This is a genomic window from Verrucomicrobiota bacterium, from assembly GCA_038744685.1.
Taxonomy (GTDB): domain Bacteria; phylum Verrucomicrobiota; class Verrucomicrobiia; order Opitutales; family Puniceicoccaceae; genus Puniceicoccus.
Genome location: JBCDMB010000003.1, coordinates 1 through 57,671, shown reverse-complemented (window position 1 = coordinate 57,671; position 57,671 = coordinate 1). Strand labels below are relative to the sequence as shown.

Below are 57,671 nucleotides of genomic sequence, written 5' to 3'. Positions count from 1 at the left end.
TTGCATTGGCGTAGCACTTCTTGCTCATAACTACTTACGATTCGGGGACCCGGTCGAATTTGGCCACAATTACCAAATAGGCGTCATCGATCCTAGCAGCATCTCGTTTCTCGATCCGGCTAACTACCTATACAACTCGGTCATCAATCTTTTTCAACCGCCAGCATTTGCCTCGGACTTTCCCTGGGTCTATCCGCAATGGGAGAATTTGCTCTCTTGGGTAGAACGTCCAGAGTCGCACATTCGAGTCGAGGGCGCACTCGGTTTTCTAGTCACGAACCCGTATTTACTCCTCATACCTCTGATAGTGCGTAGATCGAGCCTTCGTAAGTTAAGCAGCGAAGGGTGGTGGGTTTTGATTTCTGTAGTTGGAATTGCGATGATCAACTTCTCGGTGATTGCCTGCTTCTCCTACTCAGCGCCGCGTTACGCGGTCGATTACCTTCCGTGGCTGGTCCTTGCATTTTTTCTTCTCTGGTCGATGCGGGATCGCGATGCCTGTCGAACTACGGTCCAAAGAGTGGGTAAAAGGCTGATGGAGGGCTTCTTTGTGGTGACTTTCCTATGGAGCGTTTCTGTGCATTTCGGGTTGGCACTTCACCGAGTTCTTTGACGAAATTGGCTGCGTCTCTTTCTCAATGAACCCGTATATACGCATCGCACGGCCTGACCATTGGTTCAAAAATGTCTTCATGCTTCCCGGAACAGGGTTGGCGTTTCTCCTTGTTGGCACCCTCACTGGAACGTTCGTTTTTCACTTTATCCTTGGAGTAGTAGCGGCGTGTTTGCTCGCTTCTGCAAACTACGTGATCAACGAATACCTGGATGCCGAGTTTGACCGGTTTCATCCGGTGAAAAGTAAGCGTCCAAGCGTCCAGGGGAAGATTCAGGCCAAAGGAGTGATTCTGGAGTACCTCGCTCTTGGCGTGGTCGGCCTCTTGCTGGCGGCGGTCATCGGGAAGATGTTTTTCATCGTCTCGGTCTTTTTCCTTTTCATGGGCTTTCTCTACAATGTTCGGCCTTTTCGCCTGAAGGAGCGGGTGATTGTAGACGTCCTTTCCGAATCGATTAACAACCCGATCCGGTTGGTCCTGGGTTGGGCAATAGTTGAGAAGTCGGCTCTTCCTCCCTCCAGTGTGCTGCTAGCGTATTGGTTTGGTGGTGCCTTTTTAATGGCAGTCAAACGTTATTCGGAATACAGCAGCATCGCTGACCCGGAACGTGCAGGTCTCTACCGGCGTTCCTTTCAAAAATACACTTCGAACATTCTCCTTCTTTCGAGCTTCTTCTACGCGATGAACTCGGCCTTGTTTCTGGGCGTCTTTTTGATCAAGTATCGTATCGAGTTCCTCCTCGTTTTCCCGTTTCTTGCCATTCTGTTTTCGTGGTATCTATGGTATGGCCTGAAGCAGGACGGGGTGGCGGAAAATCCCGAAGAGATGTATAAGCGCAAATGGTTCGTCATCTACACTCTCTTTGTGTGCGCCTTGATCGTCTTTTTCTTTTTCGTCGACATCCCGCCGCTTGAGGTCTTTCTGGAGGAAAGTTTTATTCAACTTCCAAGGATAGGGGGTTAGCTTGTCATTCAAACGCGAAGCTGACCCGCAAGCCCCCGTAGAAGTTTCTATCTGGGGCGGGTTCGTAGAAGCGGCCTCCGAAAGCATTGATGCGGATATTTCCGAAATACTCTTCGTCGAAGATATTGTTGATTACAATGAAGGGCGACAGGGTCCAGTTGTTCCAGCTTTTCTCAAATCCAAGCCGTAGATCAGAGGTGGAATAGCTGCTGACTTTCGTTTGGTTCGAATCATCAGCGAAGTAGGAGCCAATCAATCGGGTAGACCAGCGAAGAAACAGGCCGTTTTCAGAACGATATTGGAGGACGGCCGAGCCGAAGTTTTTTGGAATTCCGGGAATCTCGTTGCCGGAGAAATCTTCGCCATTAACAGAATAGGAATCGTAACGGAAGTCGGACCAAGTGTAGCTTCCGGAGAGAGTGAGTGATTCGGTAAGTAGTGCCTCTGCGAATACCTCCAAGCCGGTGCGTGAGCTTCGCCCTGCGTTCCGGTAGAACTCGCGTCCGGGAAATGCCTCCTCTTCAAAAGGCACGAGAGCATCATCGATGGCGATGTGAAATAGGGCGATTTCATAACGGAAGGGAACGACCACCTCGGTCCAGCGACCACGCGTGCCGAGCTCGAAGTTTGTCGCTGTCTGAGGTTCGAGGTCGGGGTTGAACCCACCCCCGTCAGGATTGTCGAGCTCGGTTGTGGTAGGTGTTTCGAACGACTGCGAAACATTGGCAAAAAGGCTAAAAGACTCAGCGGGAGTCCACACGGTACCAATCATCGGGCTTATCTGGTCGAATGTCCGATCTCCCGAGTCGTCACCGTCGGCGGCAAAGTCGTCTTTCACCTGAAAGTCGACCCGATCATAGCGAAGGGCTGCGGAGACGTTCCAAGCCTCTGAAATCCTGTATTCAGGAGCGATAAAGATTCCCAGGCTATCGACAGTCTCTTTCTGATCCAATACGAGATCACCGCGGGTGCCCTCCAGATTATCAAAGTTCTTTCTTCGGTCATTTTGGTAGTCATAGTCCGCACCTGCACTGACTTGAAGTGACCCACTGTCTTTTTGAAAAAGGATTCCTCCTCCCGGAACATTCCGGTCCAAAGTAACTTGGCCACCGTCTTCAAACGGAAGTCTATTGGCGAAGTCCCGGTGAGTGTAGTAAGCCCTAAAGGAAAGGTTGGTTTGCTCATCAAAATTGTGAATCCAGCGAGCTCCAATTCTTTCTTGGGAGACTTCCTCGCCGCTATCGAAGAGAATATTCCGTTCTCTTGCTTGGCGGGGATCTTCCTCAGCCTCGGAAAGTGTGAGTCCACCTGGATCGTCCTGGCGGGGAAGGTCGATCGCGTTTAGGATCACGGAAAGGGTGTTTCGCTCGTTGAATGAATACTTCCATCGGGAGTTGAATTTGGTGCCCTCAGTCCGGCTGTTTTGGCGATATCCCTTGTAGTTGAGGTAGGATGAACTTGCTAGGCCTTCTAGATTTTTTCCTCGCGCACCAGCTTTTCCCTGAATCTGAAACAAGCCGTAGGACCCCACGGTAATCCGGGATTCTACAGTGGGATTTTCTGGAGCACTTTCGGTTTCAATGAGAAGAACGCCGCCGGCAGAAGATCCATACAAGGCCGAGGAAGGACCGCGAAGAATCTCGATTCTCTCTGCTGAGCCGAGATCGATCCCATCCACTTCGCCTTGGCCGTCAGGTGTCGTTGCAGGAATACCGTCGACAAAGAGTTTGATCCCGCGAATGCCGAAGTTTGCGCGGGCTCCAAAACCACGAATGGCTATTCGGGTATCCTGGGCGTAATTGTAGGGATTGAGCACGAACACTCCGGGAACGTTTTGGAGAGGTTCATCGAGAGCGATCTGCAAACTTCCTTCTTGGATGATGGTCTGATCGACAACCGAGGCACTGAAGGGAACGTCAGAGAGGAGGCTCTCGGTGCGGGTAACGCCCACGGTGTATTCGGGAAACTCGACAATCTTCTGGGTGCCTTCCTCGGGCGAATCCGCCGATTCGGGGAGTTCGCTCAAGAAGAGGGCAAGGAGCAGAGGATAGATCAAGAACTGGGCTGGGTTGTATTTGAAACTGGACCTTGCAGGTGAGTCTTTGCAACCGGTAAAGTCTCCGAAGAGAGAAACCCCTTGTCCGCATGGCGTTGCGTTCGTAGAACGAGTCGATAGTGGTGGATGCGAAGTCAGAAAGCCCCGAAGAGCGGGTAGCGGTCGTTTTTGATGTTGATGGAACTCTCTATCAACAGAAGGGCCTTAGGCGGGTCATGCTACGGAAACTCCTGATCGGGTCCCTCTTGAGTTCGGAGACGAGAAAAGACCTATTGATTCTCAAACGCTTCCGCAAAGATCGGGAAACGCTGGGCCAGAAGGTGAAGAGTGGTTTTGCCGAGGCACAGTATCGGGTGACTGGTGAGAATCTCGGTTTGAAGCCTTCACGGGTGAAGGCAGCGGTAGAGCGCTGGATTCATAGGGAACCCCTTCGGTATTTGAAGAAGTTTCGTGTTCCCGGAGTCGAAGAATGGACGTCATCGTTGCGCTCTCTGGGTGTAGGGCTTGGGGTCTACTCTGAATACCCAGCGAAGGAGAAGGTCGCTGCTCTTGGGCTTTCCTTCGATGTGATTGTATCTTCCACGGACGCAGAAGTGGATGCATTTAAACCGAATCCGAAAGGGATTGAAGTGGTTCTTTCAAAGTTGGATACGAAACCTGAAAACGCCCTTTTCGTAGGAGATCGTTTGGATCGGGATCGGCCTTGCGCGGAAGCTGCAGGAGTTCATTTCCTTTGGGTTTCCGATCGTGTGAAGGGAGGGACGAGTTTATTTCCTCCACCCGAAAGTCTTTTGCCCTCGTTTCTCAGAGAAAGAAGCCCTTCGTGAGTTCAAAGGATAAGAATCCCATCCGAGTGGCGTTGGTAGTCGATCTTTTTCCTCCGATCGTCGGAGGTGCCGAAACACATGCACGGGATATTGCTCTGGAGATGGGGAGAATCGGTGCAGAGGTTACGGTGTTGACCCGAAGAGCAAGGGAGGATCTTGCAGCAGAAGAGAGGCTGGAAAACGGAGTGACCGTTCTGCGAGTTGGGGCTCCGGGTAGTCCCCGCTGGGGAAAATACCGATTCATTCCAGCTCTTCTAAGAGAGTGGAAGAAGCGTCGAAGTGACTTTGATCTCGTCTATCTCTGTGGTTTTCGCGTTCTTGGCTGGCCATTGGCTAGGGCAGCCGCACGCACAAAAACACCGCTAGTACTACGGGCCGAGTCCTGTGGAGAAATGTCTGGTGGATTCATTTGGGATCGGCCCGGAGGCGGTACAAATCGATGGTTAAAAGCACTTTTCACCCCGTTGATCCGGATTCGTAACCGACGTTTGATTCGAAGCGGACACTTTCTCGCCATTTCGTCAGTGATTGAAGAAGAATACCTTGAGGAGGGTGTCTCCACCGACCAGTTGGCCCGCATCCCAAACGGTGTCGATTTGGAACGCTTTTGTCCTGCAACTTCCGACGAGAAAGAGAAACTTCGACTGGCTCTGGATTTGCCCGAAGGCTTAGTCTTTTTGTATTCTGGTAAATTGAATCGTGGCAAAGGATTGAGCCTTTTGCTTTCCAGCTGGAAGGAGTTCAAGAATGGCGGAGGTGTGGGAACTCTCGTTTTGGTTGGGTCCGGTGGTGGCCAGTTTCTTTCAGAGGAGGAGTCGCTTAGAGAGACGGTTGTTTCGGAGGGTCTGTCGCATTCGGTCCGATTCACCGGTTACAAAAGAAACGTGGAAGAATGGTTGAAGGCGGCGGATGTTTTCGTGTTTCCATCAGAGATGGAATCGTTTGGGCTCGCGCCTTTGGAGGCCAATGCCTGCGGACTTCCTGCGATTAGCACGGACGCGGGTGCTTTGGCTGAAACCGTGCCGGATGGAATTGCCGGTATACGGATTGGGTCCAAAGACAAACGGGCTTTGACAGCCGCGCTAAAACGTCTCTCCGAAGACTCGGCGCTTCGTGAAGATTTGGGAAAATCGGCGAGGAAGTGGGTCGAAGAAAATTATTCCTTTTCGAATATAGCGAAGGCGCATCTGGAATTGTTTCGACGATTGAGAGAGGGAATGACTTGAGCGAAGAAGTAAAAGATCCCGGGGATTTGAAAACCGTAGCCGGGCAGAGTCTTTGGAATTTTGTCGGGCTCACCCTTCCCTTGGTTCTCGCGCTCATTGCGATTCCGTTGTTAATTGACAACCTCGGGAAGGAACGGTTCGGAGTTCTCGCCATCATCGGATTAGTGATCGGGTACATGAGCGTCTTTGACCTAGGACTGGGGCAGGCGCAGGCCTATTTTATTGCGGACCGAAGAGGGCGTGGACGGGAGAACGACATAGCTGTCGTATTTTGGACAGGGATACTCCTGATCCTCTGCCTCGGAGTCGTTTTCTCTGGAGTTTCGTTCTACTTGAGTGAGTGGTTTGCCCGGTCCGTTTTGGAGGTGGAGCCTGAGCTGGAGGCAGAGGTGATTCAAGCCTTCCAAATGGTTCCGTTCATCGTTCCGTTCGTTATGCTTTCGCCCTGTCTGATCGCTACTTTGGAAGCGTATCAGGAGTTTCGCTTAATCAACCTGATCCGGATTCCTACGGGTGCACTCTACATTGTTGCACCTTTGTTTGTCCTGCCATTTACCGACTCTCTTGTCGCGGTGGTTTTGGCTATGGGAGCAGGTAGGGTAGTTGAGATGCTGGCGTTCTTCATTTTTTCTCGGCACCGGGTTGGGGGTTATCTGCCAAGACCGAGCCCGTATTATGCGAAGAGAATGTTCGGATTCGGCGGTTGGATGACGGTCACCAATATCATACAGCCCGCGATGATTCATGGAGACCGGTTCTTCCTGGGAGGTATGAAGAATCTCGTCTCGGTTACCTATTACGCTACCCCAGCAGAATTGATTGTTCGTTTGTTGGTAGTTCCCCGTTCAATTGTCACTGCTCTGTTTCCCAATCTTACCATGCGGTTTGCGGGAAAGAAGGAAGGGGTGGAGGAGCTTTTTTCGCAGTGTTTGATTCTTCTCATGGCTCTATTGCTAGTGGGTTCTTCCATTCTAATCGTTTTTGGGCCTTGGGGGCTGGGAGTCTGGCTTGGAGAAGAGTTTCGCGAAAACAGTGGACCCGTTCTTCGGTGGCTTGCCGTGGGGATCGTTGCATTAAGTCTGGCCTACGTTCCGCAGTTTCTGGTGCAGGCTTCGGGAAAGCCTTCTTACACCGCGATCGCCCATCTGGGGGAACTTCCGATCTACATTGCCTTGGCTTATGTTGGAATCAGTCTTGGAGGGGTAGTCGGCGCAGCGATTGCGTGGACGGCTCGCGGTGTCCTTGAGTTTGGAATCATGCTCTGGCTGGCGCAGCGACGCATGCCGGGAACCTCTCAATACGGCTCTCGACTCGTAGTCTGTTTCGGAATCACGATTGGTGTTTTGATTTTGATGGTCTTCCTGCCAGACAACCATCAAGGAATGCTTTTTGGCGCAGGGCTTATCGTCGTTTTCCTTCCCATCATCTGGTTTTTTCTGCTGGGGAAACAGGAACGGGCTTTGATCGCCGGTATTGTCAACCGTGTTTTGAAGAGAGGATGATCAGAGCTCTTCACGTTATCGACAAACTGAGTGTCGACGGATCGGGAATTCACGGGATCTCAAGGGCCTTGGAATGGTGGGCGTCAAATTCTGACCCGACCAAGGTGTGCTTTCGCATTCTAAGCCTCCGGGGAAGGGAAGAAGAAGCGGCGGAATTTTTCGCAGCCAGAGGAATTGATCTTCAGTTTGTATCTGTGGGTAAATTCGACCCTCGGACAATAGGAGTCATTTGCCGAGAGGCGAGAGGTTGGAACGCCGACCTCCTTCATCTTCATGGATACGCTTCGACCAACTTTGGTCGGATCGCGTCAAGGCGGTTGAAAATCCCCAACATTGTCCACGAGCACGTGGTCTTTCCCTCGCAGCCTTTCGTGCAGCGTATTGCGGATCGGGTGTTGAGTCGATGGACGGATTCCTCTCTAGCGATTTCTTCCGCGGTAGCCCGGTTCATGATAGAGGAGCGGAAAGTTCCTCAGGAAACGCTGGAAACCTTTTTCTACGGGATCCCTTTCGATGAATTCGAGGAACCTTCGGATGCAGCAGTTGAAGCTGCCCGGCAGGAGTTGGGAGTTCCGTCAAATGCGAGAATAGTTGTAACTGCTGGACGTCTTGCTCCGCAAAAAGGTCTTGATACGCTTGTGCAGGCTTTCGCGAAGATTCCGGATGAGCTTCAAGCGCATCTGGTGATCGTTGGGGAAGGCCCGGACAGGGAGAGAATAGAGAAGCTTCGGAAGGCTAGCGGATTAGAGAGTAGAATTCACCTCGTAGGATTTCAGAAAGACGTTCGGCCCTGGATCGCAATGGCTGATGTCTTCGCCATCGCATCCCACTACGAAGGAGGACCGATTACATTACTCGAGGCGATGCGGTTATCGCGGGCAATCGTGACGACTCCGGTTGGACTGGTTCCTGAAGCGATTCAAGACGGGAAAAATGGGCTACAGGTTCCTGTTGGGGATGAGAAAGCTCTCACTGACGCCACCGTCCGCATTTTGCAAAATAGCGATCTGAGGGAATCGCTCGGAAACGCTGCAAGACAATCTTCAGATCAATGGGACGTTCGGGTAGCGGTGAAACGCCTTTTGGCTTTCTACGAAAAGGTGCTCGAGAAAAAGTAGGATGATGTAAGGGAGGAGAGTTTCGGAGAGAAACCGGTAAGTAGGTTAGGTCAGTCCCCCTTATTTGCATAAGATGGAGCCGGAAGAACGAAACCCTGACTTCTCACTCAGTGATGTTAATCCTACGACGTGGTGGGCTGGTCATCGTGTATACCACACGAATTGGTTCTGCGGTTCCCCGAAGTCCTTCGGGAAAGACAAGTAAACCGTCCTTGGTCTTGAGCACTTCGATTTGAGAGTCGATTTTCAAAATGCTTTCTGTTGACCAGTTGTGGTTCGAAAGGTTCCCCAAAACGGATTCAAGGTCTGTAAATCCAGAAGGGGTCAAGAGCCTGAATCCTTTGATGGTAAATGCATTTTCCGTTCCGTCTTTCGGGATCCACACCCCATTATCGAGAAGATATGTCATCGATTTCTCTTCGGAATCAATTTCCATTTCGATCGCGTTACCCGGCGCATAGAGAGCGGCGAGAAAGAGGACGATTTGGAGGACGGGGATCGATACAGCTTCAATCATGATGGGTTCTGGTTGTGGGTAGAATAGGATGTAGCGATAGGGAGAAGGTATCTCGGCAGAGGCTTCTCCAGCACGGTCGACTATCTACCGCAGATTGATCCGGGGCAATGATCGAAGTGCCATAAAGCTATCCATGAGAGGACCGGCTCGTCCTCTCTGTAACTTCTTCGCGCACTGCGTCACTACGCTTGCGGAGAATGCCTTCCGCGTCCCATCCGTTTTGGTCACAGAGGGTTGCGAGTGCAAATAGTGCCTTGCCAACTTCCTCTTCACTCTGAAATGAAAGCCAAGGCTCTGAGTCGCCTGCTGTGGTTGTCGGTAGTGACTTCTTTCGAATGCGTTTTGCCGTATCGGAAGCGTAGTGGAGAGCAGGCAAACGTGGAGGGAGATCTTTGAAGACCGGTTCATCGGTAAGTCCCTTCGCGGCTTTCTCTTGCTTTTTAATCGTCTCCCATTGGGCAAGCACTTCGTCAGTCGTCATCTTCCCGGCGTTGGGTCCAAAGACGTGAGGGTGGCGGCGGATGAGCTTATCGTTGACGCCTTGGGCGACTCGGTCGAGGTTGAAGCGGCCGCTTTCTTGGGCGATTTGAGCATGCATCAACACGCTCAGTAAAAGATCGCCCAACTCTTCTTCAAGAAGAGGAAAATCGTTGTTGTCGATTGCCTCGATGACCTCGGAGCATTCCTCGATCAGGCAGGGGATGAGGGACTCGTGAGTCTGTTCCTGATCCCACGAGCAGCCCCCGGGAGCGCGCAGTCTTTCGACGGTCTTCTGTAGCTCCTCAATTGGAGTCATTGTTTGATCTCACCGTGGCCAAAGATCTCGTATTTGTAGGTGCAGAGTTCTCGGATCCCCATCGGTCCTCGAGCATGGAGACGATCCGTGGAGATGCCCACCTCTGCTCCAAGCCCGAATTCAAAACCATCCGTAAAGCGGGTACTGGCATTCCAGTAAACGGTGGCGGCATCGACGGCCCGGAGAAATTTACGGGCAGTTTTCTCATTCTCGGTGATAATCGAGTCGCTGTGTTGAGACCCATAATGATTGATGAAAGCAATTGCCTCGCCAACTGATCCAACAATGCGAATCGAGAGGATAAGTTCGAGATACTCGGTCGACCAGTCCTCCTCGACGGCCAGTTTACACGGGATCCGGGCCGCATCGAGGATGACGGCAGATTCCTCATCTGCCCGCAGCTCTACGCCTTCCTCGTGAAGTTTTAACGCGATTCCTGCAAGGTGCTGCGTCGCAAAATCCCGATGGACAACAAGGTTCTCGATGGCGTTGCAGACCCCGGGACGCTGACATTTCGCGTTTACGGTGATCGAAGTTGCCATTTCTGGATCTGCCTCCTGGTCGAGGTAAAGACTGCAAATTCCCTCGAAATGTTTGATGACAGGGATCGTTGAATTCTCGGCAACGTAACGGATCAACCCTTCGCCGCCGCGGGGGACGATGCAATGAACGTTGTCATCTTCCTTGAGGAGAAACCCGAGGGCTGCCCGGTCGGTTGTTGGAATCAACTGGACGGCATCAGGGCTGATCTTTTCATCCTCAAGGGCTCGCTGCACGAGTCCTGCGAGAGCCTGATTGGAGTGGAAAGCCTCTCTTCCTCCGCGCAGGATACAGGCGTTACCCGACTTCAAGCAGAGGGCTGCGCAGTCAATCGTGACGTTGGGGCGGGACTCATAAATGATTCCCACGACGCCGATCGGCACACGGACTTTGCGTATATCGAGGCCATTCGCTGGAGAGAGTCGTTCGATTTCCTCCCCGATAGGATCTGCGAGTGCGGCGACCTGCCGAACTCCCTCGGCCATGCCGGAGATCCGTTCCGGCGTAAGAGTAAGGCGGTCGAGCAGGGCCTGGCTAAGTCCATCCGTTTTCCCCGATTCGAGATCCTTTTCGTTGGCATCGGTCAGGGTGTCTGCCGATTCTTCAATGAGCGCAGCCAGACGGTAAAGAACCGCGTCTCTCTCTTCGCTGGAGGTTACGGCAAGATCGTAGGACGCCTCCCTTGCACTGGACGCGATTTTGGAGACGAGCTGCTCTAGGGATTCAGGTTCTTCAAACATGGAAAACGGAAGATAATGGAGGAGGATGGCTAAGGGATCAATCGGGAAGAGAGGGGGTTTTGCGTGATGTATAATTGCCGGGACTTCAAGCGTTGAGGAACGCTATCTTTCCAAACAGGGCGAGGTAGGCTGCGTACAAAATGTGCCAAGGTGCGCTCATTGCTCGGACAACCAAACCTTGCTGACTGGTTTTCTGAACACTAAGTTGGGAAAAGATGATGACTCAGGTTTTGATTTGGAGTGAAAAGATCGATGGTGTCGGTTTGAGGGGAGAATCTGGAAATTGGATTCAGACCTTTTGTAACCTGAGAGAAGTCCCAGCCACGCATCTTTGGCAAAGTCGTTGAAGTGCTAACCAGAACTTTTTTGCTCCGATTGATCCATTGAGAAAGTTTATCTGGGAGTTTTGGGTATTTGGCCTGAAGCAAGCGTCGGCTTGTATCTTTGGTGGATTTCTCCTTCTGATCATTCTGCTGACTCGGTTGTGGTATCCTGAAGGAGCTTGGCTTTACCGCTATGACTTTCTCTTTCTCTGTGCGGTAGCGTTTCAAGTCTTCCTCCTGGCGTTTAAACTCGAGGAACCTAGGGAGGCAATCGTCATTCTCCTGTTCCATGTCGTTGCAACCGGAATGGAAATTTTTAAGACACATGAATCCATCGGTTCGTGGGTCTATCCCGAGCCGGCTGTATTGAAGGTTGGCAACGTCCCTCTCTTTGCGGGATTCATGTATAGCGCCGTCGGTAGCTACATTGCGAGGGTCTGGAGGATCTTTGATTTCAAGTTTACGCACTACCCCAGGATTTGGATGACTGTTGTTCTGGTTTCTTTGATCTACATCAACTTCTTCACCCATCATTTCATTTTGGACATCAGGGTTCTGCTGCTTCTGGGAACCGTCGTTCTATTTCTGCGGTGTTTCGTGTATTTTAGAATTGACCGAATCCACCGTGGGATGCCGCTACTGGCCGGCTGGGTATTGGTCGCGCTCTTTATCTGGTTTGCCGAGAATATTGCGACCTACGCGAACGTATGGATTTACCCGAATCAGTCTGATGGCTGGAAGATTGTCCCTCTCTCGAAGTTGATGGCATGGTTCCTTCTGATGATCCTTAGCTTTGTTTTGGTGTCGTTGGTGCAACGTCCGGTGCCTTTCGTGCGAGGACTTTCGGAAGAGTAGATCCAGGGGATTATATTAAACCGCGCCTCATACAAAAATCGAAATCGAAATCGGTATCGCTATCGAATGCTCTCGAGGCCCGATTTCGATCCCGATATCGAATCCCGAGTAGGTTCTATTTAAGTAGCGAATTAATATTAAAAGATGAGAAACCGCTGTCGCGTTGTCGCCACAAAAAAAGCGGCACCTACTAGGTGCCGCCCTCTTGGGTTCCTGCGAAAGGGTGCTAGACGGTTCCAAAAATGGTCTTTCCGGTCGCGCACAGGTCGTCGACGGCCTGAATCATGCGTTCCTTCATGCTCTTTTCGGCTTTCTTCAAATAACTGCGTGGATCGTAGGTCTTTTTATTTCCCACTTCGTGGTCGATCTTCAGCACTCCTTCGATGTTTTCACAGACGTGGGTGACGATGGGTCGGGTAAAGGCGTATTGGGTGTCGGTGTCGATGTTCATCTTGACGACACCGTATTCCAACGTTTCGCGGATGTCACTCAACTCGGACCCTGACCCTCCGTGGAAAACGAGATCCATGAGTGCTTCTTCTCCATATTTATCCACGACTGCTTTCTGTCCGTCGCGGAGGATGGTTGGTTTCAGTTTCACTGCACCGGGCTTGTAGGCACCGTGAACATTTCCGAAGGTAGCCGCGAAGAGGAAAGGTCCGATTGGGTGGAGAGCCTCATAGACTTCGACCATATCTTCCGGGGTCGTGTAGAGCTTTTCGCTGGGTAGTCCTGAGGTGTCGTGTCCGTCCTCTTCGCCGCCGACGCAACCGGCTTCGACTTCGAGGATGATTTCCAATTCAGCACATTCCTTCAAAAGTTCTATGGAAATCTTCAGATTTGCTTCCAAATCGATCACTGAGCCATCGAACATATGGGACTGGAAGAGAGGCCCCTTACCCGCAGCCACGCGTTCGCGTGATGCGTCCAACAGAGGTCTGAGAAAACCATCGACCTTTTCAGGGTGACAGTGGTCCGTGTGGAGTCCGACGAGGATGTCGTACTTTTCAGCGAGTCGATGGGTGGCTTCTGCAAGAACGATGGCACCAAAAGCGGCGTCATTTACGCTCAGGCCTGAAGCGAACTGGCCTCCTCCCGTGGAAACCTGGATGATTCCATCCGATTTAGCCTCAGCGAAGGCGGAGAGGGCAGCGTTGATTGTGGTGATCGACGTGACGTTAACAGCAGGGTAGGCATAGTTTCCCTTCTGCGCGGCTGCGATCATAGCCCGATATTGTTCTGGTGTAGCGACTGGCATTTTTGAATGGGTTCGGTGGTGAAGTGTTAGCGCGTTGCGACTTTGGGTTACTTGGCTGCTTTGCCCTGGTTGGCGACTGCATCCATGGCTTTTTTGACCTCTTCAGGATCGCCCAGGTAATAGTTTTTTAAAGGCTTTAGGTCTTCGTCCAACTCGTAGACCAACGGCATCCCTGTGGGGATATTCAGTTTGAGAATTTCTTCCTCGGAGAGGTCATCCAAGTATTTAACGAGAGCGCGGAGGGAGTTTCCGTGGGCCGCTATGATGACCTGTTTCCCGGAGCGGATTTCCGGAACGATAGACTCGTGCCAATAGGGAAGGAATCTCTCCACGGTATCTTTGAGGCACTCCGTCAAGGGAAGTTGCTCGGGTGCCAGATTGGCGTAACGCGGATCGTGGCCGGGATACCGCTCGTCTTCCTTCTCGAGTGGTGGAGGAGGCACATCGTAGCTACGCCTCCAAATGAGAACTTGCTCATCGCCGTATTTCTCGGCGGTCTCCGCTTTGTTTAGTCCCTGCAGGCTACCGTAGTGTCGCTCATTGAGCTGCCAAGCCCGTCGAACCGGAACCCAAAGGAGATCCATTTCGTCCATTGCAATCCACAGCGTCCGGATGGCCCGTTTTTGGTAGGAGGTGAACGCTAGATCGAAGGCAAAGCCCTCTTTCTTTAGGTAGTATCCGGCGGATTTCGCTTGTTCACGGCCGGTATCGGTGAGGTCGACATCGGTCCACCCGGTAAAACGGTTTTCTAGATTCCACTGGCTTTCGCCGTGTCGGAGAAGAACGAGTTTGTGCATAGTCGCGAAAAAAAGGTTCGTTTGGCTCGCAGATTGAGAGAAGGGCGCGAAAACGTGCAAGCTCCAAGTTTGTGAAAACGGAGTGACAGTAGTTTGAAGGGGTGCTTATGGCCGCCATTACTCTGGACCGGACGCGAGTTGGTGGAGTCGCTGAACCCGAATCCGGGGCCCTGGGCGGCTGCTTTTGCCGCCGGAGAACCCCCCTTTGAACACTTTCGGCGGCTGAAGCCGCCGCTCCATTCTAACTGTCTAAATTTTGACTTTTGTGGAGGCGAAAGTTGGAAAATTGAAAAAGACCCTCGCCCTTGTGAAGCGGGCAACGTATCTAATGAGGATGATGGAAGTGAAAGTTGCGGTTCTCCCGGGAGACGGGATCGGACCCGAGGTCATGGTAGGAGCAATGACCATCCTGAAAAGGGTGGCCGAACAAGAGGGCTTCGCTCTGGATTACGCGGAATACCCCGTCGGTGGAGCCGCTATTGACAGTCATGGAACTGCCCTACCAAGTGAAACTCTGGTGGGCTGTCAGGCCGCAGATGCCATCCTTTTTGGCTCGGTCGGAGGACCCAAGTGGGAGAGTCTTCCACCGAAGGAGCAACCGGAGCGGGCTGCACTGCTGCCTTTGCGGAAGGCGTTCTCTTTATTTGCGAATATTCGGCCCGGATTGCTCTTCCCGGAGCTAGTGGAGGCATCGCCAATTCGACCAGACCGCATCCCGGAGGGGATTGATATCGTTTGCATCCGCGAGCTGACGGGTGGCATCTACTTTGGACAGCCTAAGACAACTGTTGAACTCGACGACGGGGACGTGGAATCGATCGATACGATGGTCTACAAAGCATCGGAGATCCGTCGCATTGCCGAAGTGGCAGCGGTAGCTGCGAAAGAACGAAGCGGCAGGGTGTGCTCGGTCGACAAAGCGAATGTGTTGGAGACCTCGGTGTTGTGGCGAAAGACGGTGACAGAATTTTTTGCCTCTGAATACCCGGAGATTGAATTGAGCCATCTCTACGTCGATAACGCTGCGATGCAGCTGGTTTCCAATCCAAACCAGTTCGACGTTCTCTTCACCGAAAATATGTTCGGCGACATTCTTTCAGACGAGTTGGCGGTCGTTTGCGGGTCGATTGGCATGTTGGCTTCGGCTAGTCTTGGAAAAGATCACAATGCACATGGGCATCCTTTTGGACTCTACGAGCCGGGTGGAGGAAGTGCGCCGGACATTGTCGGCCAGAATAAGGCCAACCCTTGTGCGCAGATTCTAAGTGCGGCTATGATGCTGCGCTACAGTTTTGGAGCCAATCAGGCTGCGGATCGGATCGAGGAAGCGGTCAAGTCTGTCGTAAAGAATGGCGTGCGCACCAGCGATATCGCCTTCGGTAGAGAAGCTGTCGGGACGGACCAGATGGTTGCGGCGATCCTGGATAAAATTGGATGAGGCGACCCGTGGGAGACGCTTTTCGAGTCACTAAACAACTCCTCGCTCTAAAAATCTCTTGCAGTTTGGGAAACTGCCTTCGTTGCCAACCGAGGGGTGTCTGATCGATGTCTGCTAAAGAGAATCTCGTTGGTATTTGGGTAGACGAAAACGAGGCTCAGGTGCACACGGCGTGGCGGTCTGAAAGTGGTGGCGCTGCGCGGGTGCAGCAGGATCCGTTTGAAGGATTCGCCTGGGTGGCCGAAAGCCTCTGTGAAGATCCGGAAGTAGGAGCGTTGCCACGAAAGCGGCTTGCGGGAAGCGGTGCTCTTTCTCATCTCATTGAAGGGAAAGATCCGCACTCTGCAAAGGTGCTCGCGAGGCTTTCGGGCGGACCCGCTCAGGTGGAGTCGGTTCGGCCGCTCGAACATCAGTTCATGCTGCGCAATGGGTTAAGGCTCTTCACACCGGGCTTTCTCGACGATCTGGTTCGCTGTCAGATCGATATCGAAACGGACTGCGAGAAGGAGGGAGGGTTTAGCGATGCGAGGCGCAAAGGGGATCGGGTTCTCGCGATTGGAATCCGTTGCGGCGGCAAGACCGAGTTTTTGGAGCTGGCGGAGAATAGCGATACCGCGGAGCGGGATCTCTTGAAGCGTTTCGGACGTCGATTGCGGGAGATTGATCCTGACATTCTTGAGGGGCACAACTTTTTCAATTTCGACCTCTCCTATCTCAATACGAGAGGTCGTCGTTTTAAACTAGCACCTGACTGGGGTCGATTCGGGGCATCGGCTAATTTTCGTAAAAGCCGGGTCAGGATTGCTGAAAGGTGGTTCGACCTTCTTCGCTGCGACATTCCCGGTCGGGCGGTTTTCGATACTCTGATTGCGGCCCAGTTTTACGACCTTACCCAAAGAAGTCTGCCATCTTTCGGTCTGAAAGATCTCGCCCGCCATTTCGGGCTGAGCACGGCGGAAGATCGAACGTATCTTCCAGGAGAGGAAATCGCCGGTGCTTTTTGGAAAGATCGGAAGACTTTCCTGAGCTATCTCGAGGACGATTTGCGGGAAACGGAAGGTGTAGCGACGATTCTCCTGCCTACCTACATCGCACAGGCGGCGATCTTCCCGATGACTTTGCAGGAGATACTCCTTCGTGGCACCGGCACTCGGGTGGAGATGATTTTTTTGGAAGAGTACTTCCGAGCGGAGCGTTCTTTACCGGTCCCACAGGAGTCCCGGTCTTTTGAGGGTGCTGTCTCGCGCAGTTTTGAGACGGGAGTCTTTCGCAAGGTTCTTCACTTCGACGTCGCCTCGCTTTATCCAAGTCTCCTGCTTCACATCGGCCGAAACCCGCGCAATGATGACCTTGGGGTGTTGATTCCCGCGCTGGAACGGCTTCGCTCCGAGCGGCTTTCTTATAAGAAAAGAGCTCAAGAGGAGTCTGAGCCGAGTTTGCAGCAGGAGTTTTCCGCAAGGCAGAACAGCTTCAAGATTTTGATCAATTCGTTCTACGGCTATCTGGGTTTCGGTGGGGCTCGGTTTGGCGATAGTGATCTGGCGGCCGAGGTAACGGCAGGGGGTCGCGAAATTCTGGAGCAATTGATTACCAACTTTCAGTCCAAGGAGTGTCGGGTTCTCGAGGCGGATACCGATGGGATCTATGTGTCGGCTCCCGAGTGGTTTCAGAATCCGGAAGGGTTGTTGGAATTGGTCAACGGTGATCTTCCGGAAGGGGTCGATCTGGAGTTCGACGGTGCCTACGAGGCGATGTTTTGCTACAAGGCGAAGAACTATGCGTTGCTCGATGAGGGGAGTGTTGTGGTTAAAGGATCGGCCCTTCGTTCACGGGGAACAGAGCCGTTTCTCCGCGATCTGACCCAGCACCTGATTGAGTGGTTGCTCGGACAGCGCAAGGAGCATCCCAGGGAGACGATCACCGAACTTCGGTCCAGACTCGAAGAGCACTCGATTCCCGTCGAGGAATTGGCAAAGGCAGAGTTCTTGAGTCAGTCGCCGACCGCTTATGAAAAGGCGGTTGCTGATAAAGGAAAATCCCGGAGGGCATCGCTTGAGGTGGCCCTTCGGATGAAACCAGTCCCAAAAATGGGAGAAAGAGTCCGCTACTATGTGGGTGAGGGCGAGAAGCGGACTTCGCCCGAATGGCAAAAAGCGCGTGCCTTGGAAGAGTTTGATCCGGTAGCGGCACCTTACGATCCCGGCTATTATCAAAAACGAATCGAAAACTGGCTGAAACGATACGGCGAGTTTTTAGGCGATGATCTATGAAGCGAATCCTAACGCTTTGTTCCCAACCACTCTTTGAAGCGAGAGGTTCTCCGCTGCGAGTGAAGGCGTTTCTGCGGGCTCTAGGGCACGACGGATTCTCCATGGACGTCGTGACCTTACCCATTGGCGCGGAAGTGGATCTACCGGATTCGGTGCGACTGTTCCGTGTATGGAATCTTCCGGGGGTGAGAGAGATCCGGATTGGACCCTCTTGGCCGAAATTTATTTTTGGAAGGATGATTGCAGTCCGAGGGATTCTTCTCGGCCTGTTCCGCCGCTATTCGAGCGTCCATGGAATCGAAGACATGGGGTTGGCCGCTTGGCTGGTTGCACGAGTTACAGGTGCCCGTTTTGTATTTGAAAAACACTCCGATCCGGGCTCCCACCGCTCGGAGTCGAGGATGAAGAACTTGCTGATGACGGTTTATGCTTCGTTGGAGAGGTTTGTCTGTCGTCGTGCGGACGTGATTATTGTAACGGGACCCGGTCTTGCGAAGCAGGTTCACCGTTATCGGGTGCGTGGAGAGGTTCATGTAATTTCAGATGTTCCCTCAACGGACCGAGAAGGGAAGAGTGAAGAGATTCCCCGATGGAGGGAACTTTTCGGCTGCCACCCCAATGATCTTGTAGTCGCCTACATCGGATCGTTCGCTGAATACCAGGGAGTACCGCTCCTCTGTGAAGCAATACGGAAAGTGCTGCGCAAGGAAGGGGTGCTTCGTTTTGTTTTCGTGGGAGGCTCAAGAGAGGATCGGGAAAACACGGCAAAAATCGGACGGGAATGTGGTTGTTCGGAACGCGTAGTTCATCTGGACCGCATTCAGCCAGACGAGGTCGCTGACTTTTTGATCGCTTGCGATGTTTTGGTATCTCCACGGTTGCAGGGCGGAAATACACCTTTGAAGGTTCTCGATTACTTGCGGTCGGGGCGTTGTATCCTTGCCACGGATACGGCCGCCAATCGGTTGGTTTTGGATGAGAACGTGGCCCTGTTGGCTCCTCCCGACGCTGGGAGTCTGGCGGAGGGAATTGAACAGCTCGCGGAGGATTCCGAGTGGAGAGATCGACTAGGGCAAAACGGAAGGCTTCGTTATGAGGAGAAATTTGGTTTTGACCGGTTTCATGACGATTTGTTGAAGGTGTTTGCCACTCAGGATCGAAACCGGAAGGTTTTTGGGGTTGAGAACGGGTAGCGGATAACGCTTTCCTGAGGAATGAGCGAAGAGTTGGAAGGTCTCATCGACAAAAGGTTGGACGAATTTCGTACATTCGCTGAGGCAATCACTCGGGAAGCAGGAGAATTGGTTGCCGAGCGTTTTCGTAGAGGAAGCTTCGAGGTTGAAGATAAGGAGGACGGTTCACCGGTTACGGAAGCAGACCGGGACGCGGAACTCTTGTTGAGGAAGCGGATTGAAAGTAGATTTCCTGAGCACGGGGTGATTGGCGAGGAATTTGGTGGAACCGATGTCTCCCGTGACTTCGTCTGGGTTCTGGACCCGATTGACGGAACGAAGAGTTTTATTCACGGGGTTCCCTTATTCGGAACCTTGGTAGGGCTGCTTCACGAGAATCGATCGGTGATCGGCTGCATCTTTCAACCGGTTCTCGATCAGATGGCGGTCGGAGACAATCGGACGACGTTTCTCAATGGTGAACCGACCCGCGTGAGAGAGGCGAGGGCGATATCCGATTCGACTCTTCTCCTCACGGATCCCTCCGACCCGGTATTTCTTGATCGGGGCGAGGTCTTTAAGTCACTGATTCGGGAGGCAGGAATCGTTCGCTCATGGGGGGATTGTTTTGGGTATCTCTCCTTGGTGAGCGGAAAGGCGGATGCGATGCTCGATCCGGTTCTAAGTCCTTGGGACCTTTTGCCACTGCTGCCGGTTCTAAGGGGTGCTGGTGCCATCGTCTCTGATTTTCGAGGACTCAACGCAGAGGAAGGAAACTCATTGATCGCCTCATCCAGCCGCGAGTTTCATGATCGGATTCTGGAGTGCTTTGCGGGTGGCCACTGATTGGGTCGAAATCGCGGGAAAGGTTGTGGAAGATGCGGTTGGTGCGCTGCCTCCCGAGATCCGTGCGGTCGCCAAGGCGATCCCCATTCTGTTGGAGGAGGAAATGCCTAAGCACCTGATTGATGATGGTTGGGAACCTGACCTTCTGGGAATGTTCGATGGTGCGGATGTGGGAGAGGAGGAAGCGGGGCAGGCAAGGATTCTCATTTTCCTCCGAAACATCGTGGATTTTGTAGAGGGAGATACTGGAGAGTTTCGAGAGGAAGTGCGGGTTACACTTCTTCATGAGCTCGGTCATCTTTTGGGTTTGGATGAGGAGGATCTGGTAAGGCGCGGTTTGGAGTAGCTTTCTTGGGCGGATTGGCAGAGAGATAGCAAACTTGAAACGTTGAACTTCCAACGCTAAACAATGTAAGAACCCCCACATGCTCGAAGGTAGGGCCGACATCCGCTTCATCCAGTAACTCCTCGGCCACGAGAAACTCAAGACGACACAGATCTACACCGAAGTGAGCATCAAAGAACTCATCGAGGTCCACGGACGGACGCACCCTTCGGGCAAAGAGAGAACTTGAAGAATCCCGGAATTCGGCCATGATCTTCTCCATGAATTTTACGGTGACATTGGACCGCGATGAGGACGGTGTTTGGGTGGCCGAGTGTCCCTCGATCCCCGGATGCGTGAGCCAAGGCGAAAGCCGCCAGGAAGCCTTGGAAAATGTTCGTGAAGCGATCCTGCTTTGCTTGGAAGTACGTTCGGAACGGGGCTTGCCGCTGACAATCGAAACCCGGCAAATCGAAGTCGCCGTCTGAAATGCCCTCCCTGCCGAGTTTGAGCGGACGCGAGGTCGCCAAAGCCTTCGGCCGGGACGGCTGGGAAAAAGTCCGCCAACGCGGAAGCCATATGGTGATGGTCAAGGACGGCAGCATGACGACACTCTCCGTTCCCGATCACAAGGAAGTTGCCAAAGGAACCTTGCGAAGCCTGATCCGTGCATCGGGACTGACGATTGACGAGTTCCTGAAGCTGACCCGATAACGAGCTATTTCTTTAGCTGCTTCGCGTCCCGATGGATCCGCCCGAAAAGCCTTGCCCGGAAGTCGGTCCAAAGGCAGATTCAAGACCGCTGCAATGGTTGCCCTGAATCCAACATACGCACCGGAGGAAACCGGCTCGGGGTCAAAAAACCGCGTCGGGGGATTTTTTTCTAGCTGCCGGACGCGTCAGGTCCGATCGCTCCGCAAGCCGCTATCCGCGCCAGGAAAACGGGCTTACCGTTACGATAATCGCGTCGGGTCACCCATTTTGGACATCCGCCGACCGGGCAGGATTACCGGATGGCACGAACCGGCACTTTTATGCGCAGGTGCCGACGACGGGGCTGGACCCTATGGGGCTGAATCGAGTAGAGTTATCGCCAAGACCAGTAGAGCGGAGTCAATTTGACGTTCACACCTTAAATAATGTATCGGTCAGCGGCAACATTCACGCGAGTGCGTTTATTGAAGGATGCGTAGATCCTGCAAACCCGGTTGCTCCATCGATCACTGGTTATAGCTTATCTCTTAGGCCAAACCCTTATTTGTCAGATAATGCAATTACCGGCCCACTTGCCTACCTTAAAACAGAGGTGACTTTATTGCACTCCGATGTCGGTCTTGTGAACGAAACCTCTACGGAGTGGACGAATTCAAACGGTGCTACAGTTCGCATGATAACAAAAACATATAGAGTAGACCTTGAGGTGAAAGAGATAAACTACGCAGGTGGCAAAGCCGTAGACCACGAAGTTCACAGTCTCCCGAGTCAAGAGTTTCTGTTTATAGCCCCAGGAGAGAACTAGATGAAAGTAATAAAGATGTGTGTTCTAGCATTAGGATTAATTCAGTGCGCTCTACTTTTTGGTGAACGTCACATTATAGTGTCGGATTTCCTGCGTTCTGACGAAAAGTCAGTAGCCTTCTTCAACTCCCTGAACACATCTGATCCATCTAGATTCTTTGAAATATACGTTGAGGGGAATGAGCATTCCCCAATTGGCTACCAGTCAGAAGAAGAAGAGGTGGAATTTTTTAATGGAGTGAGAGAAAATGTACACCGTTTTCTGTCCGATCCTACAGTCGTTGAAGTAAGAACCGTTGAACGCGGTGACGATCTGAAGATTGAGTACTGGTTTACGAGGCCCGAAGACTTAGTGCTGACGGATCGTGATGCGCAGAGAGAGGCGATGGTGATTCCGGTCTATCTTGTCGGAGAGGACCAGCAACCCGTTTTTGGAGGAGGTGTGCAGTTTATAAACTTTAAAGTTGAATATGAGTAGCGGAGCCGAAACGAGCGGGAGAAACGGGCCAAGCTAATCCTTGCTCTTTTTTCCGAGTTGCCGGATTTCTAGGATACAGACATCGGGGCCGATGTCCCTCCACCGAAAAAACCTACTGAACAGATACAATTTTTCCTTGGAGCCCGTTGGGCAGTCGAAAGGTCGCGCCGGCTTGTTTTCCGGCTAGGGTCGCCCCGAGAGGGGACTGAACCGTTAGGACCGAAATCTCTTGTTCGTTCACCTCAAGGATTTCTCCTCCACCCACGGAGCAAAGAAAGAACCATTCTGATTCTCCATCCAAATCACACTCTACCAGTGCTCCTCGCATGACCTTTTCACGGGGTTGGATCATTTCATCGCGGAGGGTTTTGAGGTCTGAAATCGCTTGTGCGTTCTCCGTGGCAAGTGAGGCTTGGCCAGCTGCTAGATAGGAGGCCTCAAGACCCTGCGTGTCGTATTTGGATTCGGCGCGTGCTTCTTCGTTCGTGGCATAGTCTGCCGCGTCTCTCGACGCTCCGATCGCAACCCCCAAATCTTCCTCCAGCCTCGCGAGCAAAGAATCATAGACCTTGATCTTGTCCATACCTTTATCTCCCCGAATTCGAGATTAATCCGCCTCAAGGATCTTCCGGTCCTCTTTGAGTTCGGCGCGTCTTTCTTCGGTGACTTCGGGGTAAGACATATCAAGCATTTTCATGTGTTCGAGAATGACCTGAGCCGTAATCAGACGCATGTTTTTCTTGTCGTCGGCAGGAATGATGTACCACGGTGCGACGTTGGCTGCCGTTGCATTGATGGTCTCTTCGTAGACCTCTTGATACTGAGGCCAAAATTTCCGGTCGTTGATATCTCCGTCCTCGAATTTCCAGTTCTTCTCCGGTTTGTCGATGCGGTCAAGAAACCTCTTCCGCTGTTCATCGTAACTCAAATGGAGAAAGAATTTCACGACGTGAGTCCCATTTCGCCACATGTGTTTCTCAAAATCTTCAATAGACTCGTGCCGACCGCTCCAGAGTTCTTTCTTGTTTGAGGTTAGCTCCTCGGGAAGCTTCTGCCTCTTGAGGATCGGAGGATGAATCCTCGCGATGAGCACTTCCTCGTAGTAAGAACGATTGAAGATTCCGATTTGACCTCGTTTGGGCAGGCGGAGAGTGGTCCGCCAGAGGAAATCGTGCTCGAGTTCATTTTCGCTGGGCTTGCGAAACGCGTTTACATTGACGCCGTGGATGTTGACGCCATTCATCACCGCTCGAATTGTCCCATCTTTACCCGCCGCGTCCATGGCCTGAAAGATGAGAAGCATACTGTAGCGCCCGTGCGCGTACATCATCCGTTGTAGCTCGTTGATCTCGTTCTGCAGATCGCGCAGCTTCGCCTTGTAGTCTAGTTTGTCAGCGTACAAATCGTCGATTCTCGTTGGATGATCATCCAACTTGAATTTGCCCTTCCGGGTAACCGCGAAGTTTTTCGTTTCGATCATATGAGTTTGTCGTGCTTGGCGTGAAACCTAGGATGGAGGAGGGTCGGTGGGAAGTCTGATATTAGGTTGGAATCAGCTGTTCGAGGGTTGTCAGGACAGAGTCGGGTGAAAGGATCTCGCAGAACGGATGAGTTTCCCGCAGGCGCAGCGATCGCTGATCCCCCGCGAAAAGAGCAGTTTGTAGACCGATATGACTCGCTGCTGAAATATCGTTCAGCATGTCGTTTCCGACGTAGAGGCAGTCGGCCTCATTCACGTCCGCCCCGATTCTCTCCAACAAGAGCGAAAATAAGTGGGGTGACGGTTTGGCTTCTCTTTCTTCAAAGGACCAAACGCAGAGGTTTTCGTCGAAACCGAGATCCTCCAGGCTTTCTCCAGTCAGGGCCGAAAAGAGAAGCGGCGTAAAGAACTGCGCGTTCGAGACGACCCCGAAAGCGGGGAAATAGTCTCGCAGACTCTTGAGTGTGGAAACGAGGCCGGGCATTGGCCAGACCGGGTTTACCTCGAGCTCAAATCGGAGAGCAATTTCCTCGATCGCTTTAGGCGAAGGAAAAAAACCTTTCACAGTCTCCTCGATAAACGACTGCCAAACCTCACGAATCTCCACTTCCGGATATTCGACGCCTTTTGCTCTGGTTGACTCCTGATGATCTTCGATTGCTTCGAGAAATTTTGCTTCGAGAATTTTCGCAGGAGGAGGACTGGGAGCCCCCGCATCCACCAACACTTTCATAAGCGCAGATCCGCGATCTGCCGGAGCACTATTCCCTATATCTCCAACACCGGAAACCATCAAGGTGCCGTAAATGTCGAAAACCAAGTGCGTGAATGCTTTGGAGGGCGGTCTTGGCTTTTCGCCCGTGGGTATCGGGTCCAGTTTTGAAGAGGATTCGCGAATGATGCGGATCAAATCGTCGGGGTCGGAATAGAGAGAAACACTCATTCAACAAAATGGGGACGAAATCGAGACGGATGGAGGAAGCCGGACAGCACTTTATCGGTATCGATCGAGTCAATCGGACCCGAAGGAGACTCGGCAACGAGTTTGTAAATCATTTCCAGTTTGTCTGCATACGAGGATAGACTGAAATTCTTCAAGATGGTTGCACGGGCGGACTCAATTTCAGTGTCGGAAGGAAATTCACCAGAAAACGGCAGGGAAAAGGGAATGTTCTTTTTCTTAATAGTAACCAGCGCATCTTCCTGAAGCGATTCGCCAAGGAGTGCGAAATCGATATCGGAGGAGTTGCGGATCTCTTCCTCGATTTGAGAAACCTCTTCAGAAGTAGAAGCGACTCCGAAGGAGGAGTAGGCGGACTCTACACCCTGACGCCATTTTGAAGCGACCTTCTTCACATCAACTGCCTCTGTGGGGACAGGCAGACGATCATAGAGGGATTCGAGGGGAACTCCACTTTCGACGAATTCTGAGGTTATTTCGGGCAGATTTCTTCCGACGACTGGTCTTCCGAACGTCCACGGTTCTAAGAACGAAAGACCAAAACCTTCAGCGACACTGGTTGAGACGACTGCGCGGCAAGAACCAATCCTTTCCTCGAATGAGAGGTCGTCTTCTTCCGCAACACCGAGAGAAACCGGAAGACTCAGTTTCGCACCTATATCCTTCCACCGTTCGAATTGTCGTTGGTAGGCCGCATTGGTCGGAGGAAGGGTCGTCTTCCAATGGAACTGATTTCCACCTGCGTAAGCGAGGAGCAGGAATTCTCCAAAGTTCTTTCGGGCCAGTGCCCGAACAGGGTAGAGGAATAGATCCGAATCTTTTTCAGCTGAAATGAAATCAGACGAAGGAATCGGGTTGGCGAGGGAGAATACGTGATCGGTTGGCATTCCCGCCGAAAGAAGAATTCTGCGGTCCCGTGCATTCAGTGTGGCAAAGCGCACTCTTTCGCTGTGGGGAAAAGGCGATTCGTTCAATTGCCTGGCTGCCTCACGCAATTGGAAGTTTGCAGGTCGAAAGTCCTCTGCAAAATCGTGCTCATGGAGGAGGAGAGCTTGTCCACTGGCAGCAAGTCGGTGGACGAGTCCGACCATAGCGGTGTTTTTCCCCAGAGCTGGGTTATGGATGTGCCAAACATCGGGAAGGTGGCCAGCAAAGAGAGTGCGGGCTGATTGGCATATGGTCTCGTAGAGTTCGTCTGCACTCGGCGTCTGGTTCGCGGTGGTCGAGTAATCGAGCCCGGGAATGAAATCGGAAGGTGCGTCTATTCCGTCGACGGGCCGCCCGGAAAGGAGCGCAAATTGGTGGTCAAACCGGGTACGGAAAGCGTCTAAGGTAGAAGACACCACACGGGTAACTCCGCCGCGGTCGAAGTGGTAGTGAAGGATCGCGATTCTCACTTGCGGGAGCTCATCGTGACCTACGTTCTCTTAGCCTTTTAAAGAATTGTAAACGCGATATTCGGAATTCACGTAGGGTGCCGCTCCAAGAAAGTCGTCCGTGTTCATTGGTTTCGAAGATGTAGTGGGGTAGTTCGCTTACGTGAAGCGGAAGAGCTAATACCAAGTTTAAGAAGGATTGGCAGTTATGTTGCAGCTCAGGCTCATCCCACATCCCGCCATAACTATCAATTCTTCTTAAACTTGGTTTACCCCCTGCGGTAACTTTTGACAGACTACTCGGCGAGAAATTTCTCGATAAGCGGGTATCTCCTTTTTGGGACTCAGGTAAAAACCAGACTCTACTCAGGTAGAATTATCTTGATGCGATAAAAGCACTTATCGAGGCCCTCTTCGTGAGGTGTTGAGAGAAGAATGCGTTCATCCAGAGCCGTTATTGACTCAACGTCTGTCCAACTATTTTGGGAAAGGTCCAGCGAGCGCTGCAAGATATATGTGGCGCCAAGAATAGCTTCAACTTGCAACGCATCATTGCTTCCCTCGTGGAAACACATTGCCGAGATTTGAACAAGGTCGGCGGGATCTCCGGAGGGGTTGGGAGGAATAGTGTGGGAAGCACTACCATCAATCCTGACAAGGCGAATGGCATCGGCACTGGCTATCTTGACGCTGCCTGTTTCGGGAACCGTGACAATCACTTGTCCATTCGAACTCGCTGCAAAAGTGTAGTCCCCCAAGTGATTCCATTGTCCTGCAAGGCTTGGGTCACTCTGATCGACAACAGTGTTTGCAATGCCGCCGTCGTGAATGATGCGGTAAGGCACTTGATCCGAACGAAATCCATTGGAGTGGGTCCACCAAGCGTAGATGCCGTATTGGCCGTCTTCCGGAATGTTAATATCCCAGCTGAAACTGTCTCCTGGATCGTCGCTGAAGACCGAGTCTGAATGGAAGGCTGGACTTCCGGATGAGGTTCCCCATGAGCCTTGGGAACTCGTCGTTGAGCTCAAATTGTCCACGATGAGTTCTTCCGGCACTTCATGAAACGTGCGCTCCCAGCGGATGGCATCGGCATTGATCTGTTCTCCGCGCAAGCTTGAGAGAGTGACGGATTTCTCGGAGCCAGCATCAAAGGAGTATTCTCCCAGGAAAACCCATTGAGACGCTAGAGTCACATCCTTCTGGCTTAGCGTAATGGCTTCACTTCCTTCAGCATGATGGACGGTATAGGTCACACTCGGACTACGGGTGGAAAAAGCTGTCCATCGGGCATAGACACGATAGACAGCGTCTACAGGGAGATTGGGAGTCCAGGTAAAGCTCTCATTGCCGGTATCATTGTTGGAATATATCGACGCACCATTGTAAGCCCCACTGGCTCCGGAAGAGAGCCAGGTCCCGATTTGAGAAACCGACCCTTGCGAAGGATCATTTCCCTCTTCATCAAGCACGATTTCCGAGGGAATATTGCTAATGTTTAGTGTGACGGTAGCCGGCTCTCCCAGAGATCCGTCTGATGCGGCATAGATAAACCGATCTTCACAGATCACTCCGGCAAGAGGCAGGTAGTGAAAGCTGCCATCAGGATTGAGCTGGAATTCTTGTGCGTAGAGTGGTGGAGAGATTAATACGGCAGCAAGCGTATCATTTTCTACATCTGCATCATTGGCCAAAAGCCCTGGACTGGAAACATCCAGCGGTTCACCGAGTAGATTTCTGTATCGGTCATCAACAGCAACGGGAGCGTCGTTGACTGATGAAACTGCGAAATCAACCGTGATGGGTAGACTGTAAAGATTTTCAGGAGTACGTAGACGGTAAGAGAACTGATCGTTGCCGAAGTAGTCTGGATCCGGTATGTATGTAAAAGAGCCGTCCCGTGAGAGACGCATTGATCCATGCACGGCATTTTGGATAAGCAGGGCCATAGGACCATGATTTTGGCTTGTGTCACAAAGAGAGGGTGCCCCATAGCCATCGTTTAGTAGAACTCCGGAGTCAGAGGTGATTTTGAGAACATGATCTTCATTGAGGAAGTAAGCATCGGCTTGTCCCGTTGGGGTGTGAGCGGAGACAAGCTTATCCGCTCCTGCCCACGGAGTATTGTTTTCGCGGAGATCGCCATCAATATCCTGAGTGAGATCCACATCCAGATCTTCGGTGTCAATCGTGCTGAGGGCCACCCCCACAGTGCGAGTTGTGTTGTCCTCGGGAGCCAAGTGTAGATCTCCGCCAATGGTATTGGCAAATAGGGGTGATGCTACAATGGAATTGCTATCCTGACCACTAGTGCTTTGCCAATCTGCGAAGTCGTCCATCCGTTCGCCTTTCCAAATGAAGACACCTCCGGGAGACCAGATATTGCCATCGATACTGAATCCTGAGGTTGAGACACTAGGGTTGTAATTGTGAGCTATGTTCTGGCCACTTGAGCCAATGTTGGCAAAGAGGTTGTTTTTGATGAGAAAATTACGTTGTGGATTCGTCACTTGGTCCAAATCGATCAGAATCCCGTAAAAATTGTGGCCCTCGCCGGGACCCCATATGGTGTTGTGAGCTACGGTGAGCGTACCGGGTTGAGCGGCTTGACCCGACTCTGTCATCCCCGGGCTCAGGATAAGGGCAGATGCCCCCCACACTGGAATATGGATAAAGTTGTTTACGATGGCGATGTCTTCGGTGGTGCGGCCTATATCGCAGCCTGGTTCGATCCTAATACCTACTGGTTTTCCACCTCCCGGTCCCCAGTCGTCGTGAGTGGTGATGATATGGTTGCTATCGACAACAACGTTATCAGTCGTTCGGTTTGGCCCAAAATTCAATGAGCATCCGTCAATAGTGACGGCGGCGCGGGCGTTCAGAAAGAGGTTGTTGCGGACAGTTACATTGCGTTGATCCGGGCGGATAGCTACCATGCGAGGGCCTCCTTGTCCGTAGCTCCAGTCTCCGGGGCGACCGTCAAAGATACTATCCAGAATCTCGACGTTCTCGTGAGCCCCCCAGATTTTGAACCCAGTGATACCTGCTCCGTCGAAGGACTTGCAGTTCAATGTCATGTTTTGGAAGCGGAAATTTCCACTGCCGTTAGCGGGGGCACCACGAGCAAAAAAGTCTCCGAAGCCATCCACCAGGATGTTGCACATAGCGATATGTTGAAGAGCCGTATCCCCATTCCAGAATGTTGCAACTATGCGTTCACCACCTCGGTGCTCAAAATGAACAACGTCTTCAGGAGGGACACTTGGATCCCATGGGGTGTTCGTGTTGATATTTTTCATCTCGACGTCGTGCACGTAAATGTGGCTCACGTCGTTACCACCGCTGCGGGAAAATCGAATTGCTCCACGGGAACTGTCAGGCGACCAGCCCTGGAAGTTATGGATGCTTAAATGGGCGATCTCAACGTAACTGACCTTGTTATCATTGTAGATAGCAGTGATCAGCCCGCTACTTCCATCAATGACAGCTTGATCGTCCTTATCGTAGGGCGGGTATTCTCCATCCTCATCTTTGTCCCAGCCAATGATACGCATCGGATCAGCAGGAAACTCAAAGTGATCATCGGGCCTTGTGTAGTGGCCTGGCTTGCCACTCTGGGTAAGGGTAATTTCCTCTCCGAAGATACCGTATATGCAGATGATGTCTTCTATACCATTCGCAGCTCCATCGCAAAGATCGAGGGCTGCTTGAATGGTTTTCAGAGGAGCGTTCTTGGTTCCCGGATTGCTGTCGTTCCCGTTGAAGGAATCGACAAAAAAATAGTCTTCGAAATCACCGTCTCCATCCGGATCCAACCAGTTCCAGTTGGATCCGTTCCGGCCCAGAATATTGTCTACGCCATCCTCACCGATTTCGCCATCATTATTCAGATCAAGACCACAGGGTCTGGCGCGGTAACCTCGGTCTCCGGCATGGCATTCATTTTGATAGAATTGAGCTTCAAGGACAGACTCCCTGTTTGGCATCGTATATGTGGTGGTCGGAGAAAATGGATCGGCGATCCCACTATCTCCCAACCAACGGGCAAAGGTGCGACCTGCGACACTTTGATCTGCCTGAATGGGAATGACTTGTTCCGGGCCGTATTCTCCCTGGCCACTGCCGTCGTAAACTGTGAGAGTATGGGGAGTGCCAATGGGCTTGTAAATCGCGGTTATCGTTGTGGAACCGCTTCCCATAGTAAATGTGGTCTCGGTGGCAAAGAGGTCGTCAATCTCTTCGACACTGCCCTCCCATGTGTCGAAAACGAGGCCAGGTGCGGGAGCCGCAGCCTGGATCGGAACGATTGTGCCTGTTGCATACATGCCACTACCACTCCCACCATAAATAAGTAGATCGTGTTGAACCGGTCCGTTGCCACGAGTCAGACAAAGATCTCCAGAGGCCGAATCGACCTCCAGATGCCAGAGGTTCCGGTCAACATTGGAGGTGAAAAAAATACCGTCGTTGGTAATGGTCTCTCCGTTGACGAGAACATATTTCCCGTTGCCAACAGTAAGCCCCGAAACATCTAACTGGCTGCTGGAAGAAAAATAGACATCTTGTGCTCGTAACGTACTGACTCCGTTACCAGAAAAAATAAGCTTGGATGAGGTGTTTTGAGTGAGAGCAAGATCTCCCAGATCAATAGAAACCTGATTGCCCCGGATCTCCATGACACCCGACTGAACTTCGGTCAGTCTGTTAGAGACTTGTTGATAGGTCGCATCGCCTTCCAGGAGAAAAATCCCGGGTTGCGTTCGGTCGATGGAATCCACAGTGAGGTTTTGCTCCGCATTCAGACTGCCTCCCGAGAGGATAAGAGAACTATTTGAGGTTGTTGGAGCGAATCGACTTCGTCCAATTAGAATCTGGTTTCTTGCAGTCGCTGTTCCACCCTTGATCTCCATGGTCCCCCAGGCGTCGGATCCTCGATTGGTCGAGCCTATCAGTAGGAAGGAATTTACAGTTAAGAGGCCTCCCTCCATGACGAAAACCCCGTGTTTGTCTTTCCCGACTTCAAAAATGCTTGAGACATCGAGTGTGCCAGAGTCGGTAAGAGTCAGAGTGTTGGTGAAACCACCATCGAGTCCGTATTCAGAAATCTCAATGCTTTGGGCAACAGCTCCCGGGCCTTTAATGTGACAGTGGACTTCAGTGGATGTGTTGCCGATCTGGACCACATCCGAATCGGTTGGCAGCACTTCTTGGTCCCAGTTTAGGGTCTGGTGCCAGGGGAAGTCTCCCTGTCCATCAGCACTGAGCTCTAAAAAACTGATTTCTCCACTTGAAAGACAGGGCACCAGCAGAGTGGATGCTGCGAGGCCAAGAATCCGGATCGCTTCACAGTCAAGGCTTTGGCGAAAAAGCATGCACATGAGGAGGAGGATGGAAAAGCAATAGGTGAACCGATGATGGACTTGTGGAAGAGATGGTCTACACCCTTTTGAATACAAATAGGTTTTTCAGCCAAATTAAACCGAAAAAACGGGCGTCCTGAGAAAGAAATCGGGACTTTGAAAAGGTTATTCCGCAAACCTGAGAACAGGTTGTCGGATCTGTGTGCTGCGTTAAAAGAAAGTTGGTTCAACTACAGGAGTCTCACGTTTAAGTGGCGCATGTGTCTTTCGGGACCTCCAAAAAATCACTTTCCGTGAAATTTTTCCCGATAGGCCGGGACCTCAATCATGGGTCTACGCTCCTCTTCGACGATGTCGAAGGTGACCTGTTCGTATTGGTTTTCCTGAACCTGGAACTGGCGGTAGACGGTTTCTAGATCCGGAAGGCGATCAAACATTCCAAACGCCTTCATCCGTCTCAGGAAAGTCTGAAGGATGCCAAACGACATCTTACCAAGGGCAAGGGTGGTCTGGTTGCGGTGCACTCTTTGATCGAGGTCGGTTTGGCCAAACGCAGCGAGTCCGAACTCGTGGTAGACGTCGAGGATGTGTGAGGTTTCGACACCGTAGCCGATCGGAAAGGGGATTTTCTCCAACACATTCCGTCGGACGGCATACTCTCCGGACAAAGGTTGGATGAGGGCGGTCAACTCAGGGAAAAACAGGGAGAAGAGTGGACGAACAAGAATCTCGGTAACTCGTCCGCCTCCGCTTGGGCGGATACCTTGTGAAAAAGCAAGGGGGCGATCGTAGAACGCCTTCACGTATTGGATGGTGTCGTTGTAGACGAGTGGTGCGATCAGGCCATAGGCGAAACGGGGATGGATGTTTTTGATATCCGCATCTACGTAACAGATGATGTCGCCGTCGAGCTGGTGAATTGCCTTCCAGAGGTTTTCGCCCTTGCCCGGTTTGTCCCCCTCTTCCGGAAGGATTTCAGAAGCTAGGTAAACGTCGGCCCCGAATGATGCGGCCACTTCGCGAGTTTGATCGGTCGAACCGCTGTCAATGACCGCGATCTCGTCGACAACAGGATAACGCTCCATGAGTTCGGAACGAAAAATCACGATCTCTTTTCCGATCGTCTTTTCTTCATTCAGAGTAGGTATGCAGAGGGAAATCCTGAGCCCCTTGGATTCCTTCTCCCGAATCAGCGCGAGAAGATCCCAGAAGTCGCTGTAGTGGAAGGTATTCGAATCGAGCCACGATTCGATGACTTTATTACTCATCGCAATGTCCTCCGTCGATGGCCCGAAGAAGGCCAATTAATTGGGCGACACCCTGAAAAACCGGAGAAATGCGGATTGTCTCGTTTCGTTCGTGCAGGTGCTCCCCCTGGCTGAGACCCACCGTCACTCCCGGGACGCCCTTATCGATCAACGCGCACAACTCACCGGTAGACGGAGCGATGATTTGTTCGACTCCAAGGCTGTTGATGATTGAACGCGTTGTCTTCACGAGAGGGTGGGAAAACGAAATGCCGCCTACCTTGCGGCGCGCAAAGACCTGTAGATAAACGGAAACCTCGTTTTCGGCATCAAGCTCCTCAACGATTTCCTCGATTTGATTTTCGATCCAATCCGTCCTGCCTTCCTCCTCACTGCGCGCCTCAAAACGGATAGTGGCCGTCGAGGCGGCCGTCCCAAAAGTGTTTCCGGCTGTAACCGAACCGAGATTGATTGTTGTTACCGGGTTTGTGGGAAGCGGGATACCCTGAAGACGGGTGATCAGGCGGTTTAAAGTCACGATTGCACTGCCTTCCGGAACGCGCTTCCAGTCATACTCTTCCGGCACCTCTACTTGAATCTCGCCCCGAAGCATCCCAAGGGAAGCATAGCTCAATCGTCCCAACTGGACGGCCCGCAGGCAGATGCCAAAGTCGATTTGCTCCGGATAGTTCTCGAGAAAAAAGCGAATTCCCGCGATATTTCCAATGCCGAGTGCCTTGGAGGTGCCCAATAGGAGAAGGTCTGATTCAAGGGTGACATCCAGTCGGTCAAGGACCATCGGAAGCGCCGAGAGGACGCCGATGCCCAGACTGTTTTCGCAGATACCACGCCCAGTGATCGTATCTGTTCCCAAAGTCATCGCATGATCAGCCCCTGCGTAGTGAATCGTATCCAGATTCGCCGAAAGAAGTATTTTGCGTTCGCCCGAAGAACCAGGCAGGACGGCCGCGACGTTGTCTTTTTCATCGACAGAGATGTGCTCCAAGCCGGCCTCATTGAACCGGTCCCGCATGAAAACGACCCGTTGCCCCTCCTCGAAAGTGGGGGCCGGAATCTCACCACACATCACCGTATTAGCGAGAATGACTTCCTTGATCACTTCGATCTCGGAAGGGTCGGGTATCAACTTAGAAATCTGACTACTGGTCTTCGGCATGGGATCCGTCCCCGAAATTGGGGCATGGGTCTGTCTGAACCGCAAGATGTTTCCTCTTGAATCTTTGTATGGTGAGAGAACCGGTCTTTGATCTTCAGTGAGAAAAATGGGAAATCTGCGAGGATGCCATGTGTGAGCATGGCGAAATGTTAGAGGTAAGGCAGTGGTTTTTACCTTTGAGTTGGTCGTTGGCCCACAAGGATGGAGTTTGTGGGTGCGGTGATTTGGGTAGGGCTTGAGCGATTGGTGGATTAGACGGTGTAATTAAACCCACGGGGTAGTATGGAAAACACACTACTCCACCGGTGCGGACTCAAGTCCGCGCTCCATCGTGATGGTCTTGAGGAGCGCGGACTTGAGTCCGCATCAGTACTTATTAGCCCGATACCCCACGCTTTTAATTACACCCTGGATCTGACGGTTTACGACGATAGGCTTGCATCAGAGTCCTCTTGGTTGATAGGAGTATCGCCGGTTTGGACGTTTAAGTATGGTAAGTGGTTTTGTTATGAAAGGTATCCCTATTTTCTCATTGTTTGTCGCCATTTCGACTCTTATCGCGGAGCCGTATCAAGACTTGATTGGCCCGGTCACGGTAGGAGAGGTTGAGCCAGGAAAGGCAGTCGAAGTCCCATTTATCGTCTGGGGTGGAGATATGGCTACTTTTTACGCGAACGGAGGTTTGGATACAGAGCCGGGCTCTATTTTTGCCGAACAGGGACTGGAGATTGATTTGGTGCCGGGTGACGATTTTCCCCAGCAGGTGCGGAACTATCTAGAGGGGAAAAGCCCTTTTCTGCGGGGAACTTATCGAATGCTCGGCATGGCTTCTGAGGTTCTCGGGCAGGATCCCCGGACAAAACCCGTAATTTTTCTTCAGCTAACGTGGAGCGCGGGAGACCACGCGGTTTCTCGTTCCGACATAAAGACCCTCGCCGATTTGAAAGGGGCTACTGTGGTACTACAGAAGTCCGGGCCCCATGAAGGCTTACTGGATGACCTCCTTTCTGACGCGGGCTACAGCTGGGATGACGTCAACGTGATCTGGGCTACGGATCTGACTGGATCGGACGATAGCCCGGCAGCGATTTTTCGCGATAATGAAGAGGTGGACGTGGCTTTTGTGATCACCCCGGACATGCTTGGGCTAACGGGTGGTCTTCAGGAGACGGGGACTGGGATCGAGGGCTCTGTCCGGGGGGCTAGGGTCCTCGCCTCGACAGCAGAGCGGTCCTATTCGATCGCGGATGTCTATGCGTGCCGAAGCGATTGGTATGAAGAGAACAAGGAGTGGGTGACCAAGTTTTCGGCTGGTTATTTAAAGGCAGCAGAAACGCTGATTGATCTCCAAAAGGACTACGAGGAAGACGGAAGCGAGGAATACATGGAGCTTCTGCAGCTAACCCAGGATATCTACGGCGAAGATGTGATCCCTTCTCTTGAAGCCGATGCTCACGGACTCCTTCTTGACTGCACGTTTGCGGGTCACCCGGGAAACATCGCGTTCTTCAGCGACCAAAACCCTTTCCGGGGCTTTTCCGCTTTTCAACGGAGGGCACTCGATATGGCTGCGAAACGAGGCTACGCCTCTGTGCGGCAGGGATTTATTCCGTCCGACCTCGACTGGAACAGCCCGGCGTTTACGGATTTTCTATCCAAAACAGATACTGAGCAGCAACCACGTTTCAACGCAGAGGCAACGATCGAGGAGCTTGAACTTCTGAATGCAGGCGGTGACCTCGCGGACAATGTGATCTACAGTGTCGTGATCACGTTTCAACCCAACCAGAATGAGTTTAGTGCTGTCCAGTACGGAGTGGAGTTCAGCAAGATCCTTGAGCTCGTCCAGCAATACGGGAATGCGGTGATTGCGGTTCGGGGTCACACGGATCCGACGTTGACTCTCCTTACCTTGGTAAAGGGTGGAATCGAAAGTGATATCATCGAGCAGACCGGTAGCGCAGGAAACTACAGCTACTTCCTCAACGGGAAACGTCTCGATATCACGAATACAAAATTGCTGACCGACCTCATCGCCAACGGCAGCTTTGATCGAGTCACCTACAAAGGGCAAACTCCCCGTCAGGTGATGCAGGCTGGCCTGAATCTATCCCGTTCGCGGGCTGAGTCGGTGAAGGACGCAGTGGTGAGCTTTGCGAATGTCGAGACCATTCCCCTTGATGCATCGCAAATCCAACCGATTGGCGTTGGTATTCGTGAGCCTGTGCATCCGAAACCTTCCAATGCTAAAGAGGCGGGGGAGAACCGCCGTGTAGAGTTCCTTTTGGTTCGGGTGTCTGCAGAGGCACAGAATGAATCAGACTTTGATTTTTAACCTGACCCTAGTCTTCACCCCTCAACCACCAGGGCATTCAATGAAACTGTTCATCTTTTCCCTCATCTTCTCCCTCTTCATTTTCGCACAAAAGGGCTTCGGCTCTCAGGCACCGGATAATGTAGTGATCCTGATTGATGGTTCGGGATCTATGGAAAACGAAATTGGGAGAAAAGATAAAATGACGGCTGCAAAGCTGGCCCTCATTCCGGCATTGGATAGGCTCACCCCGGAAACCAATTTCGGGTGTATTGTGTTTAGCAGAAATGCGAATGGATGGGTATATCCCCTCGGGCCGTTCGACCGGAAAAAGGTGTGGGACAGTGTAAAAGGGATTGAAGCTGGCGGGAGCACACCTCTTGGCAAGCACATGAAGATGGCTGCTGATGCGCTCCTTGAACAAAGGGAAAAGAACTTCAATTACGGAACCTACCGGTTGATTGTAGTGACCGATGGTGAGGCGAGTGATGATGACTTGATGCGCCTCTACGCGAAAGAGCTAGTGGGCCGCGGGATTTCCCTGGATGTGATTGGGGTTGGGATGAGGCAAGCGCATACGCTGAAAACGTTGGCCAACCAGTATGTCGCAGCCAATGACGCAGCGTCTCTTCGGGAAGCGGTAACTTCGTTTCTCGCCGAAGTGCCTAATCCCGGTAGTGGCGACGCAACTTCTGAAGACGTGTATGCCTTTTTGGATGTTTTTGGCAACGACGAGACCACCCTTGCTGTGATCGACATACTTTCCGAAGGGGGAAATCAGCCGCTCGGGCAGTTGCCTTGAACGGGTGATGGCCAGTCGCGGGAAAAAGGGCGTCGTTGCCGCTTTTGTCGCATGGGTGATCATCGTGACGGGTTGCGTTTTGATTTATCGTTTCATCGTCGACCCTTTCTTGCAGGAGCGAAGGGAGAACGAGGCAGCAGAGGCACTGGTAGCTGAAACAAGTGCGAAAGCAAAAGGGGATATAGAACACGAGGTAGTTCTTTATGCGGATGGGTTTTCGGGGTATGCCATTCTGAGATCGGATGAGTTCAGGGAAGCGCTGGCGAAAGAGAAGATCGATTTGGAAATTATCGACGATCATGCTGATTACGGAGCACGAATGCAGGCACTCATTTCGGGCGACGCACAAATGGCGGCTTTTCCCCTGAATTCCTTTCTGAAAGCGGGTGCCGAAGTAGGTCAGTTTCCCGCGACGATTGTCCTGATCATCGATGAAACCCAAGGGGCTGACGCCATTGTTGCTTACAGGGAAGGCCTTTCAAAAATCCAGGATCTGGATCAACCGGATGCAAGAGTCTTCTTTACCGGGGAGTCGCCTTCGGAGTTTCTAGCGGAAATCACGGTAGAGAGCTTCGTATTGCCCAGTCTTTCGCCCGATTGGAGGGTGAAAAGACCGGGTTCAGAGAAAATTCTGGAAGACCTTCTCAAAGGAGATCCGAAGGAGCCGTTCGCCTATGTGATGTGGGAGCCTCAGGTTTCGAAGGCGTTGGAAGATCCCGACGTTCATGTGCTTCTGGATAGCTCGAGGACGAAAGGATTCATCCTCGATGCTTTGGTCGTAGAGCGAAATTTCCTCAAAGAAAACGAACAGGTAGTGGCGATTATACTAGAGTCGTATCTCCGCACCCTCTTTAGTTCTACGACGTCAGGAGGTATGGAGGAGGTTGTGCGTGAGGATTTGCTGCTCGGGGGCGGATCGCTCTCGGATGCTTACGTTAGGAATATCGCCGATGGGATCGTATGGAAAAATACGACGGACAATTTTACCTACTTCGGCGTCCGGGAAGGAGAGGGCGAGTCGATTGATGAAATCCTGGAGAAAATAACCGATGTTATGGTCGATACCGGTTTGCTCTCTGAGGATCCACTGGACGGATCATACAACTCCATTTACTACGATGCGATTCTGGCAGAAATGCATCGGAACGGGTTCCATCCGGGAAAGGGAATCAGACTCATCGAGGGGATCGACGAAGATAGCGTGGACGAGTTGGCAACGGGCATTGTTGATATGCCGGAACTAGGAGAGAGACAGTGGAATAGTTTGCGACCCGTGGGAAACTTTCAGGTTGAGCAAATTCGGTTTCCTCGCATGTCGGCCAAAATCACCCTCCAAAACGGGCGAAGACTCTCAGAGATCTCACAACGCTTGAAGGATTGGCCTTCCTACTACGTAACCCTCGTCGGTCAGTCTCAGGAAACCGGGGATGCCGCCCTGGATCAGGTGGCTCTAGATCTGGCACTCAGGCGAGCCCGGGCGGCTGCAGATTTTTTGATTGGAGAAGGCACCGACCCGGATCGACTACGGGTGGTGGCCAGTCTATCCAGTGCCAAGGACTGGTCTTCTCTGAACCTTGTATTTGAGGCGGGTCAGCTTCCGTATTGAAGGTGTTTTTATGAAAGGCGATGAGAAGCTGATCAAAGAAGAAATCAAAGATGAGATCTTCTACAAACCGGCCTACAGCTTGATTCCCGCATTCGTTGGTTTTCCCATGGCAGTCGCCTCATTTCTTATCGGGAAGTCCATGCCTCTAATCACCGGAATAGGCGTGGGGTTGAGCCTTCTTTCGGTCGGCCTGTACGCTGCCAGAGTGGCTTTCAACTGGCGAAACGCTGGTAAAATACGGGACAAGATTGTCTACCGAAGGGCACGCGAGGCAGAAAAGGCGGTTAACGAGGCTCTCGCCCGTGCCCGGGCCCAGCTAGTCTCGGACGGTGATCCACAGACCGAAGAAATGTTTGATCGGTTACTGGCCCTCCAGAACACGGTTTCAAAAGAAATCGACAGCGAAGTTGCGGGACTTGAGGGAAATTTTGCGATCCAAAATGTTGAGGAACTGGTGAGCACCAGTATCCGCAATCTCGAGGAAAGCGTCCAACTTCTCAGAAAAGCGGAAGAGACTTCGATTGAGTCATTGGAAAAAGCCTCTCTGGATAAAAGAAACGAGCTGATTGAAGAGACCCGAAAGAGTATTCAGTCGATCGAGAGGATCCTTATGGCCTTTATCGACAACCGGAAAAATTACAGCGTTGCGGAGTCTGCTAGAATTCGCGAAGAATTGGACTCTCAGCTCGAAATCTCGAGGCGCGTGCAAGAAAAAATGGACGACTGGCAGATCTCTCCGACCAACATTGAATCTTAACAAGGAAAATTATGTTTAAGGCAATAAGCCGTTTCTTCAAAACCGTAGGTCGCCTTCTTACTGGACGAATCAACGAAAAGACCGACTCAATTGCTGAGGACAGTCACGTCGTCCGCGAGGAGTATAATGAATTGATCGCTCATATGACGAGACAGGTGAGGGACATCCGGGATGCGGTCGCGGGATTGATGGCTCAACAAGAGCGCAAAAAGTCCCAAGCAGAGAAGTTGGTGGGCGAAATTGAGACTTTGGAGAAGAAATCGGCAGGAGCCGTCGCCTACGCCAAGAAAGCAGCGCAGGGAAAGTCAAAGGAAGAGGCGGCTGGGAGCGCGGAGTACACTCGTGCGATGGAAGCGTTTAAGAATTTCAATTCAACCCTTGCTGAGAAACGTTCGCGGGTGAGTGATTTGGAGAGTGACGTTGAGGCTGGAAGCAAACAGATCGAAGCTTACAAGCAGCAGTTGATCAACTTTCAGCGCGAGTTAGAGAAGCTGAAGTCGGAGAAACATGAGGCCGTTGCCGAGATAACAATGGCGAAACACCAGCGGGAAGTCAGTGAGGCTCTAGCGGGAATTGGAAAGGATGATACTGCTGAGCAATTGTCTGCTTTGCGTGACAGGGTGCGGAAAGTCAGCTCTCAAGCTAAAATCACCAGCGAATTGGCCGGGACTGATGTTGCACTCGAGGAAGCTGATTTCTTAAGTATGGCTGAAGAGAGTTTGGCAAAGTCAGAGTTCGACGACTTGATCTTTGGGGAAGAAAAGAAGGAGTCCGAGCCAGAGACCTCACCAAAAGTGTCTGCTCCCGAGAAACTGCCGGAGTAGGTCCTTGAAGGTTCTTCTTTCGATCCGGGCACCGTTGCGCTGGCAACTCTGTGAACTAGTGAAACTCTCTGGGGTGATGGGGAGTCGCTCAAGGAAGACAGGTCACTGATTGGCACGGGTCGCAGACCCGCCTCCAGTAGGGCCGCCTTGCACAGACATATTTTCCATCCCGCCACATCTATCAAACCTTCTCGAATTCGGTATTAGAAGATCATGAAGACAGACCATACGTTCCTTCGAGAGGCGGGAAGAATTGTGAATTCAGGGCAAAGCCGATCCCTGATTCTCCATGGAAACGTTCATGACCTCTTTGCAATCGAAGAAAAGGCTGATCGGGATGAGGTGGTTTACACCGATCTCGGCTCTCTCTTGGCCGCCCGGTGGGGGTTGGCTGGAAACATCATAATCCGTTACGAATTGAACGGGCTTATTCAGATACCGGAGGCAAACCGTGAAGATGTAGGAAAAGCATGGGATGCACTGAGAGGGGGAGTGGATCGCGATGAAGCTGCGATCCGGGAAATGCTCGGAAAAAAGGTCAAGAAGCCAGTCACTCCCAGTCTCGAAGACCGTATCCTCAAGGCCGTTGGTGATAGTCTTCAGGCTCTGGAGATCCTTCGCCAGATCACCTTGTGTTCACGCCGTGGTCTTATCGAGAGCAGGGTCATTATCGTTATCGACAATGCTGATGTCATACTCCCGGAAGGGCCACTGGCTAATTTGTCGGAGAAAGATAGGAGTCGTGTTTGTAAAGTTCAGGATTGGTTTTCGGAACCGTCATTTGCCAGCGGAGAAGACACAGTGGTTCTCGTTGCGGAGGCGGAAAGTCTGATCAATCACCGCGTCTCGCGGCTACCTCAGGTTCTCTCTGTGGAGATCGAATCCCCTGACTTTGAAGCTCGAAAAGAGTTTATTCAGTGGTTCAACGGGACGCTACCGGAAACACAGAAATTGAAGCGTGGTATGAGCCAGACAGCGATTGCTGAGCTGTCAGCTGGATTGTCCCTTTATGCGCTCCAGCAACTGCTAAAAGGCGCGGCCTATCGAAACGAGTCCCTTCGGCCGGAAGACGTTGTTGCCAAAGTGGAGGCATTTATAATCGATCAGATCGGTGAGGACATTGTTGAGTTCAAGAAGCCCGATCACGGGCTCAGGGATGTAGTGGGTTTTTCCCGACTAAAGTCTTACCTGAAGGACGAGTTCATTCCGCGTATTCGTTCGACCGATTCAAGTGCATTGACGGGTGCTGCAGTCGCCGGACCCATTGGCTCTGGAAAGACATTTGTTTTTGAAGCGGTAGCCGGAGAGTTGGGCATAGTGGTGATGACGATCAAAAATATTCGGTCGCAGTGGTTTGGGCAGACCGATGTTCTTTTTGAGAAATTGAAGCGGGTCCTTCAGGCGGTTGGTCGAGCGTTGATTTTTATTGATGAAGCGGACACCCAGTTTGGAGGAGTTGGCAAAGGCGACCATTCAACGGAACGGAGGCTCACTGGAAAGATCCAAGCGTTGATGTCTGACCAGACGATGAAGGGAAAGGTGACTTGGTTATTGATTACGGCGCGTATCCATCTCCTGTCCCCGGATATTCGACGTCCGGGTCGTGCAGGTAGTTTGATTATTCCCGTTCTCGATCCGAAGGGACAGGATCACGAGGACTTTCTCCGGTGGTCTCTTAAAGGAGTGCTGAAGAAAAAGTTGGGGGAGCATGAATTGGAGCGGCTTCGCACTAAAACGGAGGCCTACTCTGCCGCGCAATTTGCTAATTTGAGAAGCGAACTGCGGAGTTTGGGAGCCGCTCTCGATCTCGAGGAAGTCGAAAGACTGATCGATGACCTGATTCCCCCGGACATCGCCGATACCCGTCGCTACCAGACCTTGCAGGCTTTGGTCAATTGCACCCGGAAGAGCTTACTCGATGATCCCGAAGCCTTTTCCGATTCCCTCAGGAAAGAATGGCGCGATGAAATCGCGTTTCTTGAGAGTATTGGTATCGAGTGAACGGCGTCCGACAAAGTCGTCTCTAGAGTAAGAGACGTTGGTCTTCGATACCTCTCTGGTAGGCCGACAGAAGACCCGTTTTCAGATCGATGTGCTGTCGTGCTTCTCGAACGGTGAAGGATGATAGGGATTCAAAATCGACTTCTGCCAGTGGCTTGCAGGGGCTGATATGGCCCAAGCGAACTCCGTCATTGTAGACTTCGCTCATGTCCTCCGAGAAAAGTCCGTCTCTACAGATGGGTAGGTTTTGCATGAGCCCCAGTTTGAGAAGCGATGCGTAACTGGTTCGATTGTTTGAGCTTCCGTGATAGAAACCTCGGCAAAAAGCACGGTCACGCGGAGACGCTCCTCTTCCAAGGATGGCATGCACCCAAGTCCTGAGTTCCCTTTGTTCGGACTCATGCCCTTCCCAAGTCAAATGATGCACCTCGCGATCAACCATAGCGCTTGCCAATTCAACGTTACCCTTCGCTTGCTCGTAAAAATCGTTCCAGCGAGCTTCTTCAACGTCCCTCCTTGCCTGCGGGTTTTCGCCTTCGAGAACACGGTCTATTTCCTCGAAGCAATGTTTGGCGAGATCCCTTTGTCCTTCAAGGTGTTCCAAGACCGAGGTGCGCGCTGCAGAGAGGTTTGACTGAAATTCTGCTTCTTCAAGGGTGGCTCCGACGTCGCTCTCGTCCAGAAGGTGGTTCAGTTCGGCCACGACATCTGACATCTTGCGCTGATCATCTTCGGAGTAAAGGATCCAGCGATCATCCCTTGGGGGAGTTGGGGGCAGGAGGCGTTTGCTAGCAGGATCTTCGGGAAAGCGAAGTTGTTCAACATCGCGGAAATAGGCTTCTAAAAGGTCCGGCCTCAGATTGATCCGTTTTCTGACTTCGTCGATGGTGGTATCGAGGAAAGGTTTGAAATCGATTTGATCCAGAGGAGTGCAATCGGACACAAAACCGAGCTTGGTAGCGTCCAAAAACACCTCACGCGATTCGTCATCCATGCGGTAGGCGTTTGGATAATGGTGTTTAGCAATGTAGGCGAACGCGTCTTCGTTCATGGAGTGAAGACGATTCGTACTGCCCATGGTGAATCCAATCACGAAAGCTTCATCTTTGGGAAGCAGGCCACGACCGAGGAGGATGTGAATGTAGTCGTGCGCTCTGAGGTCAACCCCACCGTAGAAGAACTGTTTTACCAGGTGAGAGTCTTTTCCTTCGGTCCACCGAATTACCTCTGGAATCTCGCCTTGGGGTGCACCTACGATCGTCAAGTACTCGTAAGCCTCTCGGAGTGTAAGGTGTCCCCATGAGAGAGGGAGCAACCACCTCTTGTAGGAGATACCACCTTTCCGCAGTTTTCGGACCCGAATGCCCGGCGGTATTCGGGAATCGTCTTTGGCCGTAAGAAAACTCCCGTCTCTTTTAGAGCTTAGATTATACACGGCGGTGCTTCTTTGAGGGGTGTCGCTGAAATGAAAATCAGAGGAGTCGTAATATTATAAGTTTTGCGCAGTGGGGCTTTCGTGTTCGAAAGAGACCGACAGTTCTAATGTTAGTGGGGAGTGGGCAGCTTTTCTCGAAGAGTGAGGTTGCCGGATATGGATGGAAGAGGTTTGGCGACACGCCAATCAAACACAGGCACTACCTAGGGCGCAAAGTAACCATCGTTGATATCAATCGGATCCGTCACTTGAGTGGAGTCATCCAACAAATCTTGGGAGTCCTCGAAGGGACCCTCTTCATCCGGTTCGTCTAAAAGCGGACCAAATTGATCCTCCACATCGTCCTTGAAACGCTCATCCAGAGGTAGATCGAGACTTAGAAGAAACTTTGCGATAGCAATTGTATCTTCAGCCGAGACCGAACCGTCTTCATAGGATTTCAGAACCTCTTCAAATGCTTTCTCGAGCTTGATCGCGAGCGCGGCTTTTTGATCTTCTGGAAGAAAGTCAATCGCACCGACCGTGACTCGCGGCAGTTCTGCTGGGATCTCACCAACGTCTTCTGGATCGAGGGTCTCAACTCCCTCGTCGCTAATTGTAACTACTTTTCCGGAGGGGAGGTTGCCGAACGCGACGTCAGCAGTCTCAACCAAGGCCGATATACCGCCCACTAGAACCATTGGTTCGAGACCATCTAAAGCCCTATCGTCTTCGTTTTCAAAGAGCTTATTCAAAGCGGCGAGATCGAGGTCGACGATATTATCGTCATCTGAGAGTAAAACGAATCGACCGGCCTTTTGAAGGCTTCCATCCTCTATCCTCTGGTCCTGTTCGGCGATAGCGGCATCAATGAAGGGAAGACTTTGCAAGGGAGAGTCGAAGCCGTTCACCAGTTGAGAGTCCTTGACAAAGGCCTCAAGGTCGAAGTTGAGGACAGGGCCCCTACCTGATTCCCCATTCGAGACACCGGGCAAATTCGGTTGAACAAAGGTCATCTGTCCGGCTTCCAGAAATGCCGTTGAATTGTCTGGAAACGTGACTGTGGCCGACCCTTCAAGAACGAAAACTTTGAAACCGCCGTCTTCTGTTGCCTCAACAATGATGGTAGTTCCGACTACTGATGCGGTAGCCGAGGCCGTAACAATTCTTCCTCCGCCACGCCCTTCTGGTGAGCTAAAGAGAATGGAACCACGCTCCAGCTTGATCGTGCGGTCGTTTTCTTGAAAGGAAAAGAGGGTGTTCGAGCCGATCCGGGTGATCGTTCCATCCTCTGCCTCCAGCCTAGCCCTCGATCTCCGTCCTGTCTCCAAAAAATCGGGTGCTTTGAAGATTTCTCCTTCAAATGCCGGACTCGAATCGAGATCTTTTCCGGTGAGAACACTGACGTCGGAAACGGTTTCAACGATCGTGGACTCCTTCAACCCAGCAGGTGAGTCAGCCCCATACGCTAGTAGGGCGGTGATGAAAAGGGATAGTACGGCAACAATGTTTTTCATGGCTGATTCTCCTGTGGCTCTGAAGGTGTTTAGAGAGAAAACGTCGGAGGATGGACGACTTTTTCAGATCGTTCGAGGTATAAATCGAAAAAAATCTGAACCTTTTTCCTGTGTTTCGAGCGGTTTTTCTCTTCTCTGCAGCACCTTGCACGCGAGTGACTACTTAGTCTCCATCACGTAAACGAAATCCCAGTTTTCCGGAGGCGGCATCGTAATCAGCAATTTACAGCGTTCTTCGTAAAGCGTCGCACTCTGGACTAACGCGGGAACGCTTTCTTTGAGTCGAGAGAAATGCGTCTGAGCGGTTTTGAAGTCACGCTCGCGATATTTTGTGAGTGATTGGTTCCACTGATCCAACCAGGAGGGCTCGGGATCTGAAACAAAGTTGATCGGCTCGTAGGTGTGAACGCCTTTACTCTTTCCTTTGACTCGGATAATGTCCACATCCCGAAACCGAACCTTGTTTTTGCACAGCTGGTAGACTTCTTCGGAGACGAGGATGCTGCAACCGTATTGCTTGGTTGCCCCTTCGAGGCGGGAGCCGAGATTGACGACATCTCCCATGACAGCAAATTCTTTGCGATTGGAGTGGCCCATGTTTCCAACAAATGCGTTTCCGTGACTAATCCCGATACCGATCTTAAACGGGAGTTTATCGGGATCGTTAGACCAATTTCGGTTGAGCTCGATCATCTGCTGCTCCATGTCGAGAGCCGAGCTGACCGCATGTAAACAGTCATTCTCTGCGCCCTTACTGAAGAGTCCTCCCCAGACGGCAAGAATAGCATCACCAATGTATTTGTTGAGGGTGCCATTGTGTTTGTGGATACAGCCAACCATGCTCTCGAAATAGTCATTCAAGTGTGCGACAAGTTTGACGGGAGCGTAGTGCTCGCTAAGCGTGGTGAAGCCGCGAATATCAGAAAAGAGAACTGCGACTGGACGGCTGACACCCGTGAGTATGGTTTCCAGCTCGGATGACTCGTCGGACAGGACGCTGGCGACCTCCGGAGATACGTACCGGCTCAGATAGCCTTTCAGTTTCAGTCGGTCATATTGACTTAGGGCGAAGTCGTAGATGATGAAGGTGAATCCGGTGCCAAGGAGTATCCAGAGAGCAGGAACAATAGGGACGACAAGATGCAGATGATTGAAGGCAAGTTGCGAAAGAACGAGGTAGACAACTATCAATGCCACCATCCATCCGGCTTTTTGCAGAGCGCCCCTGAACTTCAGCGTGCCGATCAGCAAAGCGAAGGCGAAAAAGACAAGGGCAGCGAGACGGGCCGGGCCTCGAAGTTCAGTGAAGAATGATCGGTTCAGCAGTGAACGGGTGATGTGGGCATGATATTCGACCCCGAATAAGTCTCCGATCGGAGTGGCATAGATGTCTTTGAAAAAATCGGAAAATGGACCGACAAGAACGATGGCATCTTGAAACAGGGACTTTTGAGCATCGAACCGATCCTCGAGGAGAACATCGAGGTAACTGACCGTCGGGAAGTAGTCCAGTCCACCGTAGTTGACGAGTGGAGACTGGAAGAGAGGCGGAACTTCCTCGCGCACTGCAGGATCAGACAGAATGGCTGCTTGTGTGCCGAGCGAGAAAGAGGGTGGAGATCTCTTCGCACGGTTTAAGACATTCGCCCGCAGTGCGGGATCCAAAATAAACCTTTGGTTTTCGGCATACAGATTCGTTCGAAGTTTGGCCCGCCGTAGAACACCATCGGAATCTCGCTCTATGTTTACAAAGCCAAGGAGTTCCTCTTCACCCTCGATCGGAAGGAGATCCTCATAAGGAAGGCTCTCCACCATTCTGATTTCGCCTAGTTCGGATTCAACAGGAACGTAGTTATAGCTTATGATGAGTCTTCCAATATTGGCTTCTATAACCTCGTAAAATTGCCAATCGCCTTCATTCGGCGTCGGAAAAATAAAGTCAAACGCCACAACCCTTGCACCTGCATCAAAGAGTCGCTCCGCGAGAAAGCCGTGAACCGATCGGTTCCAAGGCCACGAACTATTCAGATTCGACACTTCAGGATTTGCTGCTAGGTCCTCCTCTGACACTTCTCCTGAAAGAACAGAATAGAGGGAGGCGTCATCCACCCCTACGATGACGATTGGTGCTCTGTCCTTGGCACTGTCTTCGAATCCCCGAATAAAGTAGCGAAAACTCAGAAAGGACTGATCAATCGAGTAGAAAAACTTGAAATACTCGAATTGCGGGAGCAAAGCAGTGCCAGTCAGAACTGCTGTGATCGCGGAGAAAACAAGGACTCGGCGACGTTTGAGGAATTTCATCAGACCTTCGGTTGTCCAATGCCTTTTGTCTGCCCCCATAAACTGGTATCAGTGCATTACAGATTGTTCAGAGAGCACGTCAGTAGGTGCTCGAAAGTACTTGCTCAAAGAACCCGCTCGTTTGCTTCCCGAAGACGCTTGGCCAGTTGCCGGGCTACTGAGAGGAGGAATTCATTTGCCGCCACCGGGTGGGATTTGCATAAGCTCTCGAACGCCTCTGGCTTCATCTTGAGAACCATCGAGTCTGGAAGGGCTTTTACAGTTGCGCTGGCCTTGCTGGTCGGGTCGACCAAGCACACCTCTCCAATAAACTGACCCTCACCAATCCGCCCAAGGAGTCGGTTAGGTGCATCTGGATTGGCATGACTAATCGCATGAAACTTGCCATCAATTGTGAAAAACAGGGCCTCTGGGCGAGTGCCTTGTTCTACGAGAATGGTTTCTTTCTTGATCGATACGATTTCAGTAAAATCTTCTTCGGCGAGAATTCTTCGCGTCTCGTCTGATATGCCCTCTTCGGTGGAAAGAATACCCGTATCGAGAAGGATTTCAAAGTCGCGAAGGCCCATAGTGGCAGGGTGGTTTCTCTCTAAATCGGAGGCAAGCAAATAGGTCAGTCGAATGTTTCGGCTTTCCCCACGTTTAAATCTTAGGCAGGCTGCGGCTGTGGAAATTGAGGTCCTTGGTAATGGTGGTGGCTTGGGTGAGCCCACGACTTCGATTCGGGTGGGAGATGAAGTTCTATTCGATGCAGGAAGTGGTCTAGAAGCTCTTGAGGATGGTCGGGTGCAGCAGATTCGGAGAGTCTACCTGACCCACGCTCATGCGGATCATATCAGTGCTTTGCCTCTTCTCATCGAAACCTTATTCGAAGAAGGTCCTGGGCCTGGTGTGGAAGTGTTTGGTCTTCCAGAGGTGTTAAACGTCCTTCGAACTCATGTGTTTAACGGTCTTGTTTGGCCGGACTTTGAGAAAATTCCGGATGAGAAGAAGGGTTTCCTCCGGCTGACCGAGCTGGCATGCGGAAAGAGTATATCGGATCCCTCGGGGATTTCTCTCACCCCGTTTGCGACTCGACACGGTGTACCGAGCTGCGGCTATGGGATCACCTTCCCGTCAGGAAGGCGTTTGGCTTTAACAGGGGATACGGGTTACGATGAGGTGCTGGTTGAAAGTTTGAATGAATTAGGAGGTTTGGACGTTCTGTGCACGGAGTGCTCTTATGCTGTAGGGGATACGGAGAAGGCGATGCGGTTTGGACACCTCACTCCTGAGCTCGTGCAACGGATTGTCGCCGGACTAAGGGTCAGTCCAAAAGAGGTATGGGTGGGGCACTTCAAGCCAAGATTCAAAGGAGTGGTGGAAGCCGAATTGCGGGACTCCGGCTTTATCATCCCGAGTCCAGGCTATTTAAGGTCGTTTTAAGCGTTTGTCCTCAGGTGGATCCGTCCGTGGGCAAGACACTTGGATTCTGTTTTAGCGTCCCGCCAAAGGCGTTTCATGAGAGTCATGTGCGGGATGAGCGGATGATCCACTAACACGTTGAACCGATAAACGGGTTAGCTTGAAAGTCTGCATCGCAGGTTCTCGATCACTATTGGCTGAACGTTCTCTGCCTTTTTTTCTTGGTTCGAGGCATGCTCTTTGCTGGATTACTCACGCTCTCCTATGCCAAAGAATATTGGATTCGTTTCTACTCGTTTTGCTGGACAGGACGGGGTTTCACTGGAAAGTGCAAAGTGGGCGGAAGCACTTTGGGAAGACAAACATATCTCGTACTGGTACAGCGGTAAGAGCGATCGTCATGAATCCATCACGCATTGCGTGCCCGAAGCCTACTTTGGGTTTGCTGAGAACCAATGGATTAATGATCGGATTTGGGGAAAGACCCGCAGAGGTCCTGAAGTGACTGCCCGCATCCGGGATCTTTCAGGGTACCTCAAAAGAACGCTGTATGATTTTGTCGAAAGATTTCGGATTGACGTAATCGTTCCTCAAAATGTGCTCGCGATTCCTATGCATGTTCCTCTTGGAATTGCTCTAACGGAGTTTCTCGCGGAGACACAGATTCCCACGATCGCGCACCACCATGATTTTTATTGGGAGCGAACGCGTTTTAGCGTGGGTGCGGTTCAGGAGTACCTCGACATGGCTTTCCCCGCCCGGATGTCGAACATGAGGCATGTCGTCATCAATCAGGCGGCTCAGGAACAGCTTTCTTTACGGAAGGGTGTTTCATCGCTCCTAATTCCCAACGTCTTCGATTTCGACAACGCTCCTGAGAGTCCGGACGAATATGCTGCGGACTTTCGATCGGAAATCGGCCTTACGAATGACGATATCCTGATTCTTCAGCCGACTCGCATTGTTCCACGAAAGGGGATCGAGCACTCCATCAAGTTGATTGGAGCCCTTGAGGATCCGCGCTGTAAGCTGGTGATCACCCATGAGGCTGGTGACGAGGGTTTCGAGTATTCCAATCGCCTTCAGGAACTTGCCCATGAAGAAGGCGTCGATTTGCGGTTTGTAGCCGACCGGATTAGCGAAGTGCGGCAGTACGATTCAGAGGGAAGAAAAGTGTACACCCTTTGGGATGCTTATCTGCATGCTGATCTGGTGACTTATCCCAGCCTCTACGAGGGATTTGGGAACGCTTTGTTGGAGGCAATTTACTTCCGGTTGCCAACTGTGATCAACCGCTACTCAATTTACGTTCAGGACATTGAGCCGAAAGGGTTTCGCCTGCTTGAGATGGATGGCTTTGTCACTCAAAAGGTGATCCGCCAAGTCCAGAGAGTTCTCGCAGATGAAGATTACCGTCGAAAGATGGTCGAGCACAACTTTAAGACAGCGAGGCGTTTCTACAGTTACAGTGTGCTCCGCAGGAATCTCCGCACCCTCCTCACCAGTTTGACCGGGATGTCGTCATGATTCGTTTCGTTTCCCATCAGCAGTTTGAGAACATTCAGCGCCGCTTCCGGCATCTCTACGGCGAGGAAGCGGATCGTATGACCCGTAGATTCTACGCAGCTCTCGGTCGGTATGGAGTTGGTTTGCATCCCGTTCGGCCGGACACGCTTTGGAACGAAAAGAGTGTGGTTCTGATTACGTATGGTGATACGGTCCAGGCAGTCGACGAGCCTCCGCTGCAGACCCTTCGGAAGTTTTGCCTTCGCTATCTTAAGGGGGCGGTCAGTACGATTCACATTCTTCCGTTCTTTCCGTGGAGTTCGGATGATGGGTTTTCTGTGAAAGACTATCGTGAGGTAGATCCCCACTTGGGAGGTTGGGAGGACGTTCGTTCGCTCTCTTCCGAATTTGGAGTGATGGCCGATCTGGTTCTCAATCACTGTTCCGCAAAAGGGGAGTGGTTCAAGGAGTTTATTCAGGGCATACAGCCCGGGGCGGATTACTTTGTCACCGAGGACCCTGAAGTAGATGTAAGTATGGTAGTGAGGCCTCGAACCTCCCCGCTCCTTACCAAGTTTGCGACCAGAGATGGGGAAAAGCACGTATGGACTACCTTTAGTGCGGACCAAGTGGATCTGAATTGGAAGGACCCGAATTTATTCTTCGAGTTTGTCGATATTCTCTTTCTCTACCTTTCGATGGGAATACGGGTGCTACGACTGGATGCGGTAGCTTTTCTTTGGAAAGAGGTTGGCACAGAGTGTATCCATCTCGCGGAGACGCATGAAGTGGTAAAGCTCTTCCGCGACATTCTTGAGGTTGTGGCACCGGAGACAATCCTTCTCACCGAAACGAATGTTCCTCACGAAGAGAATATCAGTTATTTTGGCAATAATGATGAGGCACACATGGTGTATCAGTTTGCTTTACCGCCTCTGCTTTTGCATGGGCTTCTCACGGGAACGGCGCGTCATCTGACACGGTGGGCTGCGTCTCTACCTGATTTGGGTCCCGAGCAGTCTTTCCTGAATTTTACTGCCAGCCACGACGGGGTTGGGGTGCGGCCACTGACTGGGCTCTTGCCGGAGAGTGAGATTGCAAAGGTGATTTCGACGGTTAAGAAGCGGGGCGGCTTGGTTTCGACGAAGACAAATTCAGATGGTAGTGAGAGTCCGTACGAATTGAATATCACCTATGCTTCAGCTCTATCTGATCCCGATAATGTGTCTCTGGGAATCAGAAGGTTCCTGTGTTCCCAGGTGGTTGCGCTCAGCCTTCGCGGGATACCGGCAGTGTATTTGCCCAGCTTGTTTGGTGCACAGAACGATCAAGAAGGGGTGAGGCGAACCGGTAGGAGTCGATCAATCAACCGGGAAAAGTGGCAGGTCGAAAAACTCGAGGCGGAGTTGGCGAAAGACGGTCCCAGTCGTGATGTCTTTGAAGAGTATTTGCTGCTCCTTCGGCGGCGGGGTGGCTACTCCGCCTTTCACCCGAACTCAGTCCAGAGCGTTCATGCTGTCCGAGAGGATTGCTTGGTGGTTGAGCGAATCTCGAAAGAGCAGCGGGTGTTGTGCATTTCCAACTTTTCGGCAGAGAAGGTGACCTTTAAGGGGCTGGATCGAATCAATGGAGTCGCAGGAATCGAGGTTTTCTTCGAGATTATTTCGGGAAAGACCATAAGACCGAGAAAGAGGGGAGTCACACTGGCTCCCTACCAATCCGTCTGGTTGGCTCCCAAGAAATAGCGATCCTCGACTGAAGGGTTGCCAGTTTAGTGCTATGTTTGGTGGTGATCAGGCTGGCCGTCATAGCTCTCACCTCATTTTTCTGTGCCTTTTCTTCGTCCGCAATCACGGCTGAGAACGTTCTCGTTGTCTACAATAGCGAGGAGCCGGACAGCTTGGAAGTGTTCAACTACTACACAAATGCGAGACCTGGCGTTCTTTCCTTGGATTTGAATGATTCAAGTCTTTTGCCCGGAACCGTATCATACAGCGACTTCGGGTCAAAAATCCGGGATCCGATCAGGGCACACCTGAATGAAAATGATCTCTCAGAGGATGTAATGGTCATTGTCCTTACAAAAGGAATCCCGCACCGAATTCAGGATTTGGACTTAGAGAACCCCAACTTAGGAGATAGCCCTCAACAGGCGTCGGCCGCCTATTCTGACAGAAACCTTACTTACGCTTCGGTGGACTCAGAACTGATATTTCTTCAGTTCGACCTGGACGAGGGGGAGCAGGGTGGAGAGATGGATTCGCCCGCAGATCGTGCTATCTACAATCCCTACTTCGAGGAGACTGCGCCATTCTCAAGTTTTGACCGCACCGACATAAAATCTGATAGCAGTGACTTCTTTCAGCGTGACACTACCTATAATTGGTGGAGAGGCTACGAGACTCTGCAATTTCGGGTGAGTGCCATTGAGATTCCGATGGATGCAGGCCATATTTATCTAACGGCGCGCCTGGATGGGGAGACCGCAGATGATGTGAAAGCGATGATTGACCAAGCTGCTTCGATCACGATTCGCAAACAGACCGATGCTTTGTTGTTCGATGCTGATGGCCGAAGTGATCCTCTCCAGGACGACAGGTATCCGCTGGATATCACTTTCACTCCAGTAGATGATTATGGTGAAGTGGACACACTCTTTTCGGGCGAATGGAGTCGGGTAATTGTAGACAGGACGGGATCTTTTCTCATTGGTGAGACAAATACAGTTACTTTCACACCCGTCACGGCCACCACGGGACCAGTGGCTCACTTGAATTCCTATGGCGTTAATCATTCGGGGAGCGGTGAGCGGCAATATCTTTCCAGTTTTGCCAATCAATTGGTTCCGGGAGCTAGTTTTGCTGCTTACGAGAGCTATGGTGCTGCGGGTTTGGGCGGTGTTACTCCCCCAATCAATCAGGCGCAGGTTGAAGAGTGGATCACTGCTGGGGGAACCTTTGCGACGGGCACCGTCTGGGAACCGTTTACCTTCGGGATCTCGCGGAGTGTGATTTTTCTGGATGGTTTTTTCAATCATGGGCTGACCTACGTCGAGGCTGCGTGGTCATCGATTATGCAGGTGTCCTGGCAGTCCGTGGTGCTTGGTGATCCGTTGGCAACGGCAACCATTATTGATGCGGAACCTTACTACGTCTGGACCCTGGCGGAGTTGGGGACAACGCCCACAGTGAACTCAAACGCTGCCGAGGATGCGGATTTTGAGTCCGACCGTGTGCCCAATGGTGTTGAGTATGGATTGGATTTGAATCCAGCGGAATTCACCTCTGCGATTGTAGAGGTATCTACAGGCCTTTCGGAACAAGGCCCGATTACCCTTTCCTTTCTGCTGCCAGAGACCGTACCAGCTGACGTGCAGATTGAGGTAGAGGCGAATAGCGGCCTGGAATCAGACGGGTGGTCTTCAGTCGCTCTGAGAGATACGAGTGGAATCTGGTCGGGAACTGCCTTGGTCGAAGAAAGTGTGGTGGCCGGTGGGACTTTGGTGCAGGTGACACCACCATTTTCAGAAGAGGTAGATGAATCCGGTTTTTTCCGGCTGAGTATCGAAATTCTCTGAGGTTTCTTTACTGCACCTTGGAATTTTGGAGTTATCGCGTAGACTGGAGCGGTGGAAAATGTTCTCGAAAACGCAATGGTGGGAGCAATGGCGGCCGATGCTGTCGCGATGCCAGTCCATTGGTATTATGATCGGTCGGCCATGGATCGCGATTACGGACAAATCCAGGATTTCGTCGCGCCAAAAAACCCTCATCCCGATAGCATTCTTTGGCGATCGCGTTACCAACCGAGAAACAAAAACGGAGAAATTCTCCACGATCAGGCGCAGTATTGGGGCAAGCGTGGAGTGCATTACCACCAGTTTTTGCGAGCGGGAGAAAGCACGATCAATTTTCGACTAGGGCAGGAGCTTTATGCACTCGTGTTGAAGGATAGGAGGTATGACGCCGGTAGTTGGATAAGGCACTACGTGGATTGTCTGCGGACTCCCGGCTGGCATAGCGATACCTACCTTGAGGAGTACCATCGGGAATTTTTTGATAATCTCGCTCGTGGAGTTCGCGTCGAAGACTGTGGAATCGAGGATATTCACATTGGTGGATTGACGGCGGTTCCTTTTCTCTTGGCCGCTCTGGAGGCGATCGGAGAAGCCGACCGCGAAGATGTTATGGATAGGGTTCGAGATCACATCGCTTTGACTCATCGCAGCAGGGTGGCCCTACAGGCGGCAAAGGCTCACGCGAAGATTCTACTACTGCAGGCGTCAGGAACTCCTCTGCGAGAAGCGATTGAGCAAATTGCGTCTCCGTGGGCATCTGCGGAAAAATTCGAATCTTGGAGAGATTGGGACGACCGGACAGTGGTTGGACGACACCTGTCACCGGCCTGTTACCTTCCTGAATCCTTTACCGCGTCCCTTTTCATTTCCTGGAGGTATGCGAAAGACTTTGAGGCGGGTATCCTTGCGAATGCCCGATGTGGCGGAGACAATTGTCACCGGGGCGCAGTTGTGGGATCTCTTCTTGGGGCTGAAAACGGTGTCCCCGACAAGTGGCGAGAAGGACTTCTGGCTTTTCAGGAAGCGTAGGTCGCCGTCCGGTGGACTCGGGAAAGGGAGCAGCAGATCACGCTGCTCGTTGTCCCATCTCCCCAAAAATCGTCCTCGCCAATGAAGGTCCCAAGGTCTTTGCTCTGAGGTTTTTAAAAATGCGAAGGAGAGCTGAACTGGAGAAGAACCGCTTCTTCGCCCTAACCACATGAAGTTTGCAGACCTCCCATTTCGGCCCGAAATCCTCGAAGCGATTCAGGAAATCGGCTACGACTCGCCAACACCTATCCAGGAACAGGCTATTCCGGTTATTCTTGAGGGGAAGGATGTGATAGGCTCTGCCCAGACGGGAACCGGAAAGACGGCGGCTTTCGCACTCCCAACCATTCAACGTTTGGGAGAACATGGGAAGTGCCGTTGTCTTGCGATTGGCCCTACCCGGGAGTTGGCCGCTCAAGTAGAAGAGAACTTTCGTGCGTATGGTAAACACCTCGATCTCCGGATTACTCTCCTTCATGGAGGAGTTGGTTATGGCAAACAGAAAGAGGACCTCGCACGTGGAATGGATGTGATTGTCGCTACGCCGGGGCGTTTACTGGATCACGTCCAGCAGGGGACAGCCTCCCTAAACGACGTTGAAATCCTGATTTTGGATGAAGTCGATCGCATGCTGGACATGGGATTTATCGAAGACGTTCGGAAAATCGTGAAGAAGTGCTCCAAGAAAGGAAGACAAACTCTCCTGTTCTCAGCAACCGTCCCTGATACAATTCAACGCCTTGCGAATTGGGCGTTAAAGGATCCGGTGAACATCTCGATCGGACAGAACCTCTCCCCTGCATCAACGGTCAAGCATGAGGTGTATCCGGTAAACGCGATGCAGAAATTCGATCTGCTGGTTTCACTGCTGAACCAGTTTGAGGCGAAAAACACCCTGATTTTTTGTCGGATGCGAAGAGGTTCGGATCGAGTGGCACGGTGGCTGATGGAACGGGGATTTAACGTTGGCGTCATTCACTCCGATCTTTCTCAAAAGGACCGCACGAAGGCGCTCGAAAAATTTAAGAAGGGCGAAATCCCGATTCTGGTAGCGACTGACATCGCTTCGCGCGGGCTCGACATTGCAGACGTCACCCACGTGGTAAACTACGACGTCCCCCAGCATGCCGAAGACTATGTTCACCGGATCGGCCGGACTGGTCGGGCGAAACGGGAGGGGAATGCGGTGACACTGCAGGCTCCTGATGAAACCAGCGCTCTGATGGCAATTGAGTCTTACATAAAACGGGAAGTGCCGAAAGCGAAGCTGGAAGGCTTCGCTTACCGGTATGATCCGCTCGAAGGAGTCAATCAGCGAAAAACCCGGCCGAAGCGGCGAAATCGCTGAGCTTCAAAGGTAATGCCATTGCATAAATCACCCTTACTGGGTGATGGTGATGTTTGGTGGTTGTTTTGACTCAGTTCGTTGTCGAAGTTTTGGCCAGTGTGTCTGGGTTTTTCTGACCTTTCTTGGGCACGAACGTGTTCTTCTTTTGGGAGTATAGTAAAGTGAGGAGTCCTCTGAGAGGCTTTGAACTATGGCTTTGAACTGATCGTGGCTGAGGTGTTTACCGACCTGTGTTTGCAAGGGCCAGATCACGCGCATTTGCTCTGCGACGACATCAAAGCGTATTCTTCGGGACTTTTCCTGGGGTTGGTTCATTGTGCTCAGCCGCAGGCGCTCTCTTGCAATGAGGGAACTGGCCCAAACCATCGACAGGATCTCTATATGTGCGGTCTCGATGAGCTGAGCCTTCAGGTACTTTTGCTTTTTGAGCTCCAGTTTGAGTTCGCGGTAGTAGGCCTCGTGTTCCCAGCGTTCCCGGTATAGCTCGACCAATTGTAGTGCCGGATCTCTTCGGCAATCCATGAAGTTCGTCCAGAGGCGGTATGGGTCTGTGCGGGGCTGGCCTTGCCCATCGATGCTCGTCACCTCGAAGCGTATCTCCCGAACCCGGTGGGTAGCAATGATGTCGCCTGGCCGGCGACGGCTCCGCACGTCTACTTCGACGATCCACGAGCCGTCTTCGAGTTGCTCGATCTCCCGGCTGGTTTGAACTGCCGATAACTTTAACAAAAACGCTCTACAGAAGCTCTGTTCGAGCAACTGATGCAGGAACCATGCTACCCCGTAGCGGCGGTCTGCAAAAAGCATGTCCGAACCAGTGAGCTTGCTGATTAGACCCATAGACAACTCCATCTCCGACTCACCTTCAACACCAACGCTTAGAGCGACCGGGTTGTGCGGCCCGAGTTCCACCAGTGAACTCGCATAAATCTGGGGAAAGGCAACCTCGCCCGGCTCCTCTCCCATGCGGTTGCGGCTTTTGGATTTAGGAACCTTCTCCAGGATCGCATCCGTGTTGATGAGTGTAAAACACGTCCCGTCGATACCTACCATGCGGTAGTCGTGGTAATAGCCCTGGGGGTTCGTGCTGCGCTCGCCGATCGGACCGAGTAGACTCTCGCTCACCGCTTCCAATTGATTTTTCGGGATCTTTGCCAAACGACGCGATATCGTCGAGCCTTCCAGATTCTTACTGCAGGTCTTCTCCACATGTTCGGTCATCCCTCCACGGTTGAAGATCTTCTGGCGGATCGTCGAGAACAACAACGTCCCTAAACTTACCCCTGCAGGTCGGCCACGTCCTCGTGAAGAACCGCGAAAGTCCGAGAGCACCTCGTCGAACCTCGAGATGATTCCTCTTATGTCGATATAGGATAGATCCGTGTCGTGCATCCCAATCTTGCAGCACAACACTGAACGAAGGTACAGCCTTTTTTACGAAAAAATGTAAGCTCCCAAATGGGCTCTCTAATTATGCAATGGCATTAG

At 51.8% G+C, this 57,671-nt stretch carries 45 protein-coding genes (1 of these 45 running past the window's edge); 27 read left to right on the top strand and 18 right to left on the bottom strand.

Annotated features, from left to right (window positions below):
* Positions 1–613 carry the final stretch of a hypothetical protein gene (locus AAGJ81_02635; protein MEM0965037.1) on the top strand. 1,469 nt of this gene lie to the left of the window's left edge, so the window shows 613 of its 2,082 coding nt (coding positions 1,470–2,082); its start codon lies off the left edge, out of view; its stop codon occupies positions 611–613.
* A gap of 79 nt (positions 614–692) precedes the next feature.
* On the top strand, positions 693–1,577 hold the full coding sequence (locus AAGJ81_02630; GenBank protein ID MEM0965036.1) for a UbiA family prenyltransferase: 885 nt from the start codon (positions 693–695) through the stop codon (positions 1,575–1,577).
* Between the two features lie 4 nt (positions 1,578–1,581).
* Here AAGJ81_02630 and AAGJ81_02625 read toward each other — a convergent pair whose 3' ends face one another.
* Positions 1,582–3,633, bottom strand: coding sequence for a TonB-dependent receptor (locus AAGJ81_02625; GenBank protein MEM0965035.1), 2,052 nt, complete (start codon positions 3,631–3,633; stop codon positions 1,582–1,584).
* A gap of 122 nt (positions 3,634–3,755) precedes the next feature.
* Between AAGJ81_02625 and AAGJ81_02620 the strand changes: the two genes are divergently transcribed.
* The 4 genes from AAGJ81_02620 to AAGJ81_02605 are packed head-to-tail and all read left to right on the top strand — an operon-like array spanning position 3,756 to position 8,306.
* On the top strand, positions 3,756–4,460 hold the full coding sequence (locus AAGJ81_02620; protein ID MEM0965034.1) for an HAD family hydrolase: 705 nt from the start codon (positions 3,756–3,758) through the stop codon (positions 4,458–4,460).
* Entirely contained in the window at positions 4,457–5,686 is a 1,230-nt protein-coding gene (locus tag AAGJ81_02615; GenBank protein ID MEM0965033.1) for a glycosyltransferase family 4 protein, read from the top strand. The genes AAGJ81_02620 and AAGJ81_02615 overlap by 4 nt, the downstream gene beginning before the upstream one ends.
* Positions 5,602–7,188, top strand: a complete 1,587-nt coding sequence (locus AAGJ81_02610) for a flippase (protein ID MEM0965032.1) — start codon at positions 5,602–5,604, stop codon at positions 7,186–7,188. Before AAGJ81_02615 ends, AAGJ81_02610 begins: the two co-directional genes overlap by 85 nt.
* Positions 7,185–8,306: a glycosyltransferase gene (locus tag AAGJ81_02605; GenBank protein ID MEM0965031.1), complete on the top strand. Its 1,122-nt coding sequence runs from the start codon at positions 7,185–7,187 to the stop codon at positions 8,304–8,306. The genes AAGJ81_02610 and AAGJ81_02605 overlap by 4 nt, the downstream gene beginning before the upstream one ends.
* A 103-nt stretch (positions 8,307–8,409) precedes the next feature.
* Here AAGJ81_02605 and AAGJ81_02600 read toward each other — a convergent pair whose 3' ends face one another.
* The 3 genes from AAGJ81_02600 to AAGJ81_02590 form a co-directional block, all read right to left on the bottom strand.
* Entirely contained in the window at positions 8,410–8,823 is a 414-nt protein-coding gene (locus tag AAGJ81_02600; GenBank protein MEM0965030.1) for a hypothetical protein, read from the bottom strand.
* 127 nt (positions 8,824–8,950) lie between these two features.
* The gene (locus AAGJ81_02595) at positions 8,951–9,619 is read right to left on the bottom strand and encodes a MazG family protein (protein ID MEM0965029.1); all 669 of its coding nucleotides are present in this window, start codon (positions 9,617–9,619) and stop codon (positions 8,951–8,953) included.
* Positions 9,616–10,899 carry a glutamate-5-semialdehyde dehydrogenase gene (locus AAGJ81_02590; GenBank protein ID MEM0965028.1) on the bottom strand — a complete coding sequence of 428 codons (1,284 nt, stop codon included), beginning with the start codon at positions 10,897–10,899 and terminating at the stop codon, positions 9,616–9,618. The genes AAGJ81_02595 and AAGJ81_02590 overlap by 4 nt, the downstream gene beginning before the upstream one ends.
* Positions 10,900–11,273: 374 nt before the next feature.
* Between AAGJ81_02590 and AAGJ81_02585 the strand changes: the two genes are divergently transcribed.
* Positions 11,274–12,077 carry a DUF817 domain-containing protein gene (locus AAGJ81_02585; GenBank protein MEM0965027.1) on the top strand — a complete coding sequence of 268 codons (804 nt, stop codon included), beginning with the start codon at positions 11,274–11,276 and terminating at the stop codon, positions 12,075–12,077.
* A gap of 226 nt (positions 12,078–12,303) precedes the next feature.
* On the opposite strand, the gene fbaA is transcribed toward AAGJ81_02585, so the two are convergent.
* Both fbaA and gpmA read right to left on the bottom strand, forming a co-directional pair.
* On the bottom strand, positions 12,304–13,335 hold the full coding sequence (gene fbaA, locus AAGJ81_02580; GenBank protein MEM0965026.1) for a class II fructose-bisphosphate aldolase: 1,032 nt from the start codon (positions 13,333–13,335) through the stop codon (positions 12,304–12,306).
* A gap of 47 nt (positions 13,336–13,382) precedes the next feature.
* Positions 13,383–14,132 carry a 2,3-diphosphoglycerate-dependent phosphoglycerate mutase gene (gene gpmA, locus AAGJ81_02575; protein MEM0965025.1) on the bottom strand — a complete coding sequence of 250 codons (750 nt, stop codon included), beginning with the start codon at positions 14,130–14,132 and terminating at the stop codon, positions 13,383–13,385.
* Positions 14,133–14,466: 334 nt separating this feature from the next.
* Here gpmA and leuB point away from each other — a divergent pair, with 334 nt between their 5' ends.
* The 8 genes from leuB to AAGJ81_02535 all read left to right on the top strand — a co-directional run bounded on the left by leuB (position 14,467) and on the right by AAGJ81_02535 (position 22,179).
* Positions 14,467–15,570 carry a 3-isopropylmalate dehydrogenase gene (leuB, locus tag AAGJ81_02570; protein ID MEM0965024.1) on the top strand — a complete coding sequence of 368 codons (1,104 nt, stop codon included), beginning with the start codon at positions 14,467–14,469 and terminating at the stop codon, positions 15,568–15,570.
* A gap of 107 nt (positions 15,571–15,677) precedes the next feature.
* Positions 15,678–17,840 (top strand): DNA polymerase domain-containing protein, encoded by a 2,163-nt coding sequence (locus AAGJ81_02565; GenBank protein ID MEM0965023.1) that lies wholly within the window; start codon positions 15,678–15,680, stop codon positions 17,838–17,840.
* Positions 17,837–19,033 (top strand): glycosyltransferase family 4 protein, encoded by a 1,197-nt coding sequence (locus tag AAGJ81_02560; protein MEM0965022.1) that lies wholly within the window; start codon positions 17,837–17,839, stop codon positions 19,031–19,033. Before AAGJ81_02565 ends, AAGJ81_02560 begins: the two co-directional genes overlap by 4 nt.
* A gap of 21 nt (positions 19,034–19,054) precedes the next feature.
* Complete coding sequence (locus tag AAGJ81_02555; GenBank protein MEM0965021.1) at positions 19,055–19,858, top strand: inositol monophosphatase family protein; 804 nt, start codon at positions 19,055–19,057, stop codon at positions 19,856–19,858.
* Positions 19,821–20,204 (top strand): metallopeptidase family protein, encoded by a 384-nt coding sequence (locus tag AAGJ81_02550; protein MEM0965020.1) that lies wholly within the window; start codon positions 19,821–19,823, stop codon positions 20,202–20,204. The genes AAGJ81_02555 and AAGJ81_02550 overlap by 38 nt, the downstream gene beginning before the upstream one ends.
* A 260-nt stretch (positions 20,205–20,464) precedes the next feature.
* A complete protein-coding gene (locus tag AAGJ81_02545; GenBank protein MEM0965019.1) occupies positions 20,465–20,671 on the top strand; it encodes a type II toxin-antitoxin system HicB family antitoxin in 207 nt (68 codons plus the stop codon).
* 1 nt (position 20,672) lies between these two features.
* Positions 20,673–20,897, top strand: coding sequence for a type II toxin-antitoxin system HicA family toxin (locus AAGJ81_02540; protein ID MEM0965018.1), 225 nt, complete (start codon positions 20,673–20,675; stop codon positions 20,895–20,897).
* A gap of 805 nt (positions 20,898–21,702) precedes the next feature.
* A complete protein-coding gene (locus AAGJ81_02535; GenBank protein MEM0965017.1) occupies positions 21,703–22,179 on the top strand; it encodes a hypothetical protein in 477 nt (158 codons plus the stop codon).
* Between the two features lie 112 nt (positions 22,180–22,291).
* Here AAGJ81_02535 and AAGJ81_02530 read toward each other — a convergent pair whose 3' ends face one another.
* The 7 genes from AAGJ81_02530 to AAGJ81_02500 all read right to left on the bottom strand — a co-directional run bounded on the left by AAGJ81_02530 (position 22,292) and on the right by AAGJ81_02500 (position 33,780).
* Positions 22,292–22,762: a transcription elongation factor GreAB gene (locus AAGJ81_02530; protein ID MEM0965016.1), complete on the bottom strand. Its 471-nt coding sequence runs from the start codon at positions 22,760–22,762 to the stop codon at positions 22,292–22,294.
* Positions 22,763–22,786: 24 nt separating this feature from the next.
* A complete protein-coding gene (locus AAGJ81_02525) occupies positions 22,787–23,659 on the bottom strand; it encodes a PPK2 family polyphosphate kinase (protein MEM0965015.1) in 873 nt (290 codons plus the stop codon).
* A 61-nt stretch (positions 23,660–23,720) separates the two neighbouring features.
* Entirely contained in the window at positions 23,721–24,602 is an 882-nt protein-coding gene (locus tag AAGJ81_02520; GenBank protein ID MEM0965014.1) for an HAD family hydrolase, read from the bottom strand.
* Positions 24,599–26,017 carry a hypothetical protein gene (locus tag AAGJ81_02515; GenBank protein MEM0965013.1) on the bottom strand — a complete coding sequence of 473 codons (1,419 nt, stop codon included), beginning with the start codon at positions 26,015–26,017 and terminating at the stop codon, positions 24,599–24,601. Before AAGJ81_02515 ends, AAGJ81_02520 begins: the two co-directional genes overlap by 4 nt.
* A gap of 341 nt (positions 26,018–26,358) precedes the next feature.
* Positions 26,359–31,368, bottom strand: a complete 5,010-nt coding sequence (locus tag AAGJ81_02510; protein MEM0965012.1) for an Ig-like domain-containing protein — start codon at positions 31,366–31,368, stop codon at positions 26,359–26,361.
* A 272-nt stretch (positions 31,369–31,640) separates the two neighbouring features.
* Positions 31,641–32,624, bottom strand: coding sequence for a glucosyl-3-phosphoglycerate synthase (locus tag AAGJ81_02505; protein MEM0965011.1), 984 nt, complete (start codon positions 32,622–32,624; stop codon positions 31,641–31,643).
* Entirely contained in the window at positions 32,617–33,780 is a 1,164-nt protein-coding gene (locus AAGJ81_02500; protein MEM0965010.1) for a peptidase dimerization domain-containing protein, read from the bottom strand. Before AAGJ81_02500 ends, AAGJ81_02505 begins: the two co-directional genes overlap by 8 nt.
* 508 nt (positions 33,781–34,288) lie before the next feature.
* Between AAGJ81_02500 and AAGJ81_02495 the strand changes: the two genes are divergently transcribed.
* From AAGJ81_02495 to AAGJ81_02470, 6 genes are all read left to right on the top strand, one after another.
* On the top strand, positions 34,289–36,115 hold the full coding sequence (locus tag AAGJ81_02495; GenBank protein ID MEM0965009.1) for an ABC transporter substrate-binding protein: 1,827 nt from the start codon (positions 34,289–34,291) through the stop codon (positions 36,113–36,115).
* A gap of 40 nt (positions 36,116–36,155) precedes the next feature.
* Positions 36,156–36,896 carry a vWA domain-containing protein gene (locus AAGJ81_02490; GenBank protein MEM0965008.1) on the top strand — a complete coding sequence of 247 codons (741 nt, stop codon included), beginning with the start codon at positions 36,156–36,158 and terminating at the stop codon, positions 36,894–36,896.
* A 7-nt stretch (positions 36,897–36,903) separates the two neighbouring features.
* Positions 36,904–38,502: an OmpA family protein gene (locus AAGJ81_02485; GenBank protein ID MEM0965007.1), complete on the top strand. Its 1,599-nt coding sequence runs from the start codon at positions 36,904–36,906 to the stop codon at positions 38,500–38,502.
* A gap of 10 nt (positions 38,503–38,512) precedes the next feature.
* Positions 38,513–39,259 carry a hypothetical protein gene (locus tag AAGJ81_02480; GenBank protein MEM0965006.1) on the top strand — a complete coding sequence of 249 codons (747 nt, stop codon included), beginning with the start codon at positions 38,513–38,515 and terminating at the stop codon, positions 39,257–39,259.
* A gap of 11 nt (positions 39,260–39,270) precedes the next feature.
* Complete coding sequence (locus AAGJ81_02475; protein ID MEM0965005.1) at positions 39,271–40,083, top strand: PspA/IM30 family protein; 813 nt, start codon at positions 39,271–39,273, stop codon at positions 40,081–40,083.
* A 213-nt stretch (positions 40,084–40,296) separates the two neighbouring features.
* Positions 40,297–42,084 (top strand): ATP-binding protein, encoded by a 1,788-nt coding sequence (locus AAGJ81_02470; protein ID MEM0965004.1) that lies wholly within the window; start codon positions 40,297–40,299, stop codon positions 42,082–42,084.
* A gap of 22 nt (positions 42,085–42,106) precedes the next feature.
* Here AAGJ81_02470 and AAGJ81_02465 read toward each other — a convergent pair whose 3' ends face one another.
* The 4 genes from AAGJ81_02465 to AAGJ81_02450 all read right to left on the bottom strand — a co-directional run bounded on the left by AAGJ81_02465 (position 42,107) and on the right by AAGJ81_02450 (position 47,888).
* Positions 42,107–43,519: a hypothetical protein gene (locus AAGJ81_02465; GenBank protein MEM0965003.1), complete on the bottom strand. Its 1,413-nt coding sequence runs from the start codon at positions 43,517–43,519 to the stop codon at positions 42,107–42,109.
* A gap of 203 nt (positions 43,520–43,722) precedes the next feature.
* Positions 43,723–45,015 (bottom strand): FecR family protein, encoded by a 1,293-nt coding sequence (locus tag AAGJ81_02460; protein ID MEM0965002.1) that lies wholly within the window; start codon positions 45,013–45,015, stop codon positions 43,723–43,725.
* Between the two features lie 159 nt (positions 45,016–45,174).
* Positions 45,175–47,319 (bottom strand): adenylate/guanylate cyclase domain-containing protein, encoded by a 2,145-nt coding sequence (locus tag AAGJ81_02455; GenBank protein ID MEM0965001.1) that lies wholly within the window; start codon positions 47,317–47,319, stop codon positions 45,175–45,177.
* Positions 47,320–47,423: 104 nt separating this feature from the next.
* Positions 47,424–47,888 (bottom strand): cyclic nucleotide-binding domain-containing protein, encoded by a 465-nt coding sequence (locus AAGJ81_02450; protein MEM0965000.1) that lies wholly within the window; start codon positions 47,886–47,888, stop codon positions 47,424–47,426.
* Between the two features lie 52 nt (positions 47,889–47,940).
* On the opposite strand from AAGJ81_02450, the gene AAGJ81_02445 reads away from it, so the two are divergent.
* From AAGJ81_02445 to AAGJ81_02420, 6 genes are all read left to right on the top strand, one after another.
* Positions 47,941–48,744, top strand: a complete 804-nt coding sequence (locus tag AAGJ81_02445; protein MEM0964999.1) for a 3',5'-cyclic-nucleotide phosphodiesterase — start codon at positions 47,941–47,943, stop codon at positions 48,742–48,744.
* A gap of 243 nt (positions 48,745–48,987) precedes the next feature.
* A complete protein-coding gene (locus AAGJ81_02440) occupies positions 48,988–50,250 on the top strand; it encodes a glycosyltransferase family 4 protein (protein MEM0964998.1) in 1,263 nt (420 codons plus the stop codon).
* Positions 50,247–51,974 (top strand): alpha-amylase family glycosyl hydrolase, encoded by a 1,728-nt coding sequence (locus AAGJ81_02435; protein ID MEM0964997.1) that lies wholly within the window; start codon positions 50,247–50,249, stop codon positions 51,972–51,974. The genes AAGJ81_02440 and AAGJ81_02435 overlap by 4 nt, the downstream gene beginning before the upstream one ends.
* 41 nt (positions 51,975–52,015) lie before the next feature.
* Complete coding sequence (locus tag AAGJ81_02430; GenBank protein ID MEM0964996.1) at positions 52,016–53,806, top strand: TIGR03790 family protein; 1,791 nt, start codon at positions 52,016–52,018, stop codon at positions 53,804–53,806.
* 51 nt (positions 53,807–53,857) lie between these two features.
* Positions 53,858–54,835, top strand: coding sequence for an ADP-ribosylglycohydrolase family protein (locus AAGJ81_02425; GenBank protein ID MEM0964995.1), 978 nt, complete (start codon positions 53,858–53,860; stop codon positions 54,833–54,835).
* Positions 54,836–55,004: 169 nt separating this feature from the next.
* Positions 55,005–56,183, top strand: a complete 1,179-nt coding sequence (locus tag AAGJ81_02420; protein ID MEM0964994.1) for a DEAD/DEAH box helicase — start codon at positions 55,005–55,007, stop codon at positions 56,181–56,183.
* A 33-nt stretch (positions 56,184–56,216) separates the two neighbouring features.
* Here the strand turns inward: AAGJ81_02420 and AAGJ81_02415 are convergent, their stop codons facing one another.
* Positions 56,217–57,575: a hypothetical protein gene (locus tag AAGJ81_02415; protein ID MEM0964993.1), complete on the bottom strand. Its 1,359-nt coding sequence runs from the start codon at positions 57,573–57,575 to the stop codon at positions 56,217–56,219.
* Positions 57,576–57,671 lie beyond the last annotated feature (96 nt).

Excerpts from the sequence above, each read along its gene's own strand:
- AAGJ81_02630 (MEM0965036.1), top strand. The coding sequence starts at position 693 with ATGCTTCCCGGAACAGGGTTGGCGTTTCTCCTTGTTGGCACCCTCACT.
- AAGJ81_02605 (MEM0965031.1), top strand. The coding sequence starts at position 7,185 with ATGATCAGAGCTCTTCACGTTATCGACAAACTGAGTGTCGACGGATCG.
- AAGJ81_02600 (MEM0965030.1), bottom strand. The coding sequence starts at position 8,823 with ATGATTGAAGCTGTATCGATCCCCGTCCTCCAAATCGTCCTCTTTCTC.
- AAGJ81_02595 (MEM0965029.1), bottom strand. The coding sequence starts at position 9,619 with ATGACTCCAATTGAGGAGCTACAGAAGACCGTCGAAAGACTGCGCGCT.
- AAGJ81_02590 (MEM0965028.1), bottom strand. The coding sequence starts at position 10,899 with ATGTTTGAAGAACCTGAATCCCTAGAGCAGCTCGTCTCCAAAATCGCG.
- fbaA (MEM0965026.1), bottom strand. The coding sequence starts at position 13,335 with ATGCCAGTCGCTACACCAGAACAATATCGGGCTATGATCGCAGCCGCG.
- gpmA (MEM0965025.1), bottom strand. The coding sequence starts at position 14,132 with ATGCACAAACTCGTTCTTCTCCGACACGGCGAAAGCCAGTGGAATCTA.
- leuB (MEM0965024.1), top strand. The coding sequence starts at position 14,467 with ATGATGGAAGTGAAAGTTGCGGTTCTCCCGGGAGACGGGATCGGACCC.
- AAGJ81_02565 (MEM0965023.1), top strand. The coding sequence starts at position 15,678 with ATGTCTGCTAAAGAGAATCTCGTTGGTATTTGGGTAGACGAAAACGAG.
- AAGJ81_02560 (MEM0965022.1), top strand. The coding sequence starts at position 17,837 with ATGAAGCGAATCCTAACGCTTTGTTCCCAACCACTCTTTGAAGCGAGA.
- AAGJ81_02555 (MEM0965021.1), top strand. The coding sequence starts at position 19,055 with ATGAGCGAAGAGTTGGAAGGTCTCATCGACAAAAGGTTGGACGAATTT.
- AAGJ81_02550 (MEM0965020.1), top strand. The coding sequence starts at position 19,821 with ATGATCGGATTCTGGAGTGCTTTGCGGGTGGCCACTGATTGGGTCGAA.
- AAGJ81_02545 (MEM0965019.1), top strand. The coding sequence starts at position 20,465 with ATGAATTTTACGGTGACATTGGACCGCGATGAGGACGGTGTTTGGGTG.
- AAGJ81_02540 (MEM0965018.1), top strand. The coding sequence starts at position 20,673 with ATGCCCTCCCTGCCGAGTTTGAGCGGACGCGAGGTCGCCAAAGCCTTC.
- AAGJ81_02535 (MEM0965017.1), top strand. The coding sequence starts at position 21,703 with ATGAAAGTAATAAAGATGTGTGTTCTAGCATTAGGATTAATTCAGTGC.
- AAGJ81_02530 (MEM0965016.1), bottom strand. The coding sequence starts at position 22,762 with ATGGACAAGATCAAGGTCTATGATTCTTTGCTCGCGAGGCTGGAGGAA.
- AAGJ81_02525 (MEM0965015.1), bottom strand. The coding sequence starts at position 23,659 with ATGATCGAAACGAAAAACTTCGCGGTTACCCGGAAGGGCAAATTCAAG.
- AAGJ81_02520 (MEM0965014.1), bottom strand. The coding sequence starts at position 24,602 with ATGAGTGTTTCTCTCTATTCCGACCCCGACGATTTGATCCGCATCATT.
- AAGJ81_02510 (MEM0965012.1), bottom strand. The coding sequence starts at position 31,368 with ATGCTTTTTCGCCAAAGCCTTGACTGTGAAGCGATCCGGATTCTTGGC.
- AAGJ81_02505 (MEM0965011.1), bottom strand. The coding sequence starts at position 32,624 with ATGAGTAATAAAGTCATCGAATCGTGGCTCGATTCGAATACCTTCCAC.
- AAGJ81_02500 (MEM0965010.1), bottom strand. The coding sequence starts at position 33,780 with ATGCCGAAGACCAGTAGTCAGATTTCTAAGTTGATACCCGACCCTTCC.
- AAGJ81_02495 (MEM0965009.1), top strand. The coding sequence starts at position 34,289 with ATGAAAGGTATCCCTATTTTCTCATTGTTTGTCGCCATTTCGACTCTT.
- AAGJ81_02490 (MEM0965008.1), top strand. The coding sequence starts at position 36,156 with ATGAAACTGTTCATCTTTTCCCTCATCTTCTCCCTCTTCATTTTCGCA.
- AAGJ81_02485 (MEM0965007.1), top strand. The coding sequence starts at position 36,904 with ATGGCCAGTCGCGGGAAAAAGGGCGTCGTTGCCGCTTTTGTCGCATGG.
- AAGJ81_02480 (MEM0965006.1), top strand. The coding sequence starts at position 38,513 with ATGAAAGGCGATGAGAAGCTGATCAAAGAAGAAATCAAAGATGAGATC.
- AAGJ81_02475 (MEM0965005.1), top strand. The coding sequence starts at position 39,271 with ATGTTTAAGGCAATAAGCCGTTTCTTCAAAACCGTAGGTCGCCTTCTT.
- AAGJ81_02470 (MEM0965004.1), top strand. The coding sequence starts at position 40,297 with ATGAAGACAGACCATACGTTCCTTCGAGAGGCGGGAAGAATTGTGAAT.
- AAGJ81_02460 (MEM0965002.1), bottom strand. The coding sequence starts at position 45,015 with ATGAAAAACATTGTTGCCGTACTATCCCTTTTCATCACCGCCCTACTA.
- AAGJ81_02455 (MEM0965001.1), bottom strand. The coding sequence starts at position 47,319 with ATGAAATTCCTCAAACGTCGCCGAGTCCTTGTTTTCTCCGCGATCACA.
- AAGJ81_02450 (MEM0965000.1), bottom strand. The coding sequence starts at position 47,888 with ATGGGCCTTCGCGACTTTGAAATCCTTCTCGATACGGGTATTCTTTCC.
- AAGJ81_02445 (MEM0964999.1), top strand. The coding sequence starts at position 47,941 with ATGTTTCGGCTTTCCCCACGTTTAAATCTTAGGCAGGCTGCGGCTGTG.
- AAGJ81_02440 (MEM0964998.1), top strand. The coding sequence starts at position 48,988 with ATGCCAAAGAATATTGGATTCGTTTCTACTCGTTTTGCTGGACAGGAC.
- AAGJ81_02435 (MEM0964997.1), top strand. The coding sequence starts at position 50,247 with ATGATTCGTTTCGTTTCCCATCAGCAGTTTGAGAACATTCAGCGCCGC.
- AAGJ81_02420 (MEM0964994.1), top strand. The coding sequence starts at position 55,005 with ATGAAGTTTGCAGACCTCCCATTTCGGCCCGAAATCCTCGAAGCGATT.
- AAGJ81_02415 (MEM0964993.1), bottom strand. The coding sequence starts at position 57,575 with ATGCACGACACGGATCTATCCTATATCGACATAAGAGGAATCATCTCG.